This is a genomic window from Streptococcus dentapri (genome assembly GCF_042649885.1).
Lineage (GTDB): Bacteria > Bacillota > Bacilli > Lactobacillales > Streptococcaceae > Streptococcus > Streptococcus dentapri.
Window position 1 is genome coordinate 1 of sequence record NZ_JBHSAC010000001.1, and the last position, 57,671, is coordinate 57,671.

Here is a 57,671-nt window from a genome sequence, read left to right on the forward strand (position 1 = left end):
GCGGATGAGAAAAATGCTTTTATGAAGCGCACAGAAGATTACAAGCCCTCGCCTTGGACTTGGTAGGGTGATAGTCTGTTGTGCGGTTTACATTTGCTATAGAAATGATAGCCTCAGCAGCAGGCTATTTTTTGCCTTAAATTATTGGCCTGAAAGTGCTATAATAGAGCCATGTCTAAAAAACCAACCTCTGCTTATGTGCACATTCCTTTTTGCACCCAGATTTGCTATTATTGTGATTTTTCCAAGGTTTTTATTAAAAATCAGCCGGTTGATGCTTATCTGGAGAAGCTAATTCAAGAGTTTCATCAGTATGACATCAAAAAGCTCAGAACGCTCTACATTGGTGGTGGAACACCGACAGCCATCACAGCAGAGCAATTAGCTTATCTGCTCAGTCAGTTGGAGGCGAATTTGGATTTAGAAACTTTGGAAGAGTTTACCATTGAGGCCAATCCGGGAGATTTGACTCCCGATAAGATTGAGGTTTTAAAACATTCAGCTCTCAATCGGGTATCTCTTGGTGTGCAGACCTTTGATGATAAGGAGCTCAAACGAATTGGCCGCAGTCACACTGAAGCCCAGATTTATGAGTCCCTTGCTGCTCTGAAAGAAGCTGACTTTGATAATATATCAATTGATTTAATCTATGCCCTGCCCGGTCAAACCATGGAGCAGGTTCGGACTAATGTCGCTAAAGCTCTGGCTTTGGATATTCCCCATATGAGCTTGTACAGCTTGATTTTGGAGCAGCATACCGTCTTTATGAACCGTATGCGCCGCGGCCGCCTCAGTCTGCCCACAGAGGATTTGGAAGCCGAAATGTTTAACTATATTATTGCTGAGTTGGAAAAAAATGGTTTTGAGCATTATGAAATTTCCAACTTTTCTAAACCTGGTTTTGAGAGTCAACACAATTTAGTTTACTGGGACAATGCTGAATACTATGGTGTCGGTGCTGGAGCTTCGGGTTATCTTGATGGCGTGCGTTACCGCAATTGCGGTCCGATTCAGCATTATCTCAGGGCCGTTGAGGAGACAGGACATGCGCGTTTACATGAAGAACACCTGACCAGACAGGAGCAGATGGAAGAAGAAATCTTTTTAGGTTTGCGTAAAAAAACCGGTCTGTCTATAACTCGGTTTGAAGAAAAATTTGCGGAAGACTTTCAGCTTCGCTACGGTTCAATTGTCCAAGAACTCGTGAGAAATGGGCTTCTGCAAGTTACTGGTGATCAGCTGCGGATGACCAAGCGGGGTCTTTTTCTAGGTGATACTGTAGCTGAGAAATTTATATTAGATGAGTGAGAAATATTATGGGAAAAAGATTTAAGGTCAACTACCGTATTCCATTTTACGAAAGTGATATAAATCATCAGATCAAATTGCCCCATTTGCTCTCCTTTGCCCTGCAGGTATCGGGCCTGCAATCAGAGGAATTGGGCAATACCGATGAGTTTATTCTGGAGAAATACAATTTGGTTTGGGTAATTACTGACTATGAGCTTGAGATTGAGCGCCTGCCCAACTATGCTGAAACGATTGAAGTAGAGACAGAGGCAATCGCCTACAATAAGCTTTTTTGCTATCGGAAATTCTTTATTTATGGGCAAGATGGTCAAAAAATTATTGACATCTCCTCCACCTTTGTCCTTATGGATTACGATAGTCGCAAGGTCGTTTCAGTCAAAGAAGCCATTGTGGAACCCTATGGCTCTGAAAAAATCAAAAAAATAATCCGCGGTCCCAAATACGATTCTTTGGACGACAGTGCTGAACAGGTCCTTTTTCATGTGCGCTATCTGGATTTGGACATGAATGGTCATGTTAACAACAGCAAGTATTTGGAATGGATGTACGAAGCTATGGATTTGGACTTTTTAAAGCAGCACATCCCTAAAAAAATTCAACTGAAGTACCTTAAAGAAATCCACTACGGCAAGGATATTTTATCGCTCATCCAGCGAGACGGCCTGAGCACCAAGCATGAAATCCGCTCAGACCAAGGCCTTCATGCTCAAGCCTTGATTGAGTGGCGATTAAAAGAAGGAGACCAAGATGACTTATAAAGGCTATCTGATTGATTTAGATGGAACTATTTATCGGGGTAAGGATCGTATTCCGGCAGGTGAGCGTTTCGTTCAACGTCTACAAGAACAGCAGATTCCCTATATGTTGGTAACCAACAACACCATGCGCACTCCGCAGATGATACAGGATATGCTGGCAGAAAATTTCAATGTTGAAACACCTTTGAAAACCATCTATACGGCAACCCTAGCGACTGTAGATTATATGAATGATATGGCGCGTGGTAAAACAGCCTATGTTATCGGTGAGATCGGCCTTAAATCAGCTATAGCCCAGGCTGGTTATACTGAGGATAAAGAAAATCCAGCCTATGTGGTGGTTGGTTTGGATCGTGGGCTAACCTATGAAATGTTGGTTACAGCGACTTTGGCCATTCAAAAAGGAGCGCTTTTTATAGGGACTAACCCCGACCTGAACATTCCAACAGAGCGCGGCCAACTTCCAGGTGCTGGTTCTGTTCAAGCTCTGCTTGAAGCGGCAACCCGTGTTAAACCAGTGATTATTGGCAAGCCGGAAGCCATCATTGTCAATAAAGCCTTGGAATATCTAGGAGTTGAGCGTAGTCGAGCGATTATGGTTGGTGACAACTATCTGACCGATATTATGGCAGGTATCAAAAATGATCTGGCAACTCTTTTGGTAACGACTGGCTTTACCAAACCAGAAGAAGTAGTGGGTCTGCCGATTCAACCTAGCCATGTCTTAGCCAGTCTGGATGAGTGGGAATTTTGATGAAAAATAAAATACAAGTTTCCATCTTTGTCCTCTGGCTTTTGAGCTTGGCGACTCTAGCAACTATTTATCTAGCTTGGTTCATTTATCCGCTGGAAAATCATAACTTAAATCTAGCAGCGAGCGTCAGTCTTTCTGATCATGAGCTCCTTCATAATTTCAACCAGCTCATGTCGTATTTGACCCTGCCTTGGGTGAGCGAGCTCAAGATGTCAGATTTCCCCTCTTCTAGTGAAGCTTTGGCGCACTTTAGGGATGTTAAGCATCTCTTTCATCTGGTTCAAGTCCTTTTTTTACTTGGAATCATTCCCTCTTACCAATTTTTGAAAAAACATTTTAATTCGCACTCTCTCTGGCTTCACAGTCGTCTCTTTTTAGCCTTGATTGTCCTGCCTGTTTTTCTAGCTTTTTTGGGAATGATGATTGGATTTGACCAATTTTTTACCCTTTTTCATCAACTACTCTTTCCAGGAGCCGATAATTGGCTTTTCAATCCCTATACAGATCCCATTATCTGGGTCCTGCCAGAAACTTATTTCTTACACTGTTTCCTCCTATTTTTCGCTTTTTATGAAATCCTTATGCTAAGTCTCTGGCTCTGGTCTAGGCGGCAATTTAAATGCTATCAAGCCAAAGAAAGGAAAAGCTTTCGATTGTTTTCATGAAAAAATTCGAAAGCTATGATAAAATAATGAAAATATCTAAAAGAGGATTTATTTCATGGAAGAAACATTTTTCATCTTAAAACCTGACGCTGTTGAGCGTGGATTGGTCGGGGAGATTTTACAGCGTGCTGAACGCCGTGGCTTTACCATTAGCCGACTTGAGGTACGCAAAGCTGACCGGGCTATTTTGGCGGCTCACTATGAAGATTTGGCAGATAAGCCGTTCTTTGATGGCTTGGCTGACTTTATGATGAGTAGACCGCTTGTCATTGGGACCTTCTCTGGTAATGATGTTATCAAGTCTTGGCGCCAGATGCTTGGTGCCACCAACCCAGCTGATTCAGCACCTGGCACCATTCGCGGTGATTTTGCTATGGCACCATCAGGAACGGTGATGCCTAATATTGCTCATGGTTCAGATTCACCTGAATCCGCCCAGCGTGAAATTGCCCTTTGGTTTGGTCAAGCCTAAAATCAGCCAATATGGCTCTCAGCAGTCTCTCGGTTTAAAATATGTGCTAGGCTCTAAATTACAGAAAAAAAGTCGAACATAAGCCCGGCTTTTTTGTTATAATGAAAATACTGATTAAATTTACAGCAAGGAAAAAGAATGGACATTCAAGAACTTAAAAAACGTCAGGAGAAAATCCGCAATTTCTCCATCATTGCCCATATAGACCACGGGAAATCAACTCTGGCCGATCGGATTTTGGAACAGACCAAGACCGTTTCCGATCGTGAAATGCAGGCGCAACTCCTAGATAGCATGGACCTTGAGCGTGAGCGTGGAATTACTATTAAACTAAACGCTGTTCAGCTCAATTACACAGCCAAAGATGGTGAAACTTATATTTTCCACTTAATTGACACACCGGGACACGTGGATTTCACCTATGAAGTATCACGTTCACTGGCTGCTTGTGAAGGAGCTATTCTAGTTGTAGATGCGGCTCAGGGTATTGAGGCTCAAACGCTGGCTAACGTTTATCTAGCCTTGGACAATGACTTGGAAATCCTACCGGTCATCAACAAGATCGATTTACCAGCAGCTGATCCTGAGCGTGTGCGCCAAGAGATTGAAGATGTTATTGGCTTGGATGCCAGTCAGGCTGTCCTCACTTCAGCCAAGGCGGGTATCGGAATTGAAGAAATTCTGGAGCAGATTGTTACCGAAATACCAGCTCCATCAGGCGATGTTGAAGCTCCCTTGCAAGCTCTGATCTTTGACTCTGTTTATGATGCCTATCGCGGTGTTATCTTGCAGGTTCGTATTGTCAATGGAACGCTCAAACCTGGTGATAAGATTCAGTTGATGTCCAATGGCAAGACTTTTGATGTGACCGAGGTCGGTATTTTTACCCCCAAGGCTCTGGGGCGTGATTATTTAGCGACAGGAGATGTTGGCTATATCGCAGCCTCGATTAAAACAGTGGCAGATACTCGTGTCGGTGACACCATCACTCTGGCTGATCAACCTGCTGATCAACCTTTACATGGTTACAAGCAGATGAATCCTATGGTATTTGCGGGTCTCTATCCCATTGAGTCCAATAAATATAATGATCTGCGTGAAGCCCTTGAAAAGTTAAAGCTCAATGATGCCAGCCTACAATTTGAACCGGAGACTTCTCAGGCTCTAGGTTTTGGATTCCGTTGTGGTTTCTTGGGCCTACTGCATATGGACGTTATTCAAGAGCGTTTGGAGCGTGAATTTAATATTGACCTGATTATGACCGCACCGTCTGTTGTTTACCATGTCAATAAAACGGATGGAGAACTACTGGAAGTCTCCAATCCGTCCGAATTTCCTGATTCCACTCGGGTAGATACCATTGAGGAGCCCTTTGTAAGAGCTCAGATTATGGTGCCGCAAGAGTATGTCGGTGCTGTTATGGAATTGGCCCAGCGTAAGCGCGGTGATTTTGTAACCATGGAATATATTGATGATAACCGTGTCAATGTCATTTATCAGATTCCATTGGCTGAAATCGTCTTTGATTTCTTCGATAAACTCAAGTCCTCAACTCGTGGCTATGCTAGCTTTGACTATGAAATTTCTGAGTATCGTCCTTCTAAATTGGTTAAGATGGATATCTTGCTCAATGGTGAAAAGGTGGACGCTCTTAGCTTCATCGTCCACAGTGAATTTGCCTATGAGCGTGGGAAGATGATTGTTGAAAAACTCAAGAAAATTATCCCACGCCAGCAATTTGAAGTCCCTATTCAGGCTGCTATCGGTCAAAAAATTGTGGCTCGTTCTGACATCAAGGCTTTGCGTAAGAATGTTCTAGCCAAGTGTTACGGTGGTGACGTTTCCCGTAAACGTAAACTACTGGAAAAACAAAAGGCTGGTAAGAAACGTATGAAATCCATTGGTTCTGTTGAAGTGCCCCAAGAGGCCTTCCTCAGTGTGCTCAGTATGGATGATGATGAAAAAAAATAAAATTGAGTTTTTCTCGATTTTATTTTTTATTTACGAATAATGAGATGAAGTTAGTCAATCGTTAAGATGCTTTAACAATATAAATTGATTCAGCTTGTTGCTAGTCAGGGCTTACTCTGACTCCAACTAGAGATTTAAGAGCAAGGTGTTGTGAATACTTAACGTTTATGATAAACTAACTTTGTTAATAAAATTAAAGGAATTAGGGAAATGCGAAAACGAATGTACAAAGCTAAGAAGCACTGGGTAATTGCCAGTGCTGCTGCCTTGACGGTATTGGGAACAGGTGCTGCAGCATCTGCCGATGAAACAACTCCTGGGACAGTTGATCCATCTACAGAGGTTACTGCCGCTACCAGTATCAGCTCAAGAGCTAATACTAGCGCTGATGAAGCAAATAGCTCAACTCAAGCAACCAGTGAGACAACTGACAGTTCTGTAGCTGTCTCAGAACAAGAGACTTCCGAAATACTTTCAGAAGCAGGCTCTGAATCTGCAACTAACCAAGCGCCGATTTCTGACAGTACAGTAAGCTCTGAATCAGAGAGCCAAGAAAACACTGTGTCTGTTTCTGAGGCTATCCAAGAAAGTGCGACTGCTGAGGTTAAACCAGAAGAAGCAGCGCAGGTGCAAGTACCTGCGTCATCAAAGAGTCTTGTTCGTGCCAGCGTTGCCGCAACAGTTGCTAAAGACAGCAATGCTGCGCAAGAGACAACAACAGCAACAGTTTCTGGAACGAAACTGACCCTTCGCTACAACAAGAATATCGCTGATGATGAAATCATCAATTTTGCTGTCTGGTCAGATGAAAACGATCAAGATGATCTTGTTTGGTATCGTGCAGATGCACAAGCAGCAGCTTATGTTGACCTATCTAAGCATAAATCTTACGGCACCTACCATATCCATACCTACTCTTATATTAATGGGCAAAATATTGCGCGTGATGGTAAAGATATTGTGGTAGCCAAGTCCAATGTTACCAGCAAATTTGAGCAAGATTCTAACGGCAATTATACTATTACCATTGGTAACGTTGGTGCTGATATTACCGATATTCAAGTTCCTGTTTGGTCCGATAATAAGGATCAGGATGATATCATTTGGTATCGTGCTAACAAAAAGGATAGCAGTACCTACACTCTAACGGTAAAACCAGCTGATCATCACAATGATTTTGGTCACTACCAAGTCCATATCTATGGTCAGAGTGCTATTACAGGTGGTATGGTAGGTCTTACCGCTACCAAGGGATTTGATCGCAAAGCCACTAGTGATGCGGTTAAAGAAGCTCCCCGCAATGATGTGACCGCTAATCTCGGCGATAAGGGAATCAATCTTAATCTTTCTTCTAATACTGTTACAGATTTGAGTCGTGTTCGTTTTGCAGTTTGGTCAGACGTTAATGATCAAGATGACCTTAAATGGTATTCTGCAGATTCTAACGGTAATGCTGCTGCTTTATACAGTGACCATTCAGGTTATGGAACTTACCATATCCACACCTATCTCGATCAAAATGGTCAGATGATTGGTCTGAATGGCAAAACAATCACTATTGATCGCCCCAGTATCAAGGGAAAAGTAGCTAAGGTTGACGATTCAACCTATACCATCAAAGTGTCCAATGTACCTAACTATATTACAGCAGTGAAGGTTCCAGTCTGGAGTGATAAGAATGACCAAGACGATATCGTTTGGTATGATGCCGCTAAAAACGCTGATGGTACTTATACAGCTACCGTTAAATTGAAGAACCATAACTTTGAAGCTGGTAACTACAGTGCCCATATTTACGGGATGAGCAGCTTGGAAGCTGGCAAGATGATTGGTCTTGGTTCAAGTCCTTTCACTGTTGAGAGAACAACAGCACCAAGTAATGCGACAACCGCAGTTAGAAATCACAATGAGGCAGAAGGTACGATAGAAGTCGTCCTGAGCGAAAATGATAACTCTAAGAAGGCTACGAAATTGGCAGTTGCTGCTTGGTCTCAAGACAATCAAGCAAATATTCACTGGTATGAAGCGGATGTCATAAATGGCAGCGCCTCAGTAAAAGTTGATGAAAAATTTCACTCTTACATCAAAGGAAATTACACCATTCATGCCTATGTAACCTATCAGGACAACAGTCAAAGTGGCCATGATTTAGGTCAATATAGTCTTCAAAAAGAACAGTCAGGTGGTTATTTTGTCGATATCAGTAGCCATAACGGCAGTATTTCAGTTGCAGATTATCAGTCCTTACGTTCCCAAGGGATTACTGGTGTCGTAGTCAAACTTACCGAAGGAACAAGCTATATCAATCCTTATGCTGCTAGCCAGATTGCTAATGCTAAAGCAGCTGGTATGAAGATATCGGTTTACCATTTTGCTAGATATACCAATGCAGATCAAGCCAGAGCAGAAGCAGCTTACTTCGTTAATGTTGCCAAGAGCTATGGACTGACTTCTAGCACCGCTATGGTCAATGATATGGAAAGCAGCGACATGCTTAACAATATCAATGCCAATACAGCTGCTTGGACAGATGCTATGAGAAGCATGGGCTATAATAATTTGATCTATTATACTATGGCAAGCTGGCTAGATACCCGTGGTGGTAGCCTGAATACGGCCCAACTGGGAATGGAAAATATGTGGATTGCTCATTATATCAATGGTTACACTTACTTATCACAAGATAGTGCTAAGCAGTACGGCCTCTATTCTAACGCCGCAGCTTGGCAATACACCAGTGTTTCCCGTAAACTTGCAGGAAATTTGGATGAAAATATCGACTACACAGGTCGACTAAGCTAATTTTAAAAGAAGGCTCTCACCTTCTTTTTTTGTTTTGTTTGCACTCACTTCCACCACTTCCTTCCAGCATTTCTTATCATCTTGCTTTCTAACTTGTTAAAACAAAATTTCTTTTTAACTTTTTTTAGTTAAGATAGGAAATCTTTTATTTTTATGGTAAAATATGTTAGTATGGAGGGGCTCGATGATAAAGATATTTGGAAAAGTTAGATATCACTGGCAACCGGAATTATCCTGGTCCATTATTTACTGGTCTATTACTTTTATTCCGATTTTCATAGCCATGTCTCTGTTTTATGAGAGGGGAACGGTTCCTATAGGCGGCCTGTCCTTTATTGCAGTTTTTATGATTTTTGTTGGATTTGGTTTTCATCGTTACTTTATTATCAGTGAGGATAATAAATTATGGATTATTTCCCTCAATATCTTAAAACCGCTCAAGGTAGATATTGCTTCCATAAAAAAAGTTGAAGTTACTAAAACGACCTTAGCACTGGTCTTTGAAGATGGTAAGTCAAGACTTTTTCATATGCGCAAGTGGCCTAAAAAGTATTTCATTGATGCACTGGCGCTTAATCCAGCTTTTAAAGGTGAGGTGGAGCTCCTAGATCACTTAGATTCCTTGGACTATTTCAAGTTTTATCAAAATGATAAAAAAGAAAAAGCCTCTCTTAGGAATCAATCCTGAGGGCTTTAGTAGGACAAGATTTTACGGCTAAGAGATTAGCCTGATTATCCGAAAGATTTTGCTCAAGTTTATCGCTGTTTGAAAACTTGACGATACCATTGTCATAGTAATCAAATTGATTAGAGTAGGTTTGGCATAAACCACAAGCGATACATTTTTCTGGGATAATAGACACTTTCATATTATTATTTTAGTACGAATTTATTTTTTTTACAAGGGGGACATTATGTCAAAGAAACCGTGGGAAACACCAATTAAAAATACAAGAGATGAAGAAGTGGATGATATCGAAGATGTAGAAGTTGAAGAGCTTGAAGATCCACAAGATAGCGATGATTTTCAAGATTTTGAAGATGCAGAAGTTGAAGAACAAGAAGCAGACGATGATGAAGATGAGGATGATATCGTTATCGGTAGACATCGCAGCTCTAGTAAAAATCGGAACTCTTTGGTCAGTACACCAGTCTTAACAATTTTACTCAGTGTCTTCTTTGTTATTGTTGTGGTGGTTCTCTTCTTTATTTTCTATACGTCAAATGGTGGCAACAAGGAAACCAAGACATCATCAAGTTTCTACGAAACTTCAAAATCTAGCTCTCAAAGCGAGGCGACCTCTGAGCAATCTTCTAGCTCTGAGGCAACAACAGAAGAGACAGAAACAACAGAATCATCAACGGATACAGAGACAACAGAGTCATCATCTGGTAATGGTGAAACCATCACTGTTCAACAAGGTGAAGGTGAAGCTGCTATTGCTGCGCGTGCCGGTATTTCAGTAGAACAATTAAGAGAGCTCAATCCTGACCACATGACATCCGGTTATTGGTATGCTAACCCAGGCGATGAGGTTTATGTAAACTAAGATGAAAAATATTAGAATTGCTATTGATGGACCAGCTTCTAGCGGCAAGAGTACAGTAGCTAAGAGTATAGCCAAGAATCTTGGCTATACTTATTTAGATACTGGAGCTATGTATCGCTGTGCTACTTATCTGGCTTTGCAAAATGGAGTAACTTTAACAGATCAAGAAGCCATTGTTGAGCTATTAAAAGAATATCCCATCAGTTTTGGTCATGGTGAGGGGCATCAAGGTAAGGAACAGTTGGTTTTTCTTGCTGATGTTGATGTTACTCATCCCATCCGTGATAATCAGGTGACTAATAATGTTTCTGTTGTTTCCGCCTTACCTTTGGTGCGGGAAGCTCTGGTTGATCTCCAACGTCAAATTGCTCAAAAAGGAGGCATTGTTATGGATGGTCGTGATATCGGGACGGTGGTACTGCCTGATGCTGAATTAAAGATTTTTCTGATTGCTTCTGCGCAAGAGCGTGCTCAGCGTCGTTTTAAGGAAAACCAAGAGAAGGGTATTGCCAGTGATTTCGAGACTCTCAAGCAGGAAATTGCTGCGCGTGATTATAAGGACAGCCACCGGGAAGTGTCACCTTTAAAACCGGCTGATGACGCTATTATTTTTGATACGACAGGAGTCTCTATTGAAGGCGTAGTTAATTTTATTTTAGAAAAATCGAAGGAAATTATTGACAAGTAGTGATTCTTCATGTTATACTACCAGCAATGAGAAAAGCAGAAGTGAGAACTTCTCGCCTTGCGACTTGCGTTGTCTGGCTCTACATGTCAAGATTTCAGAAATGAAATATAATGTAGTGCGGACTTGATTTCTCAAGTCCGCTTTCGTTTTTCTCTAAAAAAATGAAGAGGTGAAAATCATCGCAAAAAAAGATTTGTTTATAAATGATGAAATTCGCGTTCGTGAAGTTCGCCTTGTTGGACTTGATGGAGAGCAGCTTGGGATTAAACCATTATCAGAAGCACAAGCAGCGGCTGATGATGCCAATGTTGACCTTGTATTGATTCAACCACAGGCAACTCCACCAGTTGCTAAGATTATGGACTATGGAAAGTTCAAATTTGAGTATCAAAAGAAACAGAAGGAACAGCGCAAAAAGCAAAGCGTTGTAACTGTCAAGGAGGTTCGTCTCAGCCCAGTTATTGATAGAGGGGACTTCGAGACAAAGCTTCGTAACGGCCGTAAATTCCTCGAAAAAGGAAATAAGGTCAAAGTTTCTATTCGTTTTAGAGGGCGGATGATTACTCACAAGGATATCGGGGCTAAGGTCTTGGCTGATTTTGCTGAAGCGACACAGGATATCGCTATCATTGAGCAACGCGCTAAGATGGATGGCCGTCAGATGTTCATGCAACTGGCGCCGATTCCTGATAAAAAATAAGATTTGTTAATAAGTTAAAGGAGAATAATAATGCCAAAACAAAAAACTCACCGTGGATCAGCTAAACGTTTCAAGCGTACAGGTTCAGGTGGATTGAAACGCTTCCGTGCTTACACTTCACACCGTTTCCATGGTAAAACTAAAAAACAACGTCGTCATCTTCGCAAAGCTTCTATGGTGCATTCAGGAGATTTCAAACGTATCAAATCAATGCTTACTCGCTTGAAATAATTGAGTAGCTGATCATATTAATTAGAATTATTTGGAGGAAATACATAAATGGCTCGTGTAAAAGGTGGCGTTGTTTCACGTAAACGTCGTAAACGTGTTTTAAAATTAGCTAAAGGTTACTATGGTTCTAAACATATCTTGTTCCGTACTGCAAAAGAACAAGTAATGAATTCTTACTACTATGCCTACCGTGACCGTCGTCAAAAGAAACGCGATTTCCGTAAACTTTGGATCACACGTATCAATGCGGCAGCTCGTATGAATGGTTTGTCTTATTCACAATTGATGCACGGTTTGAAATTAGCTGAAATAGAAGTAAACCGTAAAATGCTTGCAGACTTGGCAGTCAATGATGCAACTGCATTCACTGCTCTTACAGATGCAGCTAAGGCTAAACTTGGAAAATAATTTTTAAGGGAATTAGATCTCTAGATAGAATAAGAGGCTGGGATAAAAATCCTGCCTTTTTTGTTTTTCTCTAGCTTTAGCAAAATTAATGCAGTGGTTGATTGACAGTCCTTATATCTTGCTTGGCAAGTGATAGCGACCAAGTTAATCAACTGTTCAGAAAAAGGCAGGATGACAAAATCGAAATTGCAATTTTATCACAATTTACTGAGTTTTGTTCCACATTCTTTGTTGCAGAAAAAGTAATGAAATTTTTAGGTCGTCTTGAAGCTGTGCCCATTTTATTTTATAATAGAGCATAACCGAAGCGTGGAGGGGAATGTGAAAAGACAAAACTATCTTCTGGGTACGGCTATTGTGTTGGCAGTGGCTCTGTTAATCATTATAGCTCATCAGCAAAAGACGGTGAGACGTGATTTGTCAAAAATTATTAAAACAGAGCTCATTCAGAGTCAGCAGAAGAGACGAACCTGTATGGAAAAACATGGCAAGGTCTATGTCTTTTATCCTTGTGATGATAAGGGCAAGCCCTTTGCCGATTTGAAGAAGAAGCTGGACGCTAAGGTCAAAGCCGTTAAAGGTGCTGATTATTATTTTATGGGCATATCCTATGTGGACTCAGATTTGCAGGATACTCAGCAAGCCACAATTTACCAACATTCCTATAATAAAAAGGTTTTTGGCCTCACTAAAGTCAAGGGGAGCTCTAGCAAGTCTTTTTATGTGAAATCCAATCATAAGGTTTTAAAATTGACTGATCTGCTGTCCAGATCACAGAATTTAAAAAAGGATTTATCTTCTCAGGTTAGTTCTCTTTTGAAAGCTAAAAAAATAGATAAAAAGACCAGGCAAGGACTCCTCAAAGCTTTGCAGCAGAAAAAATTATCACAAGCTAGCTATAGCTATGCAGGAGGTCAGCTGAGCCTAACAGTCAAAGATCAGCAACTAAACCTACCTATCAAACAACTCTATTCTATTTTGAATCCTCATTATTTAAAAGGAGACGATTTACAGATCTATCGAAATTATAAACATGGTCAAGGAAGGCTGGAAAAGATGTCAGGGCATGTTGTAGCTTTGAGCTTTGATGATGGACCTAATCCAATTACGACACCACAGGTTTTAAAGATTTTAAAACGTTATCATGTCAAGGCAACCTTCTTCCTCGTCGGTCAAAATGTGTTGGGGAATGAGCAGTTGATGAGGAAAATGCTAAAGGATGGTCATGAACTCGGTAACCATTCATGGGATCATTCCCAGCTCAATCGCTTAAAAGAAAGCCAAATCAGTTGGGAGCTTGGTCAGACCCAAGATGCTATCATCAAGGCAACGGGACAAGCTCCTACAGTTTTCCGTCCTCCTTATGGTGCTACCAGTGAGGCGGTTCGTAAAGCAACCCAGCTTTACGAAGTCTTATGGGATGTTGATACTCTCGACTGGAAAAATCATAACACACAGGCAATTTTGGAGAAGGTCAAGACCCAAACAAAGGATGGTAGTGTCATTCTTATGCACGATGTCCACCAATCAACGGTCAATGCCCTCCCGGCTCTTCTGGATTATCTCAGTTCTAAGGGATATCGATTTGTTACTACCAGCGAGCTCTATGGTTATGCATAAAATTGAAAAAAGTCTGAGACCTAGGCCCAGGCTTTTTGCTTGGAATCATATGCAGGAAGATTATTGCATCAATCATCTGAAAATTGCCCCTATTTTATGGTAAAATGATAATGTAGATTAATCTAGTATGGAGTTTTTATGAAACTTAAAACCAATGTTAAACACTTACAGGGCAGTTTGCGTGTTCCAGGTGATAAATCCATCAGTCACCGTTCAATCATGTTTGGAAGTTTAGCACAGGGCGTGACAACTGTCCGTGATATTTTACGTGGCGAAGATGTACTCTCGACCATGCAGGCCTTTCGTGATATGGGTGTTGATATTAAAGATGATGGTGAACTGGTCACTATTCATGGGACTGGTTTTCATGGTCTCAAGGAGCCAGGCAATAGGTTGAATATGGGTAATTCTGGCACCTCGATTCGTCTGATTTCGGGGGTCTTGGCTGGTCAAGATTTTCCAGTGGAAATGTATGGTGATGATAGCCTATCTAAGCGCCCTATGGATCGCATCAGCATCCCTTTGCGTCAAATGGGCGTTGCAATTTCAGGACAGGGAGAGCGCGATCTACCTCCTTTAACGATTCATGGTAGTAGTTCTCTCAAGCCAATTCACTATCAATTGCCTGTTGCTTCAGCTCAGGTGAAATCTGCCTTGATTTTCGCAGCCCTTCAGGCTGATGGTGAATCGGTCATCATCGAGAAGGAAAGGACTCGCAACCATACAGAAGATATGATCCAACAGTTTGGTGCTCATATCGAAGTTACTGGTAAAGAAATTCGTCTGCAGGGTGGTCAAGAGTTTAGAGGACAAGACGTGATTGTCCCCGGTGATATTTCTAGCGCAGCCTTTTGGCTTGTTGCCGGTCTGACAGTCCCTAACTCCAAGATTGTCCTAGAAAATGTTGGGATCAATGAAACGCGGACGGGAATTCTTGATGTTATCAAGGCTATGGGCGGTAAGGTCCAGTTGAGTCAGATTAATGAGGTCGCTAAATCCGCAGTGATTACCGTTGAAACCTCAGAGCTTAAGGGAACAGAGATTGTTGGTGACATTATCCCACGTTTGATTGATGAATTGCCAATCATTGCCCTTCTTGCCACTCAGGCAGAAGGTCAAACAATTATACGTGATGCAGAGGAGCTCAAGGTCAAGGAGACGGACCGTATCCAAGTGGTCGCTGATGCCCTCAATGCTATGGGAGCTGATATTATCCCAACAGATGATGGTATGATTATCCAAGGAAAAACAAGTCTTCATGGTGCTAAGGTTAGCACGCTGGGGGATCACCGTATTGGTATGATGATGGCCATCGCTGCTCTCTTGGTCGAAGAAGGTGAGGTTGTCCTAGAGCGTGCTGAAGCTATCAACACAAGCTATCCCAGTTTTTTTGATGACCTGAAAGGACTAATCAATGGCTAAGTTTTTAATAGGTTTTATGGGCTCAGGTAAATCAACGATTGCTAAACTTCTAGATGAGAATTTTGTTGATATGGATATCTTGATTACTGAAAAAATTAATATGCCTATCGCCGACTTTTTTGCGGATCAGGGTGAAGCTGCCTTTCGTCAAATTGAGTCTCAGACTCTAGCCGATTTGGCCGAGACAGATCAGGTTATCTCCACAGGAGGTGGGGTTGTCGTCAGCCCAGCCAATCGTGATATTTTGGCTGCTAACCCTGAGACAATCTATCTCAAGGCCGACTTTGATACACTCTATCAGCGGATTGCTCAAGATGAGAAAAATATTCGTCCGCTTTTTGTTAACAATAGCAAGGCCGACTTCCGGGCTATCTTTGAAGAGCGTCAAAAACTCTATGAACAGGCGGCTACTAGAATAATTGATGTCAGAAATAAGACACCAGAGGAAATTGTTGAGGAAATCGGATGAAGATTGCTTATTTAGGACCTAATGGTTCTTTTACTCACAGTGCTGCTTTAAAAGTTTTCCCACAGGAAGATTTGCAGCCCTATGCCAATATTACAGAGGTCATCAAAGCCTATGAAAATCAAGAAGCAGACTTTGCTATTGTTCCTATTGAGAATTCAATCGAGGGATCTGTCCATGAAACCTTGGATTATCTCTTTCATCAGGCTGAGATCAAGGCTGTTGCAGAGATTATTCAACCCATCAAGCAGCAGCTGATGGCGACTGCTAGCGATAAGAAAATTGAAAAAATTTTTTCTCATCCTCAGGCTCTTGCTCAAGGGGAACAGTATATCCGGCAGTATTACCCACAGGCTAAGGCTGAGATTATGGCAAGCACAGCCTATGCAGCTAGATTTGTAACGGAGCATCCGGAGCAGCCCTATGCAGCGATTGCTCCTCATGCTGCTGCCGAAGAATACGGTTTAACCATAATTGCTCAAGATATTCAAGAAATTGATGAAAATTTTACCCGCTTTTGGGTTTTAGGTCATCAGAAAGCGCAGATTTCCCTTCAGGCTGAAGCTAGCAAGGTTTCTCTGGCTTTAACCCTGCCGGATAATTTACCAGGAGCGCTTTACAAAGCATTATCTGTCTTTGCTTGGCGCGGTATCAATCTGACAAAAACTGAAAGTCGTCCCCTAAAAACAGTTCTGGGAGAATACTTCTTTATCATTGATTTAGAAAATCGCTCAGAGAAACTATTGGACTTTTCCCTAGAGGAATTATTGACTTTGAGGATTAACTTCAAAGTGCTGGGAGAGTATGACGTTTATAGGATTTAAGGTTAAGAATTTATAATAAAAAGAGAGAAATACATGGCAAATCAAAATCTTACGCACCATGAAGAATTGCGGTACAATTATTTGATGCGTAATCTCAATTACCTATCTCCAAAGGAGGAGGCTGAGTATGAATACTTGAGATCTAAGGTCGAAGCCTTTAATCAATATCATCGCAATAGAAATCAGTTTGATTATTCGCATTCAAATGGTTCTGCTAACTACTACGAATCTGAAAATTCAGGTGATTGGACTCAAGAATATTATGCTAATGATGACTATGCTTATACAGATGAGAGTCCTTATACTGATTATGAACAAAGACAGTATACCGCGCAAGGCCTGCCAGTTTACGATGATGAACATTCTGCCCACCGCAGCAGAAAGGCGAGGCAGGTGGCACAGGCTAGATCTCAGAAAGCAGAAGCAGTCGCCGCCTCTAAATCACCTAAAAGTCCACGTCCAAAAAAATCTGGACGTCGACGCTTTAGAATCAAACGCATTTTACTGACGCTGGCGGTGATTTTACTGGCTATCCTTGCTGCTATGGGCTATAAATTCTATAAGGGTTTTTCTTCTGTTGGTGGCAATGGGAAATACTCTGCTGCTGTTGTGGAGAAGTTTAACGGCCAAGATACTGCTGATGGAACCAATATCCTAATTTTAGGAAGCGATAAAAGAGTCACCCAAGGCTCAACCGATGCTCGTACCGACTCCATCATGGTTCTCAATGTCGGCAATAGCGATAACAAGGTTAAACTAGTTAGCTTTATGCGCGATACTTTAGTCAATATTGAAGGGGCTAGCACTGATGCCTATTCCTATGATCAAAAGCTCAATACAGCTTTCAATCTCGGCGAACAAGATGGCAATCAGGGGGCCGAATACATGAGAAAGACCCTCAAGGATAATTTTGATATTGATATCAAATATTACGTCATGTTGGACTTTGAAACCTTCGCTGAAGCTATTGATACTCTCTTTCCTAAAGGAGTAGAAATCAATGCCCAGTTTGCAACGGTTGAAGGTCAAGATGTCTCAGAAGTTGAAGTTCCCGATGACCTCAATTCTAAAGATGGGGTTACGCCTAACCAGACCATATCAGAAGGTAAGCAAAGAATGGATGGCCGCACCCTACTAAATTATGCTCGTTTCCGTAAGGATGACGAAGGAGACTTTGGTCGTACCAAGCGCCAACAGCAAGTTATGTCAGCGGTTTTAAATCAGACTAAAAATGTGTCCAAACTCTTTACAGGTTCCGAAGCGATCGGTAAGGTCTTTGCCTTGACTTCAACTAATGTCCCTTATAGTTTCTTAGCCACAAATGCCGTTTCTGTTATGTCTGATGCTTCAAATGGTATTGAGCAGATGACTCTACCTGAATATGGTGACTGGGTGGATGATTATGATATGTATGGTGGTCAAGCCCTCTTGATTGATTTTGATAATTATAAAAAAGAGTTGAAGAAGATGGGCATGCGCTAAAGGCGTCTATGATATAATAGAGAGTGAGACGAAGTGATTTCTAGGAAATCATGATTGATCTCCTCTCTTTTTGTATAAATGCAGAGGTGTCTTAGAAAAGGAAAAATATGTTAAACAAGAACGATGTGATAGAAACAGAGATCCTTGATTTGACCCATGAAGGACAAGGAGTAGCTAAGGTTGATGGTTTGGTTTTTTTCGTAGATAATGCCTTACCAGGTGAAATCATCCATATGCGCGTGCTCAAGGTCAAAAAGAAAATGGGCTATGGTCGGGTAGAGGCCTATGTGACCACTTCTCCTTATCGCAATGAAGGGTTAAATACCGACTATCTAAGGACGGGAATCGCTGATTTGGGTCATCTGTCTTATAGCCAACAGTTAAAATTCAAGCAAAGACAGGTCAGTGAAGCCCTGCGTAAGATTGCTCATATCACGGATGTGTCGGTGGCAGAAACACTGGGAATGACCGAGCCTTATGCTTATCGCAATAAGGCTCAGGTCCCTGTCCGACAAGTAAAGGGACAGCTAGAAATCGGTTTTTTTCGCAAAAATTCTCACGATTTGATGTCTATTGAGGACTTCTACATTCAGGACAAGGAAATTGACAAACTCATTTTCTTTGTGCGAGATTTGTTGCGGCGTTTTAATATCAAACCCTATGATGAAAAGGAACAGACAGGTCTCATTCGCAACCTGGTTGTCCGCCGTGGTCATTATAGCGGAGAAATGATGCTAGTGTTTGTAACCACTCATCCTAAGTTTTTTTGCATTGACCAACTGATTGAACAAATCACTCAAACCTTTCCAAGGGTTAAATCCATCATTCAAAATATCAATGATCAAAATACCAATGCTATTTTTGGTTCTGAATTTCGAACGCTTTATGGTGGTGACACCATTGAAGACACTATGCTGGGCAACCGCTTTGCTATCTCTGCCCAGTCTTTCTATCAGGTCAATACTGTCATGGCTGAGAAGCTCTATCAGACGGCTATTGACTTTTCTGATCTCACAACTGATGATGTTGTCATTGATGCCTATTCTGGTATTGGGACAATCGGTCTCTCCTTTGCCAAGACAGTCAAAGCCGTCTATGGTGTAGAGGTGATTACAGCAGCGGTAGAAGATGCCAAGAAAAATGCCCAGCTCAATGCTATTAACAATGCCCATTATGTAGCCGATTCAGCAGAACATGCCATGGCTAAATGGCGCAAGGACGGCATCCAACCCAGCGTCATCATCGTAGATCCACCCCGCAAAGGTCTGACCGAAAGCTTCATCAAAGCAAGTAGCGCCATGCAGCCTCGCAAAATAACCTATATCTCCTGCAACCCAGCCACCATGGCGCGTGATATCGCCCGTTATCAAGAATTGGGCTATAAGTTGAAGAAGGTTCAAGCTGTGGATTTGTTTCCCCAAACGCATCATGTCGAAACAGTCGTTTTATTAACAAGATCGACAGATTGCAGTTAGTAATTACAAATGCCTTACCTACTTGGTGAGTGTGTAGTATTGCTGGCAAGGGAGCTTAAAAGCCCTTGAAATCAAATTTTTAAGAGAGTTAGTGTTAAACTGCATCCTAAAAGTTAGATTTTTTCTGTCTAACTTTTGAGTGCTATTTTTATGAAACTAAGTGACAAAAGTAAACGACAAGTCTATGACTTACGTCAAAAAGGGCTGCCATGGACAACTTTATCAAATCAATGATGTGAATGACAAGGCTCAATGAAGAGCACACAGACAGAGACAAAATCTCTCAAACTTTACATTCAAGGAGGTGCCACGAGTGAGACCGACTAGCAGGAGTTTACCTTCTGATTTTTATGAGAAGGAAAAATGTGATTATTCAAAAACGGATAACGCACCATTTTTGGTGCGTTATCCGTTTTTGTGTTATAATAATAAATATGAGGAGGTCATTCTATGATTGGAGACAATATAAAATCACTACGTCGTAGGCATGATTTAACGCAACCAGAATTTGCGAAAATGGTTGGGATTTCACGCAATAGCCTGAGTCGCTATGAAAATGGGACTAGCACAGTTTCAACAGAACTCATTGACCGGATTTGTCAGAAATTTAACGTTTCTTACGTCGATATTGTCGGAGAAGAGAAGATGTTAACACCAGTAGAAGATTATCAATTGACTTTAAAAATCGAAGTGGTTAAAGAACGTGGTGCAGCTATTTTATCTCAGCTATACCGTTATCAAGATAGTCAAGGAATTGCTTTTGATGATGAGAGAAGTCCATGGATTTTGATGAGTGATGATTTGTTAGACCTTATCAATACTAAGATTTATCTTGTCAATACCTTTGATGAAATAGAACGCTATGATGGTTATTTGGATGGCATTGAACGCATGTTAAATCTTGCTAATCATCAGGTGGTGACTTAATGGCGTTAGAAGAATTTAGTCAAGATGATTTTGATCTAGCCTTAAAACGGACTATTCGTTCCTTAACTCGTGGTAAAATGCCATCATCTGTTCCCAAAGCTATCTTGCTTGGCGGACAAAGCGGAGCAGGTAAGACGACCATTCATCGTATCAAGCAAAAAGAATTTCAAGGGAACATCATTATCATCGATGGTGATAGCTATCGTTCTCAACATCCTAATTACCCAGCTCTGCAAGAAAAATACGGTAAAGATAGTGTGGATTATACTAAAGGTTTTGCAGGGGAAATGGTGGAACACCTCGTTGCTCAACTCAGTTCTCAAGGTTACCATTTGTTAATTGAAGGGACCTTAAGAACGACAGAAGTCCCACGAACAACAGCTCAGCTATTAAAATCAAGATACTACCATGTTTCACTCGCTCTGATTGCGACAAAGCCTGAATTGTCCTATCTTAGTACCTTAATTCGTTACGAGGAAGTCTACGCAGTGAACCCAAGTCAAGCTAGAGCAACTCCTAAAGAATACCATGATGGTATTGTAGAGCATTTAGTTGATAACTTACGAGAGTTAGAAACAGACAAACTCTTTGACCAGATTCAAATTTATCAGAGAGATAGAAGTTGTGTCTATGATTCAGAAACCGATGAAGGATCAGCAGCAGACGTTCTTCAAGACTGCCTCTTCAGAAAATGGAGTAAGGTGGAGGAAGAGATGATGAAGGTAGAGCAGGAACGGTTGAGAGATTTATTGGAAATGAAAAAAAGTAGAACCTATGAAAATTAAAAAAATTTATGTTCAAAATTATCGTTTATTGAAGGATTTTTCTTTAGAGTTAAAGCCAAATTTTAAGTTCAGGTTAGCCAACATCCAATCATTAATGTTATTACTATGTATCTTTTTACCACGGTGCTATATGAGTCGGGGAAAACAATCCTTGCACCCATAATGGCACATTCAATATGGAATATCATTGGGGGATTAATTCTCGGAGGAGTTAGTCTGGCTGATGATTATTCGAGTATTTTGACCATGACAGCTTTTGCCGATAATCTGCTGTTAGGAGGAGCGTATAAGATAGAAGCAAGCATAGTAGTTACGATTTTAAATGTGGTTTTAATGGGGATATTTTATATTCGATACAATAAAGGTAAACTCATCAAGACACAGGAATAATAAGAAAAAGACACACCAAGGTCCCCCACTGCTGTCAGCGTCGGCGGGGAGCACCATCAGGAGGTAGAAATGGCATCAAGCAAAGAATACTTGAATTTTATATTGGAGCAGCTTTCGGAATTGGATGAAGTGTTCTATCGGGCGATGATGGGGAATACTGAATAGGTCACACTAAACTAGACAGTCTTATAAAGTGTTCTACACTAAAGAAAACAGGAGAAAAGTATGTCTAGAAAAGTACGTCGTCAATTCACAGATGAATTTAAACAACAAATCGTTGACCTTCACAATGCAGGAAGAAAGCGTAGTGAACTGATCAAGGAATATGATTTAACACCCTCAAGTTTTGATAAGTGGGTTAAACAGGCAAAAACGACTGGCTCCTTCAAGTCTGTTGATAACCTGACCGATGAACAGCGTGAACTGATTGCCCTCAGAAAACGCAATAAAGAGCTGGAAATGCAACTAGACATCCTAAAGCAAGCGGCAGTGATTATGGCACGAAAAGAAAAATAATCACTGCTAATAAGGATAAATACAGTATTTCAGCTATGTGTCGCTACTTGAACATTCCTCGTTCCAGCTATTACTACAAGGCTGTAGAGCCGGTATCTGAAATGGAGCTTGAAGAAATGGTGAAGTGCATTTTCCTTGAAAGCAAGTCCAGATATGGTGCTCGGAAAATCAAGAAATGTCTGGAATGTGAAGGCATTACCCTATCACGTTGCAGCCCGCAATCCAAAGGTAAAAGGGATTATTGGTATGACCTTCTTGGACCAAAAGGCTCAGATTGTCAGGGACCAGACCACCAGCCACGTTCTCATGGGACGAATTGGCGTTCCTATATTGACGCTCGGAAAAGCCTTGGGCTTGGGTCGTCTTCAGCTGCTCATATGGTTTGCTTCAAAAATATCAGCCCTTGTCAATGACAAGGACTTGCTCAAAGTATTTCTGAAAGACAAGACATCTGCTAGCAATCTGGCTTCTATCAATTTCTTGCAATCGTACATGAACTACGTTCCAGAGATTGCTCCCAAGGATTTTGATATTGCTCCGGTTTTATTGACCCAGCCAGATGCGGATAAATGGACACCTTATGAATTGAGCCGTCCTGTCCTGGATCAGATGTCAAAAGTACCAGTAGAAGTGGTCCAGTTGCCAAATGGCGGACACTATCCAGTGGAGCATCAAGCCCTTCGGGTGATGAATGACAGTATTGATCGATTTATTAAGCGTAATCTATGAATATAGAACAAGGTATTATTCTCCCCATCGTACATAAGCCATCGTTTCTTCCATTTTTTAAGCATCAAAAAAGGAAGTACAGCTATTTACTTTTACTTCCTCTTAGTCATTTTATTTAATTGTTTTAGTGCGACAAACCGGCAGTTTAAAGCACTGTGGGTTAGCTTCATTATACATACTACATCTGAAATGCCGTTATCCAAAAACATATTCCGGCTATAAGTGAAAGTGGGGTCATAACAAATCTTTCTTTCCTACTTTTTGAAATCATGTTCATAATAGTATTCAAAGATAGGTAAGCAGCAAAGAAGAAACAAATATATTTAGTAACCTTAAAAGAGAACCACAAGGGAATAAAACCTCCGGCTTGTAAAATAATGATCATTGCAAAAATTTGGATAGCCACCGAAATGACAGCTGCAACTCTAAGGTTCTTTGGTAAGACTTTATGTTGTCCACCCATTGTAAATTCACCCAAAGGCAAACCGCAAGCAACAAGAACTGTCATAGTTGCTATAACTCCAAATATTACTGCACCTAATATTGCAAACATAAATCAATATTCTCCTTTCGCAAAATATAAAAAATTCCAGTTACAGATTCCAACTTGTTAATCTCTAATCCTTCTTATTATATCATTTTTTCCACATTTTGTTATTGCTATTGTAGCTGGAATTCAGGCTAGCATTGCAGACCATCAGCTAGAAGTGGCAAAGAGCCAATTGGAAAACCTGCTTGGACACCAACAGCTACCATTAGTTGATGCGATGAAAGAATTATTGGCTTAATTATTTTAACAAATATGGCGTCATAAAAATAGTTACACCCATTGATAGAAGGCTTATCTATTAAATGGGTGTTTTTTGTCTAAACCTGCCCTGAGAACAGCCTTCTATGATGATGATTAAGAGGGTGGATGTGTGCTCCCTTTTGAGCAGTTGATGACTGGCTTCATCATTGTTTGAGTCAAATCCTTGCCAAGTGGATTTCTTCATGTTATACTTGTTCCTGTAATTGATACAACAACAAAAAGAAGGAGATACACTAATGACTAAAGAATATGAAAAATGATTTTCAGTTTCTATTTTACTCTGGATGAGAGAAGATAAACCACGCCAAGAGGGGATGGATTATTGGTCGGGTCCCCACTCGCAGATTATTGCCTCGTCACCGGGATTGCTTGAATACCGTCAGCAACATTTAAGTGAAACAGAGCATAGTTTTTGGCCTGAGGTAGCTGGATTGGATACTCAGGTTTCGCCAGATCGCCGCATTGATGGTATCGCAGAAGTGACCTTTGAAAATCTCTTGGCACCAGTTGCGGGAAGAAAGCAAACTGCCTTAGCCTTTCAGGATGAAGTCAATGTCTTTCGAAGAACCTTGATGCACATGGGTTTCCCCTATTCTTCACGATGGTTTCAGACAAGTGAAGACTCAGAAACAGCCTTGCGTGATGTTCTATACTTGCGTAGAAAAGAAGATGTGGCTAGTGGGGACTTCAAAAACTTTATCAATGATGAGTTTGCGACGATACTTTCACAAGTCGCAGGTGTTACAGAAGTGAGATCGCAAGTCTACATGCCTTGGAACAAAGCGACTTGGGACACTCCGAATGTCGCCCATGATAATCCAAAATCAGAGCATCTTCATTCGTCTGTGATAATTGGTTTTGCTAATCAAGCAGCAAGAGAAGAGTTTTATAGGACAGTCGCTCCTGAGTTAAATTCGAAACTTGTTTCTCATGTCTCTGCCTTGCAGGCTTATCGTATTGATAAAACCTTAACCTTTGTAGAAAACAGCAAACGCAAGGACTTGTAAATAGTGAGAATTTCCCTGATAATGTCAAATGTAAAAAAAGTGAGGCAAAAGACTTGTCAAGGAAATGATTTTATGTTAAACTTGTTCTTGTATTCGATACAAGAACAGAAAGGGATATTGTATGATGGATACAAAATTTTCTGTTGCCCTTCACATTCTTACCATGATTAGTGAGAGTAAGGAAGTCCTCAGCTCGCAAGCCTTAGCAGAAAGTGTTGGCACCAATGCCAGTTACATTCGTAAGGTGATTGTACTTCTAAAAAATGCAGGACTCATCACTTCGCAGCAAGGGCGATCAGGATACCAGTTAAGCAAGTCGCCAAAAGAGATGACGCTTTTAGAAATTTATTTTGCCACCCAGGAAGTAGGCCATATCAATCTCTTCCAAATTCACCAACATGCCAACCAGGCCTGTCCAGTTGGTCAGCACATTGAAAATGCCATGTCCCCTATTTTTTCCAAGGCTGTGAGCACCTCAATCGTGCCTTGGTAGTGGAGCGTGAATTGGCTATCCAGAAAGATTTGGAAATGGTCAATGTCCTCCCCACCCTTCATGCAGGAGGCTCTGGACAGCTGGCGGCCTTCAAGTATATGAAGGACCCGGTCGAAGTGGAATTTATCACGGCTCAGGCTGGTGTGGACATCGGTGATACGGCTATCGGCATGCATATCAAACATGTGCAGGTTCCAGTTAGACCAAGCCTTCGTGAAATTGGACAAGCCCATGTTACGGCACTTGCTAGCCGACCAAAATTGATTGGTGGAGCCCGTGCGGCTTATTTAGAGGATCAGATACGGAAAAATTAGTCACAGCCAAATGGTTGTGATTTTTTTAAAACAATGTGGTTGACAAATACAAAACTTTGAAATATAATAGGTTTAAACATTTCAACACGAAGTAGAAAATGAGTCAAAAAACAATGCAGTATCTGCGGAAGGCTATTCCAGCTTTTACCATGTTACAAGATGAGAGTCGGCAAGATATGTTGATGCTCTTGTTTGATAAGGGAGAGATGACGGTCAGTCAGTTGACAGACCATATGTCGCTTTCTCGTCCAACAGTCTCGCATCATCTGAAATTGCTCTACTCAGCAGATCTTGTCACCTATCGAAAAGATGGGAAGGAACGCTATTACAGTGTGTGCTTAGAAGAGGCACTGGTTATCTTGAATGACCTGGTGCAGTCAATAGAGGAGGATTTAAAGTAAGACTTTAAATTTTCTTATCGCCAACACGTTGAAATGTTTAAAAATATAAAAATGAAAAAGAGGATAAAATAATGACCTATACAACACAAACAAGTTGGAAAGAAATCATGAAAACTTTACCAGCTGATTACCAGTTTACAGCTTCTTACCAACCTAAGGAAGAATGGTGGGACTACAAAGGGCACCGCTTGCACTTGGATACTTTTAGAAATCCAGCTGCACCAGCTAAAATCATTGCCTTTCATGGTGTAGGGACAAATGGGCGACAAATTTCTATGATTCTCGGTGGTCCACAATCAAAAAATGGCTACGAAACCATTATGATTGATATGCCAACTTATGGCGTTTCCCAAGTTCGCGATCGTAAGAGTGTTACGTATGATGACTGGGTAGAGATTGGAGCGGCCTTGATTGATAGAGAGTTGGCACGAGATGACCGTCCGATTTTCTTGTATGGCTTGAGTGCTGGCGGAATGGAAACCTATCACGTTGCTGCCCGCAATCCAAAGGTAAAAGGGATTATTGGCATGACCTTCTTGGATCAAAAAGCTCAAATTGTCCGAGATCAGACGACCAGCCATATTCTCATGGGGCGAATTGGCGTTCCTATGTTGACACTTGGAAAAGCTTTGGGCTTGGGTCGCCTTCAGCTGCCAATGTGGTTTGCTTCCAAAATGTCAGCTCTTGTCAATGACAAGGACTTGCTCGAAGTCTTTATGAAAGATAAGACATCTGCTGGCAATCTTGCTTCTATCAATTTCTTGCAATCGTACATGAATTACGTTCCAGAGATTGCTCCTAAGGATTTCGCGGTTGCTCCTATTTTACTAACGCAACCAGATGCGGATAAATGGACACCGTATGAGTTGAGTTGTCCTGTTTTGGACCAGATTTCAAAAGTACCAGTGGAGGTTGTTCAGTTGCCAAACGGTGGACACTATCCTGTGGAACACCAAGCCCTTCGCGTGATGAATGATAGTATCAATCGCTTTATCAAACGGAATTTATAAAATCTATCACAACCAGTAGGTTGTGATTTTTTTGAACAAAATCCTTGCCAAGTAGATTTCTTTATGTTAAACTTGTTCCTGTAGTTGATACAAGAACAGAAAGGGATGTCGTATGATGGATACCAAATTTTCTGTTGCCCTTCATATTCTTACCATGATTAGTGAGAGCAAGGAAGTCCTCAGCTCGCAGGCCTTAGCAGAAAGTGTTGGCACCAATGCCAGTTACATTCGTAAGGTGATTGTACTTCTAAAAAATGCAGGACTCATCACTTCGCAGCAAGGGCGGTCAGGATACCAGTTAAGCAAGTCACCAAAAGAGATGACCTTATTAGAAATCTATTTTGCCACCCAGGAAGTAGAACACATTAATCTCTTTCAAATTCACCAAAATGCCAATCAGGCCTGTCCAGTTGGTCAGCACATTGAAAATGCCATGTCCCCTATTTTTTCTAAGGTCGAAGAACAACTTGAAAAAGAACTAGGCCAAGAAACCTTGGACAATGTCATTACCAATCTTTACCAATCAGCCAAGCAAAATCGCATCTGACCAAAGTGTCAGATTTTCTAAGAACAACTATTGACTTGTATCTGATACAAGTTGGTAAATAAAAGGAGTAAACCATGAAAGCAGCACAACACACATCTTATAACAAAAACAATATCGTACTTACCCTAACTGACATTGCTAAACCTCAAATCAAACCAAACCAAGTTCTTATCAAAGTGACGGCAGCAGCTGTCAATCCTCTAGACAACATGATTTCTCGTGGAGATGTCAAGATGATTGTCCCTTACAAATTGCCACAAACAGCGGGTAATGAAGTCGTTGGTCTAGTTGCAGAAGTTGGATCAAGTGTGACTAAGTTTGAGGCTGGTGACCGTGTCTTTGGTCGTCTTCCTCTCGATAATATCGGTGCCTTTGCCGAGTATGTAGCGGTTGAGGCTACAGCCCTTGCCAAAGTTCCTGCCTATCTGACGGATGTGGAAGCGGCAGCTGTTCCTCTGACGGCCTTGACTATTATGCAGGCACTTGACCTCATGGGTGCCGAGGCTGGTAAGACCATTTTCATCTCAGGTGGAACTGGCGGTGTCGGTGGTATGGCTATTCCCATTGCCAAAGCCAAGGGTTTGACAGTCATTACCAACGGTGACGGGGCAAATGCAGAGCGGGTATTGGAATTAGGAGCTGACCAGTTTATCGACTACAAGACAGAAGATTACACCCAAATCCTATCCCAAATCGACTATGTCTTGGACACACTTGGCGGTGCAGAAACCGAAAAACAAATGTCGATCATGAAAAAAGGTGGTCACCTGGTTTCCCTCCGTGCCATGCCAAACGGTGCCTTTGCCAAACGCATGAACCTACCAAAATGGAAACAATTCCTGTTTGGTCAAGTGGGCCGCAAGTTTGACAAGATGGCGGAAAGCTACGGTGTGCATTACCATTTCATCTTTGTAGAAAGCAATGGCCAACAGTTGCAAGAAGTAGCAGACATTTTCAGCAAACTAGAAATCAAGCCGTCTATCGACACCGTTTACCCATTTGAAGAAGTCAACGCAGCCTTGGACAAGGTCGCAAACGGTCGCTCACGTGGAAAAACTGTCCTCAGTTTTGAATAGTAGGAGTACTTATGTCTTATATCACAACCAAAAATCAATACATTACTGTCGCAGGCAATCAGATTGCCTACCGTGAACTAGGCAAGGGCCAGTCCAAACTGCCTCTGGTCATGCTGGTCCACTTGGCCGCAACCCTGGACAACTGGGATCCCAAATTGCTGGATTTACTGGCTACAAAAGAGCACATCATCGTCCTAGACCTTCCTGGTGTGGGAGCCAGTCAAGGCAAGGTGGCATCTACGATTCCGGGAATGGCAGAGCAGGCTCATGCTATTATCAAGGCCTTGGGGCATACAAAAATTAACCTGTTAGGTCTTTCTATGGGTGGTTTTATTGCCCAAGAAATCGTTCGTTTTGACAGTCCCTTGGTTAACCGCTTGATTCTGGCAGGAACAGGTCCTCGAGGTGGTCTTGAGGCGGACAAGGTGACAGGAAAAACCTTCCGCTATATGCTGAAGGCTGGTCTAGAGCGGGTGGATCCAAAACGTTACATTTTCTACAACCACGATGAAGCAGGTCGTCTGGAAGCTGAAAAAGTTTTGGGTCGTATGGGTCAAAGAAGGCTTGCTGATGCAGACAAGGCCATGAATGTCCCAGGATTTTTGACCCAGCTGAAGGCTATCAAACGCTGGGGCAGAGAGCCTCAAGATGATATGGCCTTTATCACCCAACCCACCCTTATCGTCAACGGTGACAAGGATATGCAGGTTCCGACTGAAAACTCTTATATCATGCATGAGAAAATCAAAAACAGCCAGCTCATCATCTATCCAAAGGCAGGTCACGGCTCCATCTTCCAAAATGCAGAAGAGTTTTCAAAAGAGTTAATCGCATTTTTGGAGGAATAGTCCCTGTTACTTTTGGCCATACAAGGCCTGCAAGCTTCCTAAAATCACCCCAGCCTGTTCTTGAAAGAGTTGGTTGAGATACTTGTCTTCTTTTTCTTTTGCCTGTATAATAGTCTAAAAACAAAAGGAAATCAAATGAACACGAAAGATTTTTACTGGGTTCGGGAACCCCAAAACTACCAGATTTCAGACCAGGAAATCAGAATCACCACCCAGGCTCACACGGACTTGTGGCAGAAGACCTATTACCATTTTGTCAATGACAATGCGCCCCTGCTCTTGATGGATACGGAGGAAGAGTATTTTTCCTTTACAGTCAAGACAGACTTTTCCAATAGTCATACCCGCTTTGACCAGTGCGGTGTTGTGGTCTATCAGGATTCGGAAAACTGGATCAAGGGCTCTATTGAGTATGAAAATGAGGACTTTCAGCACTTGGGCAGCGTCGTGACCAATCATGGCTATTCCGACTGGGCCACTCAGGAAATTCCTGCCTCCGTCAAGTCCATCTATTACCGTTTGAGCCGACGGGGCAGTGATTTTTGCATCGAAAACTCCAAAGATGGTGTCCATTTTGAGCAGATGCGGATCTGCCACCTGCGCCAAGGCAGCGGTAAGATCCATTTCGGCATCTATGCCTGCTCGCCAGAAGACTCTTCCTTTGAAGCCGTCTTTTCGGAAATGAGTTTGAAAGACTGCAAATGGCTGGCCCATGATGGCCAGCAGCCGGATTAGAACCGAAAAAGTACACTAGGAAAAAACATACCTAGTGTATTTTTGTCTTCCGATGTTTTTTACAACCTCAACAAAGAAAGTTTTGTAATTCAAGTTCAATTTGTTGACAAAAAAAGTCTTAGGATATATACTGATAACCAAGGATAATAAAAATCCTAAGAAAAGAGGTTAACAATATGACAAACGTAGTATTACTCGGCGGAAACGGCTATATCGGTCGCAATGTAACGGAAAAATGGCTCAAAGAAGATCCGAATGCAGTCTTCTATGTCATTTCACGCTCTGGCAAGAACCAGCTTACCAACTCCCGCATCTATAATTTTGCGGCGGATGTGTCAGACTACAAGGCAGTGGCAGCCATCCTGCCAGACCAGGTTGATTACATCGTGGATTTTGTCGGTCGTCCAGAAAGCGACCCAGCCACCTTTGAAGCGGTCAATGACAAGCCTGCTCAGGTTATGTTGCAGCTTGCCAAGGACAAGCAAGTCAAGGCTATGGGCTTTATCGGCGGTCTTTTGGGACCAAAATCCTTCCTAGACGGCAAAAAACGCATCGCAGACCAACTCCGTGCCAGCGACATTCGCACCGAAGTGGTTGAGCCAACCGTTGTCTATGGTAATGGCCGCAGCGATGCCCTCGCTAAACTCGTTCCCGTCTTCAAATTCTTTGGTCTTTTCATGAAAAATATGAAACCAGTCTTGGTAACCGAGGTGGCAGACGAGCTGGTTTCAAAACTGGTGAAATAAATGCCTATTGAACGTGTTCGTATCAGTCAGGAAATTGCAGCACCACTCGATTAAGTCTTTACCTGGTTTTACCAATCCGAGAACTTTACAGCCTCCTCCATTGTTTTTCGCTCTGCTTGGCTGGGGAAAAGCCGATGGACAAAAGGCTCCCAGCGTGATATCATCATGATAGCAGGATGGTATCGAGAAGAGATTACCGCCGTCAGCCCCAACCACTTGATTTCTTATAAGGTCAATCGCTCCTTTCCAGCTGTCCGTCAGGATTTCACGGAGATTGCTTTTGAAAAAATAGCAGAGCAAAGAACCAGGGTCACTTGGACCATTGAGATTGAGGTCCCCAGCCTATTTGGTCAAAAATGGCTCAATGCTTTGGCGGGAAAGATGGCAGCTACCCTTTACCAAACGATTTTACAAGCAGGTCAAAAAGAATTGGAGAAGTCATGAAATTAAACAAAAGCTTTGAACAAGCCACCTATGTTCTCACCATGTTGGCCTTGCAGGAGGGGCATGTGCCGGTCAAAAGCCATGTCCTCAGTCAGGTCTTGCAGGTTTCGGACTCTTATTTGAAAAAAATCTTGATGAAACTGTCCAAAGCAGGACTCATTTCCTCCAATGCCAGTAAAACGGGCGGCTACCAGTTGGCACAGCCTGTCGAGGCCATCAGCCTTAAGGATGTCTTCTTTGCCTTGGAGTTGCAGGCGGATGTCCTGGATTTTAAGCATATGGCCCATCAAATCTATGACGATGAGGCCCATGTTCGTCAGGTCGAAGATCTGGTCAAAACTACCTTGGAAGCGGGCTTGACCGCCTTTTACAGCCAGTTAGATGGCCTGAAAATTTCCGACTTACTACAGAAAGAGGCCTACCAAAGCGGGGCTATTGACTGGAATGAGAGAGTTAAGTGAGAGTGGGACAGAAATCGGTAATTTCAAAGAAATTCAATGTCGTCAACAAGTCTTTATTTCAAGTTGTTGAGCTAAAACGAATAAAATTGAGTTTGGGACAAAAGTAGTTCCAAACTCAATTTTTTTTACATTTTCTCCCTCACCTTGGCAGAAACTGTCATAATTGTGGCGCGCATTGTCATGACGCGAAATGGTAACTTGCTCTATAATAGACTCATCAAATAAAACAAATGAGGTTTAAAACATGTCAAACAAAAAAATTATTTTATACTTAACAAAAATCAGAAATAGCGATATTATAGTTTTATGACAAAAGAACTGACGTCCTCCCAAATCGAGGAATTAAAACAGGCCCTTAAAAGTCATAACCACCCGTGAAAACGGGTGGCTTGTACACCGGCTATAAGCCGTTTCTCTCCAGCGACGTCTAAAGACGTTCGCTGAACTTCGTTCAGGTTAGTGCTATAATTACTTGACTAATGCCCGTAACAACGGGCTTTTATCTCGTTCTAAAACTGCCATCTGAAAATGGATCTTCTACGGTACTTAGGTGTGAAAACTATGTGATATTTGCACATCCATTTAGTATGTGATAAACTGTAACTGGTTTTAGCCATTTCTTTTTCCTGATATAATCTAACCTGAACAATTAGATTATATCAGGAAAAAGAAATGGAAGCTCAAAGCCTTAGCAGCCACCAGCATAGCTGGTGGTTTTATTGTTTTTCTCTACGAGAAAAACTGGCTCGAAGCCATAATAAAAATAATGCTCCGCATCATAGAAAAATACAGGCACTCATTCTTTATTCTGAATGCCATAATTTAACATCCGTAGCTAAATCAGTAGGTTTTGTCCATCAGACAGTCCGAAACTTATTGAATCGCTATCTAAGTGGTGGCTTAGAAGCCCTCTTAAAGGAAAATCGTGGTGGTCGCCGCCGCTCCTATATGACGCATGAGGAGGAAGAAGATTTCCTTAAAGAGCAACTCTCTTCTTCTTTGAATGGAGAATTTGTTACCGTTAACTCCCTCTTTAAAGCCTATCAAGAGAGAGTTGGGCACAAGACAACCCGAGAAGGTTTCTATGCTCTCCTGAAACGTCATGGTTGGCGTAAAGTTAGCCCACGTCCCCAACATCCGAAAAAAGCAGACGCTGAAACCATTTTAGCGTCTAAAAATAAAATCTTTATTCGAGGAGAGAAAAGTAAGCGCTTTAATAATGAGAAAGAATATCAAAAAATCCGCCTTATGTACCAAGATGAGGCGGGTTTTGGGCGTATCCGCAAACTTGGTTCGTGTTGGACTCCAAAAGGTTATCGTCCTCACGTAGCAAGTCACCACATTCGTGAATACCGATATTGTTATGGAGTTGTGGATGCCCATACAGGCGACTCATTTTTCATCATAGCAGGCGGATGTAATAGTGATTGGATGAATGAATTTTTACGCCAGCTATCAGCAGCTTATCCAGAAGATTATATTATTTTAGTCATGGATAATGCCATCTGGCATAAATCTCAGACCTTAAATATCCCTAAGAATATTGAATTTACCTTCATTCCACCCTACACACCTGAAATGAATCCTATTGAGCAAGTCTGGGCTGAGATTCGTAAACTTGGATTCAAGAATAAAGTATTTAGGACCTTAAATGAGGTAATTGATAAACTTGAAGAGGTTATTCAAACCTTAACTGCTTATCAACTCAAATCAATTGTACATAGAGACTGGACTTCCGCTATTTTTGATTTTAAATAAGTATTAGTATATAACTATATAGTGATTGCGGGCTAATTTAATACATCTTATAGACAAATCTAAATTAGCTGGGCATTTTTCTCCCAGCTAAATTTAGAAATTAGCCTTTATCTTCAAAATACTCCCGTACCTTAGGCGCTACCTCTTGGCCATAAATTCTAATGGCTTCCAAAGTGTCCTCATGGGGCATTGAACCAACAGGCAAATGCATCATAAAACGATCGAGCTGTAAATCCTCTACTATTTTGATAATCTTGTTAGCGACTGTCTGAGCATCCCCGACAAACATGGCACCATTTTCACCGATTGAATTCAAATAATCATCATAGGTTAATTCTTTCCAGAATGGTCGGTCCTTACTGATATTATCAACCAACTGTTTGGTTGGATGGAAGTAGTCGCGTTCAGCTTGTTCCTTATCCTTGGCTAACCATCCCCAAGAGTGAGCCGCCACCGTCATCTTGGAAACATCATGACCGTGCAGACGTCCGATTTGTTTATACATTTTGACTAATTGGCGGAAATTTTTAGGATTGCCACCGATGATAGCGTAGACAATAGGAAGGCCCAGCTCAGCAATTTTTTGCGTAGAGTGAGGGCTTCCGCCAGTCGCTACTTGAATAGGGAAGTCCTCTTGAACAGCACGAGGATAGACAGGGCGATTGTTGACGGTTTGTGTATGTCTTCCCGACCAATTCAGCTTGGTTGTTTTTTTGATTTCTAGGAGCATGGCCAATTTCTCATCAAACAATTCATCGTAATCTGCCAAATCATAGCCAAATAAAGGGAATGATTCGATGAAGGAACCGCGTCCAGCCATGATTTCTGCTCGACCCTTGGAAAGGGCATCAATAGTCGCATATTGCTGGTAGACCCGGACCGGATCAATAGATGACAGGATGGTAACCGCACTTGATAAGCGGATATGTCTGGTAGTGACAGCACCAGCAGCCAAAACAATCTCAGGTGCCGAAATCGCGAAATCTTCACGATGGTGTTCTCCGATGGCATAGATATCTAAGCCCACCTGATCAGCAAGCTCAATTTCTTCTACCAAATTGCGAATGCGTTTATCGTGTGGAATAGGTTGTCCTGTTTTCTCCAATGGGGTTGTTTCGCCGAAGGTTGAAATTCCTAATTCAATCATAGTAATTCTCCTTTTCGTTTTTAACAATATATCACTAATTAGTAATAAATTCTATTTTTTTGCTCAGAAGCATTTTTATCGTGCTTAATCACTAGGTTGTAGTAGTATTTTTGCTTGAAAAAACACTTTGTCAGGGAAGCTACTTTTTGTAAACAAGCAGATGAACAACGAATTCTGGCTTACTAGTGGTTGAAATGTTATAATACCATCTGATTGTCTAATTTATCGATCAGAGTTAATCTCTTTAGATATGGAGTTATGTATGACAGAGACATTTATTTCACTGACAATTATTACTCTTTTGGCAGCTCTGACCCCCATGCTGGTCCGCTTGATTCCTAAGCAAGTGGTACCTGAGCCGGTCATTTTGATTGCTGCTGGAGCTATACTGGGGCCTAATGTTCTCGATATTATCAATTCGGACAATGAAGCGCTTAAACTTTTGTCTGATCTGGGATGTGCCTTTCTCTTTCTACTTGCGGGCTATGAGATTGATCCTAAGGTCATCACCGGCAAAGAAGGTAAGAAAGGCCTTTCAACTTGGGTGGTAACTTTTGTAATTGGTCTGGTTGTGGCTTTCATTATGCCTGATATTGCTTCGGGTAAGCAAGGTTTGATTGCTACGGCTTTATTGTTTACAACAACAGCCCTAGGAACTCTCATGCCGATTTTAGAAGAACGCAGCTTAACTGGAACCCATATAGGAAATCTGGTCATTGCCTACGGAACATGGGGAGAAGTAGCGACAGTTATAGCTATGGCTATTTTGTTATCTGCCCGCAGCACTTGGCAGACAGCAGCTATTTTAGGTGGCTTACTGCTAATTTGCATCTGGTTGGCAGGCTTGGGAAATCGAGCTGTTCAGCGAGGTGGAGCTCTTTATAATTTCTTAAAATCAAAAGCTGATACCAAAGCGCAAATGACCGTCCGCATTACTATTCTTCTGATGATTGTATTAGTAGCCTTCTCATCAATATTTGATTTAGATATTGTACTGGGAGCTTTTGCGGCTGGCTTTGTGCTACGTTTTGTTATTCCCGAAAGCAGCCACATGTTGGAGAAGAAGCTCAATGGTCTTGCCCACGGTTTTCTGATACCCCTCTTTTTTGTCATTTCGGGTTGCGGTATCAATCTATTAGCAGTAGCAGAGCGCCCCATGCTCTTGTTAATGTTTATTCTGGCCTTGGTCTTGATTCGTACGATTCCAATTGTCATATCCCTATCCTTGGAAAAAGACCCGCAGGAGCGGCTGTCTCTGCACAATCGTTTTTCGGTTGCCTTTTATTGCACAACAGCTCTACCTCTCATTGTCGGGATTACCGGTATCGCTGTTCATGATGACTTTATGTCTAGCGAAGTCGCATCAGTGCTCATTGCTGCGGGAGCTATCAGCGTCTTTCTCATGCCCTATCTCGGTGCCCTAACCTATAGAGTTGTTGACGCTGAGCCTTTCGGTGCTTTTAGAGAAATCTTTCAATCACCAAGAGACCTATCTACCATCGTCCACAAGCATTTAGAGCAGGAAAGAGTGCGTGCTAAACAGTATCAAGATTATACAGCAGCGAAAATTGCTTGGAGCATAGATGCTATTGAAGATCAGAAAGAACGCGAAGAGTTGTTAGATCTTTTGCGCAGTCAGCGGCAGGAAGTCCAGAATTTTCACGATGAACAGTTGGAGAGACGAAAGGATCTTTATAATCAACACAAAGAAGCCGCACAAGCACTTTATCAGAAATATCATGACGATGCCCTACCAGATGATTATCTTTATAGACTACTAGGTAAGCAGTATTATCAAAGAGAAGATTATTGATTCTATTCCTCTAGATAAAGCCGTTTGGAGATCTTAATATCTTTTCATAAAACTTGAAAGATATCCTACGAATCAGTATAATAGGAATGTTGATCATCAACTTTCTGTTACTAAAGCAGAAATATCAAAATAGGGAGGGAAGAAATTGATTACTATTAATTTGGTAGTCAGTTGAAAATAACGATTATGGCAATTTTAGTACTTGGAGGAGCTGGATACATCGGTTCTCATATGGTTGATCGCTTGGTTGAGCAAGGTGAGGAGAAGGTTATTGTTGTGGATAGTCTGGTCACAGGTCATCGTGCAGCGGTCCATCCAGAGGCTGTTTTTTATCAAGGGGACTTAGCGGATAAAGTTTTTATGAGGCAGGTACTTACTGAGAATTCTGATATTGATGCTATCATCCATTTTGCAGCCTATTCACTGGTTGCAGAATCCATGGAAAATCCTCTTAAGTATTTTGATAATAATACAGTTGGTATGATTAACTTGCTAGAGGTTATGAATGAATTTGAGATTAAAAATATAGTTTTTTCATCAACCGCTGCAACTTATGGTATTCCTGCTGAAATTCCAATTAAGGAAACAACTCCTCAACATCCTATCAATCCTTATGGTGAAAGTAAGCTCATGATGGAGACTATTATGCACTGGGCGGATCAGGCTTATGGTATCAAGTTTGTTCCTTTGCGTTACTTTAATGTTGCTGGTGCTAAACCAGATGGTTCCATCGGTGAAGACCATGGTCCTGAAACTCACCTCTTACCGATTATCTTACAAGTAGCACAGGGTCTGCGCGATAAGATTATGATTTTTGGAGATGACTATAAGACACCTGACGGCACTAACGTACGTGACTATGTCCATCCCTTTGATTTGGCAGATGCCCATCTGCTGGCAGTTAATTATCTGCGTCAGGGTAACCCATCCACTGCTTTCAACCTCGGATCATCAACGGGATTTTCAAACCTTCAGATTTTAGAAGCAGCTCGCAAAGTCACCGGTAAGGAAATTCCAGCTGAGAAAGCTGACCGCCGACCAGGTGATCCAGACATCTTGATTGCCAGCTCGGAAAAAGCCCGCCGCGTGCTAGGATGGCAACCACAATATGACGACATCGAAAAAATAATCGCATCAGCCTGGGCTTGGCATTCTAACCATGCTAAGGGCTATGATGATAGAGGTAAATAAAAAGAAAAGAGCAGCGAGCCCTACCAAAACATTTAAATTTATTACTATTCTTTAATTTTTATTCAGCACTTTCCTCTTGATGTTAACCTGTTATAAATATAGTAAAGCTTACCTAGGCTAAAAGTTGTTTTCTTTGATTGGTTATGGAGACATAATAACTTTTGCTGTGCGACCGTTGTGAGAGCAGCTGCCTTCAATTTTTAATTAATCATCTCACTGACAGACTTCAAGATAGTTGATATTAGATTAAGTGACTGACAGCATCAAATTCCGTCAGGCCACATATCTGATTATACATACCACCATGAGCGCAATAATTTAAGGCAGATTCAGTAATTTGAGAACTAATGACAATGTGTTCAAATTCAAATCTATTTGAGACTGTCATTCGCAAAAACTCGAATTTAGCCTTGTCCATTTTCTTACTTTACTTCCTTGTAATACAATTTGAATTTGAAAAGAGTTAATTTTGTCAACGCCTTTATGATATCTGAAAAAGCAAAATCAAGGAGACCTGACATAACAAAATGCCCAGACTCTAGAGTCTGGGCATTTTGTTGATATAAAAGTTTTTCGTTTAATTACTTCCAGAATTTAGCAGCAATCTCTTGCCCTTGTTTGATTTTAGCCCATTGTTGCGGAATAGCCAACTCATTTCCTGAGTCACAAGAAGCAAAGCCGCACTGGTGAGAAAGCAAGAGACGGTCTTTTGGAATGATTTTGCTGGCTTCTTCCAGAAGCGTGTAAACCCGCTCTTCATCATCCAAGTCAGTTGTTTTACTTGAAAGAAGTCCCAGAACAACTTCAGCATCTTTATCTTTCAACGTTTCCAAGGCTTTCAAATCACCAGCGCGCTCATCATCCCATTCAAGGAAGAAGCGGTCATAATGCTGATCACCGAGGAATTTCTTAGCGATAGCTTCATAGGTACCGCCAGAGGCATGGCGGCTTTCGTAATTGCCACGACAGTTGTGTGTCCAGACTTTCAGTCCCAATTCATGACCAAAATCAGTCACTTCATTGTTGATTTGGATAAATTCATCGGCCAAGTCAGCCAGATTAGCATTGCCTTCTGCAAAGAAAGAGTCGGCGTTTGATTCATCAAAAAGTTCCCAGAGGCAGTCGTCAAATTGAATGATTTTACCACCAGCCTCTTTGTACTCTCTCAAGAATTCTTTATAGGCTTTAATCAAGCCAGCTTTGAGTTCTTCCTTGGTTTTGTAAACCTGACCATCACCATACAAACCATCAAAAATTGCTAATTCAGTATAAGCATGTGCGGGTCCCCAAATAGTAAGCTTGGTCTCTGTATCTCCAGCCTCCTCTTTCAAAAGACGATAAATATCTAAGAAATGATGGTTTTTACTAGAAAGAGGCTCGGTAATGCGAATACCAATGTCCTTACGTGTTTCAAAATGCCCACCATCGTGGTCTTTGAAGGTATAGCCATGATCGGCAATGTAGCGTTCAATACCTTTGAAACCCCAGATGAAATCAAGGTGCCACATTGATTTAGAATATTCACCGTCTGTTAAAATATCAATGCCGTTGGCTTTTTGATCAGCTATAACTTTTTTGATGTCTGCTGTCTCAGTTTCATGGTAACCAGGGAAGCTATCATAGAAAGGGTACTGAATATCATCGCGGTGCTCAATTTGATTTTTATAATCAAGTAAATCCGCGGGGCGCAGAAGTGAACCAACTAGTTGAAACTTTGACTGTGTCATAATAAGTCCTCCTTTTAATGGATGTCCTTATTTTATCTTAATCAATGTATTTTGAAAAATAGTTATTTTAGAGACAGAGATATAGTTTAAAACTATATCTCTTGTTTTGAAATTGCCCATTGTTTGTAATTGATAAAAAGTAAATGGGCTGGAATTGAAGGAAATACTTACTTCTCTAATATAGGTAATTAACTGGTAGTCCCGCAAAGAGCGGTGAATACTAAGTCTTTGAGCGTAGCCATTAATCAGATAATGAGGACTTCTGAGTTGGGCAATACTAGTGATAAGGATAATCAGATCAATAATTAATATTAAATTTGAGCGCAATAAGGTAGAGAAACCATTTATTGGGCTCTACCTTTAGTCACTGATGAAGAGAGAAAAAATAAAAGCACTGATTAGAAATAATGGTAAAGCCGTAAAAGTGAAAATTAAAGCAAAAACAAGCAAGAAATGGACTGATTTTTATTCTTATATTGAAATGGCACGGTATCTTCTTTTGGTATATCAAATAATACTGTTATTTGATCATTAAAAAGATGACATCTTTTCTATAAAACCTCTTAATCCAAATAAAAAGAAGTTTTTCCTTTCCCCTCCTTTTTGGTAAAATGGAAGAAAAAACTTTTGCTTTTATAATTTCATTCTTTTCGTAGGAGAGAGGCTGTTTTGCTCTCAGCTCTCTCTCAAATAATTAAAGTCGAAAAAGCATTGATTTTGTGAAAGCTATCCTGACCATTTAAGCTCTTTCTTTGATTTATAGACATTTTAGGAGGCTGTTATTGTTATGCGCGACAACCATTTACACACCCATTTTTCCTACGATTCCGACGCCAGCTTTGAGGACTATTTGACTCACTATGATGGTGAGATCGTCACGACTGAGCATTATGATCTGTCCAACCCCTATACAGGACGGGATGATGTGCCGGATTATGAGGCTTATTCTAAGGAAATAGCAGAGCTGACTGCTAGATACGGCAAACGCATCAAGCGCGGCATTGAAATCGGCTACTATCAGCCCCGAGAAGCTGATCTTATCAGCTTCCTAGCCGATAAGATCTATGATTTGAAACTGCTCTCCGTCCATCACAATGGGACCAACGATTATCTGGATGATGAGGTCGCTGGGATGGACAAGGAAGCCATTATCCAAGAGTATCTGGATGCGCTAGAATATGCTATCGGGCGCGTGGAAGCGGATGTCTTGGCTCATTTTGACTATGGTTTTCGTCTGTTTGATGTGACGGTGGATGAACTTAAGGCTTATGAGCCACAGCTCTTGCGTATTTTTCAAAAAATGATAGACTACAACCTTGCCTTTGAGCTCAACAGCAAGTCCATGTATCTCTATCATCATGAGGACCTCTATCTGTATGCACTTGATTTGGTTAAGCAACTCGGTTGTCACAAGTACTCAATCGGATCAGATGGTCATAAACGAGAGCATTTCCGCCTTGAATTTGACCGTATTCAGATAATTTTGAACAAATATGGTATCAAACCAGAAGAAATCATATAATGAAGTGATTAGGAAATAAAGTGAATCAATTAAAAAAGTAAAAATTTTCTGCTGTTCCTTATTTTTGCTGATTGCTATCGGTCTTGTTTTTGATTGCGCGCTACGGAAGGTCCCCAGAAGTTATTCATTGTTTTCTGACTAAGGTCAAAGAGATACCATTGTTGACCAATAGGAAGGGGGAGACTTTCAAATTTTGGAGAATATGTCTTATATTGACTCAGACTTGGTTGGAAAATCAGATTAGGTGCAGACAGACACCCTTATTTGTACCTAGTCAGTCTGATTTGGAAGTTTAGAGAGTGTGAAAGTATATCTTTCTTTTTCTACTTTATGCGCATTTTTCCTTTTTATGAAGATTTAGAGACAGTCTTAAATATACATCTAGTCTTACTGAGCAGCTATCGGTCTTGCAACATTTTACTACACAGGCCTGGAACCTTCAATAAAATTGATGAAACAATTCAAGATAAGCTATGAATAAAACAACCCCAGATTTATCACTAATCTAGGGCTACTATTATCTATTTTTTAAAAGTTTCTTCCAAAAACCTTCTTTTTTAGTAGAATCAGTTTTTTCCTTTTCAAAATAAGAAGGATAGACCTTGAAAATATCGGTTTCTTCATGGTTGACGGCAGTATCGGTATGGACGATGAGATCAAAAGGATTATCAGTCTTTTCATTCACATTAGTATAGCTGACACCAGCCTGCTGAGCCATCTTCATATAGAGTATCTGATTGCTCTGGCATAGGTTGGGACAGGATTTTATTTTGATAGCGCCATATTTAGCTTTAAGATCTTCTAAAATTTGGGGAAAGGCTGCCTGGACATCATCACGATTCCCCATATTCTTATCTACGGTCAGAAGAACTCGCTCTCGGAAGGTTCCAAGATAGTGGCGCATTTCATCTGGATTTGGTCTGGTTTCACCAGAAGCTGCAGTCATTAACTTTTTTTCTAATTTATCCATAAATAATATACCTCGTTATTCTATTTTACCATAAGGAGCAGCAGAGACCAAAAAAGGAAAATGTAATTAAAATCAAGATCTCCCTCTTCACAACCAGATAAAAACCCCCCGCTACATTCAGGTTCTTGTTTGATTATTAACAAAGATTGTGGTATCATGAAAGTGTAAAAATTAAAAACTCATAAGGAGAGTATTGTAATGTCAATTATTACTGATGTTTACGCACGCGAAGTCCTTGACTCACGCGGTAACCCCACACTTGAAGTAGAAGTTTATACTGAATCAGGTGCTTTCGGACGTGGTATGGTTCCTTCAGGAGCTTCCACTGGTGAGCACGAAGCGGTTGAGCTTCGTGATGGTGACAAATCTCGTTACAACGGTCTTGGTACTCAAAAAGCGGTTGACAACGTAAACAATATCATCGCAGATGCTATCATCGGTTACGATGTACGCGACCAACAAGCTATTGACCGCGCTATGATCGCTCTTGATGGTACTCCAAACAAAGGTAAACTTGGTGCAAACGCTATCCTTGGTGTGTCAATTGCTGTTGCACGCGCAGCTGCTGACTTCCTTGAAGTGCCTCTTTACAACTACCTTGGTGGATTCAACACTAAAGTGCTTCCAACTCCAATGATGAACATCATCAATGGTGGATCTCACTCAGATGCTCCAATCGCTTTCCAAGAATTTATGATCATGCCAGTCGGCGCACCTACATTCAAAGAAGCTCTTCGTTGGGGTGCTGAAGTTTTCCATGCTCTTAAGAAAATCCTTAAAGAACGTGGACTTGAAACAGCTGTTGGTGACGAAGGCGGATTCGCACCTCGTTTTGACGGTATTGAAGATGGTGTAGAAACTATCCTCAAAGCTATCGAAACAGCAGGTTATGAAGCTGGTGAAAACGGCATCATGCTTGGTTTCGACTGTGCTTCTTCAGAATTCTACGAAAATGGTGTTTACGACTACTCTAAATTCGAAGGTGAAAAAGGTGCTAAACGTACTGCTGCAGAACAAATTGATTACATCGAAAGTTTGGTAAACAAATACCCAATCATCACAATTGAAGATGCAATGGACGAAAACGACTGGGATGGTTGGAAAGCTCTCACTGAACGTCTTGGTGACCGTGTTCAATTGGTTGGTGACGACTTCTTTGTTACAAATACTGATTACCTTGCACGTGGTATTAAAGAAGATGCTGCTAACTCAATCCTTATTAAAGTTAACCAAATCGGTACTTTGACTGAAACTTTTGAAGCTATTGAGATGGCTAAAGAAGCTGGTTACACTGCAGTTGTTTCTCACCGTTCAGGTGAAACTGAAGATTCAACAATCGCTGATATCGCAGTTGCAACTAACGCTGGTCAAATCAAGACAGGTTCATTGTCACGTACAGATCGTATTGCTAAATACAACCAATTGCTTCGTATCGAAGATCAACTTGGTGAAGTTGCAGAATACAAAGGTTTGAACTCATTCTATAACCTTAAAAAATAAGGAGTTTTAGTCGCTGACTTGCTACTTACTACTAAGAGCTGTTAGAATTTTTCTAACAGCTCCTTTTAGTCAGACAAGAAGTAAATGTTTTTTGACTACGGCCTATTAATAAGATGTATTTCAAATGGTTTTAAAATTATAAACTGAGATGCTTAATAGTTGTTTTGCCGATTTCTTAAGGAGTTAGGATGGTACCAGAAGTCTTGTCCAAGGGATCTATCATAATTTCAGTAATGATTTTGGAAGCCCAAATATTATAAAAGGAACCACCTTTGGTGGTTTTTTTAGATTTTAATGTTTAGTTAACTAACTTCTTTTTGCTGTAAGTCATGTAAATAAAATTAAGAATTAAGCCAAGGAGGGTAAGGGTGATGAAGCTATAGAAGGTCTGACTACAATTCCCTTTATTAGCTTCGCCAATTTGGCTGGCAATACGTGGTGCAAAGAAGGCGGCGGTAGAATAATCTGCAAAGACAATACTGTAGTTAACCCCAGAACCATAATTTTCTATAATAATAAATAAAAAAAACCATAATTAGAACATTCTCTATTTAAGCTAGGTTTCGGTTTGTTTTTTTGATATAATTATATATAACAATTACTAGGAGATGGCTAATGAACTTTATATTCGATTTAGACGGAACACTGTCTTTCGATCGCTTCAGCATAGACGGTAAAATCAAAGAAGTCTTACTTAGCGCTGAAGACTTTGGACATGAAGTCAGCTTTGCGTCAGCAAGATCCTATAGGGATTGTGTTGACATGTTGGGTGATGACCTTGCTCAAAAACGAGTAATAGGTCTCAATGGTGGTCTGGTCTATGAAGAAGGCCAACTGATTTTGGAGTACAATCTTGATAAGGAAGCTTATCACGATGTCTTAAGTTATTGTCAGACCTATAATTTGCCCTATTTTGTAGATAATACTTTTAATTATGCGTCAGATAATGAAGAATATTTTCCCTTCATAGAAAGTGTAGATCCTCTGAATTTGGCTGAAAAAGTTCCTGCTGATCAGTTGGAACACCCTATTAAAATGGTTATCTATATGGGGAATCACGAAGAGTTACTAGCAGATCTTTCCTATCATATCAAATCGACAGATATAATCGATCTCTCCTATCATGAAGAAGAGAAATGTCTTTACCTCAATCCTTGTCGGGTCAGCAAGGCTTCAACTATCTCGGAAATTTTTGAGGAGCCCTTCATAGCCTTTGGAAATGATAAAAATGATATTGAGATGTTTAAGCTAGCCCTATATAGTATTCAAATCGGTGGTTTTACTTACTTGAAACCCTATGCGGATGAACAAGTGGATGCTGATAGTCAATTGGTTGCAACTAAGATTGCTGAATTGTTCCAAGAATTTCAAGGAAAATAAACAAAGTTTTAGAATTTTTCAGGCAATTAAGTTATGATGTTGGTATATAATTATTGGGGAGGTAATAGTATGCCAACATTTTTAGGAAAACCTGTTACGGTTGCTAGTGATAAGCAATTACAAGTTGGGGACTTAGCTCATGACTTTACCTTGACAACAACAGACCTGACTAAGAAAAGCCTATCCGATTTTGCGGCTAAAAAGAAAGTCCTTAGTATTGTTCCTTCTATTGACACGGGTATCTGCTCAACACAAACCCGTACGTTTAATCAGGAATTATCAGAACTAGCTGATACTCTGGTCATCACCATTTCTGCTGATTTACCCTTCGCTCAAAGACGCTGGTGCGGGGCTCAAGGGCTTGAAGATGCTGTGATGCTGTCGGACTACTACAATAATAGTTTTGGTAGGACCTATGGTGTTCTGATGGAAGAATGGCACCTATTAGCGCGTGCCGTCCTCGTTCTGGATGAAAATAATAAGGTGGTTTATACCGAGTATTTAAAAAATATCAATTCGGAACCTGATTACGACGCAGCACTTGCAGCTGTAAAGGCTCTATAAAAATAAAAACCCTATGAGTTAGAAAAAGCTAATTTATAGGGTATTTTATTACTTTTTGCTTTTCTGAGGAAATTAAGGTATGATAGGGCAGAAAAGATTTATTTCATGTTTTGATATTTATTAGAAAGATGAGTAAAGGAGGAGAGGAAATCCATGTCGCTTATTGAAGATTATCTTGCTAATTCAGTTGTTAAATTACCTTTGAGTCAGATAGTGAGAGCTTTTAAAGGTAAGGCTGTTTCAAGTAAGGCAGAGCCTGGTGGAATCAGCTATATCAATTTATCTGATATTACAGAATTTGGTATTGACTACAGTCAGCTCAAGACCTTTAAGGATGAGGAGACCAAACTAGCTAAATACCTATTGGAAACAGGAGACGTATTAGTTGCTTCCAAGGGAACAGTGAAAAAAATAGCTGTTTTTGAGGAGCAGTCTTTTCCGATTGTTGCTTCATCTAATATAACGGTTTTACGCCCAACCGCTGATATCAGTGGTTTCTATCTCAAACTTTTCTTAGAATCCGAGTTGGGACAAGCACTCTTAGATACGGCTGATAATGGCAAGTCAGTTCTTAATATTTCCACCGAGCAACTTTTAGAAATTCCCGTCCCTCATTTACCGGCTATTAAGCAGAATTACCTTATCCAGTATGCTAGCAAGGGCCTGGCGGATTATCAAAGAAAAATAACCAGAGCTCAACAAGAGTGGGAACACATTAAGCAGGATGTTGAAAAAAATTTATATTGATTATCCATGAAAGGAGAAGCTCTAAAAAGAGCTTCTTTTTTCTCTAACTAAGAATGTGAAAGTCGCTTTCAGAAATCATATGATAAAATAATGAAAAATGAAAGCGAGTGTCTTGACAATGCCATGAAAGACAAGGGATTGCAATGTTACTAACTTGAAATATTTAACAAAAGAAATGACATCTGAAATACTTAGTTTGTAAAACAAAAATGCTATCATATTTCCTAGTTAAAAGTAATCACTTTTAACTAAATGATTTTAATTCTCAAATTGAGGGGAGAGTATTTTTCAATGGAAAGAAAATTACGTTACAAACTACACAAAGTTAAGAAGCAATGGGTGACAATTGCCGTTGCCGTTGCTGGTCTAGCGACAGTTATTGGTGTTGGTGGAACAAGTGTATCAGCAGATGAAAGCATAGCGGTTGATACCAATGCTCAGTCATCTACAGTTGATGATAGTGGTGGTCAAGAAGAGATAACTGCTGGTGAAACTAATTCAGCAGCAAACTCAAATGCGACTGCGGATAGTTCGGCGACTGTAGAACAGTCTCAGACAGCTACTTCAGAACAAACAGCACAAGCAGGTTCTCAAGATACCGTGACGAACTCGGAAACAGTAGAACAATCGGCAACTGAAGCATCTGCTAACACAAATAAAGAAGATGTAACAAATTCAGAAAACAAGTCTGCTGAGCGTCAAGATACTGCTGCTGTAGTAACAGCAGACGATACCCAAGTGGCTGATCTAACTGATCAAGAAAAACAAGCAGCCCTATCTCTTGATAATGTCAAATTGGTTGATGGTAAGTACTATTATGTTCAACCAGATGGCAGCTATAAGAAGAATTTTGCTATCACCATTGATGGACAAATGCTTTATTTTGACGCTGAAACAGGCGCACTTTCAAGCACATCAACTTATTCTTTCTCACAAGGATTAACGAATCTTGTAGATGATTTTACCAGCCATAACAAGGCTTATGATTCAAGTGAAGCCAGCTTTGAATTGGTCGATGGCTATCTAACGGCTAATAGCTGGTATCGCCCAGCTTCCATCCTTAGAAATGGTCAAACTTGGGAAGCATCAACCCAAGATGATCTGCGCCCAGTCTTGATGAGCTGGTGGCCAAGCAAGGATACTCAAGTTGCTTACTTGAATTATATGACCAAGTATCTAGGTGCTAGTAATGAAGATTTCACGACGGAAACTAGTCAAACGACCCTGAATAAGGCGGCTCAGCTGGTTCAAACGCAAATTGAGCAACGTATCAGTACAGAAAACAATACCCAATGGTTGCGTTCAGCAATCCAAGCTTTTGTGAAGACACAGTCGCAATGGAATGTTGATTCAGAAAACCTTAACCGCAATGACCACCTGCAGCATGGTGCCTTGCTCTATAATAATAGTGATTTAACGCCATGGGCTAACTCAGATTATCGTCTGCTTAACCGAACTCCAACCAATCAAACTGGTAAGCAGAAATATTTTGCTGATAGCAATCCTATAGGTGGTTACGAATTTTTGCTGTCCAATGACGTGGATAACTCAAATCCTGTTGTTCAGGCTGAAATGCTCAATCAGTTGCACTATCTGATGAATTGGGGATCTATTGTTATGGGAGATGATCAAGCCAACTTTGACGGTGTCCGTGTCGATGCTGTCGATAATGTTAATGCCGATCTTCTCCAAATCTATACCAACTATTTCCAAGACTATTATGGTGTTAATAAATCAGAAGCAGATGCTCTGGCCCATATTTCTATTTTGGAAGCTTGGAGTTACAATGATAATCAATATAATATTGACACCAATGGGGCAGCTATCTCTATCGACAACTATTCCCGTTTGGCAGCTCTGTCGACCTTGACGAGACAGACAAATGAGCGACAAGGTTTGGAGAGCCTGATTACAGATACGCTCAATAAGGAACGCGGTAACAATTCAGTTTATGGAGACACAATAGCTAACTATTCGTTTGTGCGTGCACATGATAGTGAAGTACAAACCATCATTGCTAAAGAAATTGATACGACAACTGATGGTTATACCTTCAGTTTGGATCAATTGAAGCAAGCCTTCAAGATCTATAATGAAGATATGAATAAGGTTGAAAAGACCTATACACACTATAATATTCCTGCTGCCTATGCACTCTTGCTCAGCAATATGGAATCTGTGCCACGTGTCTATTACGGTGACCTCTATACTGATGACGGTCAGTATATGGCAACTAAGTCCCCGTACTATGATGCGATTGATACCTTGATGCGGGCACGCATTGCTTATGTTTCAGGTGGTCAATCAATGGCTGTTGTGAATACCGATTCTAACAAGAGTGTGTTGACGTCCGTGCGCTATGGTAAGGACATTATGACCGCTGATGATACAGAAGGGACTGACCTCAGCCGTACTTCAGGTATGCTGACACTGGTAAGTAATGATCCTGATTTGTCACTTTCATCTACTGATAAAGTCACGGTTAATATGGGTGCTATTCACGCCAACCAAGCCTACCGCCCATTACTATTGGGAACTCAAGATGGTGTGAAATCTTATCTAACTGATGCTGATACTAGTCTCGTTAAATATACCGATGAAAATGGTAATCTGACCTTTACGGCCGATGAAATCAAGGGTTACTCAACAGTTGATATGAGTGGTTACTTGGCTGTCTGGGTTCCAGTTGGTGCTCAAGCTGGTCAAGATATCCGTGTGGCAGCAAGTAATCAAGCCAATGGTGAGAATGATTTGACTTATAAGGCATCAGAAGCTCTTGATTCACAATTAATCTATGAAGGTTTTTCAAACTTCCAAGATTTTGTGACAAATGATTCTGAATACACTAACAAACGTATTGCTGAAAATACAGACCTCTTTAAGGCATGGGGAGTGACATCGTTTGAAATGGCACCACAGTATGTGTCAACTGATGATGGAACCTTCATTGATTCTATTATTCAAAATGGCTATGCTTTCGATGACCGTTATGACCTTGCAATGAGTCAAAACAATAAATATGGTTCAAAAGAAGATTTGGCTAATGCCCTTAAAGCCCTTCACGCAGCTGGTATTCAGGCTATTGCAGACTGGGTTCCAGACCAAATTTATTCGCTGCCAGGAGAAGAGGTCGTCACAGCAACGCGTATTGATAGCTACGGTAAGGAAATCGTTGATGCAACAATCAATCATTCTCTCTATGTTGCCAATACCAAGAGCAGTGGTGAAGATTATCAAGCCCAGTACGGTGGAGCCTTCCTCGATGAACTCCAAGCTAAATATCCAAATATATTTAGTGTTGACATGATTTCAACAGGTAAACCGATTGATCCTTCTACTAAGATTAAGATTTGGGAAGCTAAATACTTTAATGGTACTAATATCCTTAAAAAGGGTTCGGATTATGTTCTAGGCGATAATGCAAGCGGCAAATACTTCACAGTCAATGATAAGGGCGAATTCCTACCAGCTGCTTTGAATGGTAATCAAGATGCTAAGACCGGTTTTTACTATGATGGTACTGGCATGACCTATTACTCAACATCGGGTAATAAGGCTCAATCGTCCTTTGTTTATGAAGGTGGTCATTACTATTACTTTAATCAAGACGGCTACATGGTAACGGGTTCTTATAAAGCTGATGATGGTAAAACTTATTTCTTCTTACCAAACGGGGTTCAACTGCGAGATACGATTGTTGAAGATGAAGATGGAAATCGTTATTACTACGGTAAGACCGGTATGCTCTTTACGGGACCTAACTGGTATTCACAAGTAGATCCTACCAACCCTAACCAACTTGTTTATCGCTATTTTGATGAAAATAATGTAATGGCAGTGGGGCTTAAGACCATAGATGGTGCAACATATTACTTCGACCAAGATGGCTACCAAGCCAAAGGTAAGATGATTATCGATGAAGATGGAAATCGCCGTTATTTTGCTGAAAATTCAGGAGATATGGCAAAAAATAAGTTTGCTGAAATTGACGGTAACTGGTACTATTTCGATGAGAATGGTGTAGCAGCAAAAGGTGAAGTAACTATCAACGGTTCAGTGCTCTACTTTGATGAAGAAACTTCTGTTCAAACTAAAGGTTTCCGTACGGATGTTGATGGCAACCTTATTTACTACGATGTCAACTCAGGTGCTAAGGTGGTTAATAGTTTCTTTACAACAGGAGACAATAATTGGTACTATGCAAGAAGTAACGGTCATGTTGCTAAGGGCTTCCGTCACATGAATGGCCAATGGTATTATTTTGACCAAGAAACCGGTAAGCAGGCCAAAGGCAAGATTGTTGTTAACGGACAGACACTTTACTTTGATCCTGATTCAGGCGCTCAGGTCAAAGGTGATTTTGTAACAGATCAAGACGGCCATATTTCGTATTACGATACTAAGACTGGGGCAATGAAAATAAATGGTTTCTTCACAACAGGTGCTAATGTTTGGTATTATGCAGATGCTAATGGTTATTTGGTTAAAGGAAATCAAACAATTGACGGTCAAAATCTCTATTTCAATCAGACGACTGGTCAACAGGCCAAGGGAGTAAGTATTACTGATGCTCAAGGCAGAAAATATTATTATGATGCTGATTCTGGTGATTTGGTGACCAATCGTTTTGCCGAAGAAACTGCTAACTCTAATCAATGGTACTACTATGACGCCAACGGTGTAGCTGTTAAGGGAGAGCAAAAGATTAACAATCAAGAACTCTACTTTGATCAGGAAACCGGTCAACAGGTCAAAGGCAAAATGGTGACGATTAATGGTCGGAGATACTATTATGATGCCGACTCTGGTGAACGTGTTAAAAATCGTTATGTAAGAATTGATGGCGGATGGTATTACTTCAATTCTGACGGTGTAGCAGTCTAAAGTATAACCAAAATGAAGGCTGGGACAAAAGTCCTGCCTTTTTTTGTTCCACTCTCTTCTTATAACCTTTTACAATGTGTTATAATAAATTTAGCTTAGAACTTTAGAAAAGAGGTTTTCTCTTGAAAACTGTTTATCCAAATAATGAAAGTGAGAGGAGATCCCTTAGCGAGGTGAATCAGACTGTTAGGGTGCCCCAGAGCAATTCATTTTGGAAAAATTTGAGAGCTTTCATTGGTCCGGGTGCCTTGGTAGCAGTAGGGTATATGGATCCTGGAAACTGGATTACCAGTGTTGTTGGTGGGGCAACGTATAGATATCTCCTACTAGCTGTTGTCTTTAGTTCTTCCTTGATGGCTATGCAACTGCAACAGATGGCAGGAAAGTTGGGAATTGTTGCTCGGAAAGACCTAGCGCAGGCGACAGCCAGTTATCTGCCTAATTGGTTGCGCTATATCTTATTTATTATTATTGAATTGGCCTTGATGGCAACTGATTTAGCCGAGGTTATTGGATCGGGTATTGCTTTGCACTTACTGTTTGGCTGGCCGCTCTTATTTTCGATTCTCATCACCATCTTGGATGTTTTCTTGCTCTTATCTCTGATGAAAATGGGTTTTCGTAAGATTGAAGCGATTGTCTCGGCCTTGATTTTAACGATTTTACTGATTTTTGTCTATTTAACAGTTATTTCACAACCTAGCATCAGTGGTATTCTTAAAGGTTTTATACCCAGTGCATCAATATTTGATTTGCACCAAACAGGTGGTAATAGCAAGTTAACCTTGGCTTTAGGAATTGTTGGTGCTACGGTTATGCCTCATAACCTCTATCTGCATTCATCTATTTCTCAGACGCGTCAGGTTGACTATGAGAATTCGGAGTCCATTCACAAGGCTGTTCGCTTTATGACATGGGATTCCAATCTTCAGCTAGCCATAGCCTTTATCGTCAATTCTCTGCTCTTGATTTTGGGAGCCAGTCTCTTTTATGGTCATGCTAGTAAGATTAGTGCATTTGCCCAGATGTATAATGCTCTGGCTGATCCGACCATTGCTGGTAGTGTTGCAAGTGGTCTCTTATCTACCCTTTTTGCCATAGCTTTATTAGCTAGTGGTCAAAATTCAACCATCACAGGAACCCTAACGGGGCAAATTGTGATGGAAGGATTCTTACATATGCGCTTACCTCAGTGGGCTATTCGGCTTTTTACTCGGATAATGGCTTTGACCCCGGTTATCGTAGTTACTATTATTTGGGGAGAGCAGGAGAAGATGTTGGATGAACTGATTGTTTACTCACAGGTTTTTCTCTCAATTGCCTTACCATTTTCTATTTTTCCTTTGATTTATTTTACTTCCAGTAAGAAATTGATGGGAAAATACCGAAACGCAAAGTGGAATACGGTGCTGGCCTATCTAGTTGCCATCCTTTTAACTGTTTTAAATATTAAACTAATCATTGATCTTTTTTAAACACATTCAAGAGGCTGGGACAAAGTCCTGCCTTTTTTGTTTTGCTCTAGCTTTAGCAGATCAACGAAAGGATTGATTGGCAGTCCTTATCAAGTGATAGCGGCCTTGATCAATCATGCAGAAAAAGTCAGGACGATAAAATCGAAATTGCGATTTTATCACAATTTAGCGATTTTTGTCCCAGACTCTTTGAATCTCTAAATCTGCTAAATAGAGTGTTTTTTGTTACGTTTTTGTTACAAAACAGAAACTTTTTGTATAATTTTCTGATAAAAATGGTAAAATAGATTGATGATTAAAATAGTTTGGTTTGCGAAACTTTAATCATCAAATATTTTTATACATTGGGGGAATTTTCCATGGAAAGAAATTTACGCTACAAATTGCACAAGGTTAAGAAGCAATGGGTAGCTATTGGTGTTTCGACGTTTGCTGCTGCAATTTCTGTTGGTGGACAAGTTGTTGCGGCTGATACTGTAGTTGATACTGCTGGTATTAATGTAGAACATATAGCAGAAACTCCACCATCGCAGCAGGAGGTGGCAGCAGGAATTACTACTTACAATAATGCTAGCCAAGAACAGGCGACTACAGAAAATTCTGCTGCTATTAATGTTGACAATGGTCAAGCTCAGGTTGAAAGCGACGCTAGTCAAGTGGTAAACGACCAAGCTCAAGCTGTTGAGGTTACAACCAAACAACCAGTAGCTTCTGAGGAACAAAGCAATCAAGCTGTTCCTCAAAACGAGGCCAAACCAGGGCAATTAGAAACTGTTGCTGGTAAAACCTATTATGTTGATGCTAACGGCCAACGTTTAAAAAATTATTCGGCGGTTGTTGATGGTAAAACTTACTATTTTGATGTCCAAACTGGTGAAGCTAAATTGGATTTACCAGATACAATTTCTCAAAATCAAGTAGCCGATAGCTACCAAGCTAATAATCAGGCTTATTCCAATGAAGCTTCTAGCTTTGAAACGGTCGATAATTATCTAACAGCTGATAGCTGGTATCGTCCTCGTAAAGTTTTGAAAAATGGTGAGACTTGGGAAACTGCGTCAGAAAAGGATTACCGTCCTATTTTGATGACGTGGTGGCCAGACACAGCAACTAAAGCGGCCTATGCTAACTTTTGGGTGAAAGAAGGGCTGATTTCTGGTTCTTATTCACAAAATTCAAATGCGAGAACTTTAGATACCGCTGTCCAAAACATTCAGGTAGCTATTGAAAAACGTATCAGCCAAGAAGGTAATACAAGTTGGTTGCGTGATAAGATGTCTCAGTTTGTTCAGTCACAAGATCAGTGGAATATTAATTCGGAAAATCCGACTTATTATCCTAATCAAGACCACCTTCAAGGTGGAGCCCTGTTATTTGTCAATAGTCAAGATACATCACAAACTAACTCTGATTATCGTTTGCTCAATCGCAACCCGACTTACCAAACAGGTAAGCAAGCCTACTTTAAAACGAACTATGCTGGTTATGAATTGCTCCTAGCCAACGATGTTGACAATTCTAACCCTATTGTTCAAGCTGAGCAGCTCAACCATTTCCACTATCTTATGAATTGGGGTGAGCTGGTTATGGGAGATAGCGATGCCAATTTTGACGGTGTCCGTATTGATGCAGTAGACAATGTTGATGCTGATCTTCTACAGATTGTCCGTGATTACTACAAGGCAAGATATGGTGTTGATAAGAGTGAGAAAAATGCTATTGATCATCTATCTATCTTAGAAGCCTGGTCTGGTAATGACAATGATTATGCTAAGGACCAAGATAACTTCTCACTGTCCATTGATAATGATCAGCGCAGTGCTATGTTATCTGCCTTTGCGGCTCTTCCTAATCAACGTAGCGGTCTCAGCAATTTGACAACTTGGGGTCTCAAGAATCGTTCGTCATCATCTGCCTCAGATCCTATTCCAAACTATGTTTTCATCCGTGCTCATGATTCAGAAGTGCAGACAAGAATTGCTAAAATCATTCGCGAGCGTCTCGGCAAAACCAATGCTGATGGTCTGACTAATATCACTTTAAATGATTTAGATAAAGCTTTTGAGATCTATAATGAAGATATGAAAGCAACCAATAAGCAGTATTATCCTAATAATCTGCCAATGGCCTATGCTTGGATGTTGCAAAATAAAGATACAGTAACTCGTGTCTACTATGGTGATATGTATACTGATGATGGTCAATATATGGCGACCAAGACACCATTCTATGATGCCATTGAAACACTATTGAAAGCCAGAATCAAATATGTTGCCGGCGGTCAAGCAGCTAGCTTTGTTAGAAATGGGAACGGAAATTCAACCAACAATGGTATCTTGACTTCTGTTCGCTATGGTAAGGGTGCCAACAGTGTGACGGATGCAGGAAATCAAGAGACTCGTACTTCAGGTATGGCTGTCTTGATTAACAATCTACCAAATTTCAAAGCCAATAGCAATGTGACTCTTAATATGGGGGCTGCCCATAAAAATCAGGCCTATCGTCCTTTACTGTTGTCAACTACAACAGGTATTGCAACCTATCTCAACGACAGTGATGTCAATCGTAGCCAATATAAATATACCGATAGTCAAGGACGTTTGACCTTCTTAGCATCTGAACTCACTGGTGTTTCAAATACTCAGGTGTCTGGTTATTTGGCTGTTTGGGTACCGGTTGGTGCTGCTGATAATCAAGATGTTCGCATCGCTCCAAGTCAAACAGTGAAGTCAGATAAGAATATCTATCAACAGTCAGACGCTCTTGACTCACAACTCATCTATGAAGGTTTCTCAAACTTCCAAGCATTTGCACAAACTCCTGAACAATATACCAATGTGGTAATTGCCAAGAATGCTGACTTATTCAAATCATGGGGGATTACCCAGTTTGAAATGGCTCCTCAATATGTCTCCTCTGAAGATGGTACCTTCCTTGACTCTGTCATCTTAAATGGTTATGCTTTTTCAGATCGTTACGATTTGGCTATGAGTAAAAACAATAAGTATGGTAGCAAAGAGGATCTGGCTAGCGCCATTAAGAGTCTGCATAGTGCTGGTATTAAAGTGCTGGCTGACTGGGTTCCAGACCAAATGTACAATCTGCCTGGTAAAGAAGTAGTAACAGCTACTCGTGTTGACCAATACGGTAATAATCGTTCTGGTGCAACGATTAACAAAATGCCATATGTAGTTAATACCCGCACTTATGGTGATTACCAAGAGCAGTATGGTGGCGCCTACTTAGAAGAGCTGCAGCGTCTTTATCCAAGCCTATTTACTACTAAACAAATTTCAACTGGTAAAACAATTGATCCGTCTGTTAAAATTAAAAACTGGTCTGCTAAATACTTTAACGGCACCAATATCCTTGGACGCGGTGCTTACTATGTTCTTCGCGATACAGCAAGCAAGACCTATTTAACTTTAAGTAGCGATAAGTTCTTCTTACCGATTAACTTGAACAACACATATGGTTCTACACAAAACACTACAGGCTTTGTTTCCAAAGCTGATGGTATTCACTATCTTGATGTAAATGGAAAAGAAATTACAAATAGTTTCAAGGATATCGATGGTAAGCTCTATTATTTCGATGCCAAGGGACGTATGGCAGTTGGAGAAACTAAGATCGGTGATGCTACTTATTTCTTCCTACCAAGTGGTCAAGCACTTAGAGATGGTGTTTGGTATGATGGTACTAAGGCTTACTATTATGACGAAAAGGGCTTGCGCTCAACCAGTAAAGGCTTGGTAGAATTTACTATCGCCGGCCAGTCCAAATGGCGCTATTTCAACGGTGATGGTTCTATCGTTATCGGACTAGTAACCATTGATGATCGTACTTTCTATTTCGATGCTTACGGCTTCCAAGTAAGAGGACAATCCGTGACTATTGATGGTCGTATATTGACTTTTGATGCTCGCGATGGTGCCTTGGTTCAAGATACACCAGAGAAACCTAAACCTAAGACAGGTTGGGAACAACTTGGTGAGAATAAGTGGGGCTATCGCTCAGAAGATGGAAGTCTCTTAACAGGTAGTCAGTTCATTGACGGTCACTATATTTTCTTCCAAAATGATGGTGTTCAAGTTAAAGGACGTGCTGTTAGAGATGATTCAGGAGTATTGCGCTTTTACGAGAGAGACAAAGGGTATAGGGTATCAAATGGTTGGTATCAAACAGTTGATAAAAACTGGGTTTATGTTAGATCTGGACAGGTTCTAACAGGCAGCCATATCATTGATGGTTATCACGTCTTCTTCCAAAACGATGGAAGTCAGGTCAAGGGACGTACAGTCAGAGATAATTCAGGAGTACTGCGTTTTTACGATAGAGATCGTGGCCGTTTGAGCTCAAATGGCTGGTATTCAACATTTGATAATTACTGGATTTACGTCGATAAATATAGTCGAGTATTGACAGGCCTTCACAGAATTAATCGTCAAACTGTCTACTTTGACAATGATGGTATCCAAGTAAAAGGTAGAGCAGTGAGAGATGCTGCTGGCTATCTCCGCTATTTTGAAGCTAGATCTGGTAGCATGGTTACCAACCGTTGGCAAGATATTGGCGATGGTCGTTGGTATTATTTCAACGCTAATGGTATTGGAGACTATAGATGGTAATCTCTCTTATATAATATAATGAGTGTGAGATCATTAGTTCATTAAAAAACAATCAGCTCGATTACTTTTAAAGCTAGAATTTTTCTAATGTTTAAAGGTGAAACGGGTTGATTTTTTATTTATGATGAAGCAGATTAGGTGTTTTGTAATCATTTTGTAAAGATAAATGGGCTAAATAAATCTGAAAAAACTTGGGATACTAATTTTAAAATTGAAAATTCTAAAATAAAATGTAAATAACTAGTAATTTTTTTGAAAAAATGATAATATGATTTGGAAGATGAAATAATTTGCTAGGACATATTATTTTATCATCGAAATTTAATTTTTTTTGGGAGAATGATTTTCATGGAAAGAAAATTACATTACAAATTGCACAAAGTTAAAAAGCAGTGGGTCACTATTGCTGTTGCTTCAGCTGGTTTGGCTAGTGTTGTTGGCGCTGGCGCTCTAACTCAAAGCGTCTCTGCCGATGAGCAGACCAAGGAAGTTTCTGCCACATCTGGGGATTCCAATGCAGTCGAAG

At 40.7% G+C, this 57,671-nt stretch carries 50 protein-coding genes, 5 pseudogenes and 1 other annotated feature (1 of these 56 running past the window's edge); of the genes and pseudogenes, 49 read left to right on the forward strand and 6 right to left on the reverse strand.

What is annotated here, in order from left to right; genetic code table 11:
- Positions 1-171 precede the first annotated feature (171 nt).
- From hemW to ACFOSE_RS00040, 8 genes are all read left to right on the forward strand, one after another.
- A complete protein-coding gene (hemW, locus tag ACFOSE_RS00005; protein ID WP_380428908.1) occupies positions 172-1,308 on the forward strand; it encodes a radical SAM family heme chaperone HemW in 1,137 nt (378 codons plus the stop codon).
- An 8-nt stretch (positions 1,309-1,316) separates the two neighbouring features.
- Complete coding sequence (locus ACFOSE_RS00010) at positions 1,317-2,069, forward strand: acyl-ACP thioesterase domain-containing protein (RefSeq protein WP_380428911.1); 753 nt, start codon at positions 1,317-1,319, stop codon at positions 2,067-2,069.
- The gene (locus ACFOSE_RS00015) at positions 2,059-2,823 is read left to right on the forward strand and encodes a TIGR01457 family HAD-type hydrolase (protein ID WP_380428913.1); all 765 of its coding nucleotides are present in this window, start codon (positions 2,059-2,061) and stop codon (positions 2,821-2,823) included. Before ACFOSE_RS00010 ends, ACFOSE_RS00015 begins: the two co-directional genes overlap by 11 nt.
- Positions 2,823-3,488 carry a TIGR01906 family membrane protein gene (locus ACFOSE_RS00020; protein WP_380428916.1) on the forward strand — a complete coding sequence of 222 codons (666 nt, stop codon included), beginning with the start codon at positions 2,823-2,825 and terminating at the stop codon, positions 3,486-3,488. The genes ACFOSE_RS00015 and ACFOSE_RS00020 overlap by 1 nt, the downstream gene beginning before the upstream one ends.
- 55 nt (positions 3,489-3,543) lie before the next feature.
- Entirely contained in the window at positions 3,544-3,960 is a 417-nt protein-coding gene (gene ndk / locus ACFOSE_RS00025; protein ID WP_380428919.1) for a nucleoside-diphosphate kinase, read from the forward strand.
- Positions 3,961-4,098: 138 nt separating this feature from the next.
- The gene (gene lepA / locus ACFOSE_RS00030) at positions 4,099-5,931 is read left to right on the forward strand and encodes a translation elongation factor 4 (protein ID WP_380428922.1); all 1,833 of its coding nucleotides are present in this window, start codon (positions 4,099-4,101) and stop codon (positions 5,929-5,931) included.
- A 210-nt stretch (positions 5,932-6,141) separates the two neighbouring features.
- Entirely contained in the window at positions 6,142-8,733 is a 2,592-nt protein-coding gene (locus tag ACFOSE_RS00035; RefSeq protein WP_380428925.1) for a GBS Bsp-like repeat-containing protein, read from the forward strand.
- 184 nt (positions 8,734-8,917) lie between these two features.
- Positions 8,918-9,421 carry an EbsA family protein gene (locus ACFOSE_RS00040; protein WP_380428927.1) on the forward strand — a complete coding sequence of 168 codons (504 nt, stop codon included), beginning with the start codon at positions 8,918-8,920 and terminating at the stop codon, positions 9,419-9,421.
- On the opposite strand, the gene ACFOSE_RS00045 is transcribed toward ACFOSE_RS00040, so the two are convergent.
- Positions 9,405-9,602, reverse strand: coding sequence for a ferredoxin (locus ACFOSE_RS00045; RefSeq protein ID WP_380428929.1), 198 nt, complete (start codon positions 9,600-9,602; stop codon positions 9,405-9,407). The genes ACFOSE_RS00040 and ACFOSE_RS00045 overlap by 17 nt on opposite strands.
- Before the next feature lie 45 nt (positions 9,603-9,647).
- Here ACFOSE_RS00045 and ACFOSE_RS00050 point away from each other — a divergent pair, with 45 nt between their 5' ends.
- The 17 genes and pseudogenes from ACFOSE_RS00050 to ACFOSE_RS00130 all read left to right on the forward strand — a co-directional run bounded on the left by ACFOSE_RS00050 (position 9,648) and on the right by ACFOSE_RS00130 (position 22,946).
- Entirely contained in the window at positions 9,648-10,283 is a 636-nt protein-coding gene (locus ACFOSE_RS00050) for an SAG1386/EF1546 family surface-associated protein (protein WP_380428931.1), read from the forward strand.
- Between the two features lies 1 nt (position 10,284).
- Complete coding sequence (cmk, locus tag ACFOSE_RS00055; RefSeq protein ID WP_380428933.1) at positions 10,285-10,971, forward strand: (d)CMP kinase; 687 nt, start codon at positions 10,285-10,287, stop codon at positions 10,969-10,971.
- 27 nt (positions 10,972-10,998) lie between these two features.
- Positions 10,999-11,126, forward strand: a sequence feature (ribosomal protein L20 leader region).
- A gap of 14 nt (positions 11,127-11,140) precedes the next feature.
- Positions 11,141-11,671 carry a translation initiation factor IF-3 gene (gene infC, locus ACFOSE_RS00060; protein ID WP_380428936.1) on the forward strand — a complete coding sequence of 177 codons (531 nt, stop codon included), beginning with the start codon at positions 11,141-11,143 and terminating at the stop codon, positions 11,669-11,671.
- Positions 11,672-11,701: 30 nt separating this feature from the next.
- Positions 11,702-11,902 (forward strand): 50S ribosomal protein L35, encoded by a 201-nt coding sequence (gene rpmI, locus ACFOSE_RS00065; protein ID WP_380428938.1) that lies wholly within the window; start codon positions 11,702-11,704, stop codon positions 11,900-11,902.
- Positions 11,903-11,950: 48 nt separating this feature from the next.
- Positions 11,951-12,310 (forward strand): 50S ribosomal protein L20, encoded by a 360-nt coding sequence (gene rplT, locus ACFOSE_RS00070; RefSeq protein WP_380428941.1) that lies wholly within the window; start codon positions 11,951-11,953, stop codon positions 12,308-12,310.
- 321 nt (positions 12,311-12,631) lie between these two features.
- On the forward strand, positions 12,632-13,930 hold the full coding sequence (locus ACFOSE_RS00075) for a polysaccharide deacetylase family protein (protein ID WP_380428944.1): 1,299 nt from the start codon (positions 12,632-12,634) through the stop codon (positions 13,928-13,930).
- Between the two features lie 138 nt (positions 13,931-14,068).
- Complete coding sequence (gene aroA / locus ACFOSE_RS00080; RefSeq protein WP_380428946.1) at positions 14,069-15,352, forward strand: 3-phosphoshikimate 1-carboxyvinyltransferase; 1,284 nt, start codon at positions 14,069-14,071, stop codon at positions 15,350-15,352.
- Positions 15,345-15,821, forward strand: coding sequence for a shikimate kinase (locus ACFOSE_RS00085; protein ID WP_380428948.1), 477 nt, complete (start codon positions 15,345-15,347; stop codon positions 15,819-15,821). Before aroA ends, ACFOSE_RS00085 begins: the two co-directional genes overlap by 8 nt.
- On the forward strand, positions 15,818-16,642 hold the full coding sequence (gene pheA, locus ACFOSE_RS00090; protein WP_380428951.1) for a prephenate dehydratase: 825 nt from the start codon (positions 15,818-15,820) through the stop codon (positions 16,640-16,642). The genes ACFOSE_RS00085 and pheA overlap by 4 nt, the downstream gene beginning before the upstream one ends.
- Before the next feature lie 33 nt (positions 16,643-16,675).
- Positions 16,676-18,124, forward strand: coding sequence for an LCP family protein (locus ACFOSE_RS00095; protein ID WP_380428953.1), 1,449 nt, complete (start codon positions 16,676-16,678; stop codon positions 18,122-18,124).
- Positions 18,125-18,231: 107 nt separating this feature from the next.
- Positions 18,232-19,599 (forward strand): 23S rRNA (uracil(1939)-C(5))-methyltransferase RlmD, encoded by a 1,368-nt coding sequence (gene rlmD / locus ACFOSE_RS00100; RefSeq protein WP_380428956.1) that lies wholly within the window; start codon positions 18,232-18,234, stop codon positions 19,597-19,599.
- A gap of 450 nt (positions 19,600-20,049) precedes the next feature.
- Positions 20,050-20,526, forward strand: coding sequence for a type II toxin-antitoxin system antitoxin PezA (gene pezA / locus ACFOSE_RS00105; protein WP_380428959.1), 477 nt, complete (start codon positions 20,050-20,052; stop codon positions 20,524-20,526).
- Complete coding sequence (gene pezT, locus ACFOSE_RS00110) at positions 20,526-21,311, forward strand: type II toxin-antitoxin system toxin PezT (RefSeq protein ID WP_380428961.1); 786 nt, start codon at positions 20,526-20,528, stop codon at positions 21,309-21,311. The genes pezA and pezT overlap by 1 nt, the downstream gene beginning before the upstream one ends.
- A 105-nt stretch (positions 21,312-21,416) precedes the next feature.
- Positions 21,417-21,701: a hypothetical protein gene (locus ACFOSE_RS00115; RefSeq protein WP_380428962.1), complete on the forward strand. Its 285-nt coding sequence runs from the start codon at positions 21,417-21,419 to the stop codon at positions 21,699-21,701.
- Between the two features lie 69 nt (positions 21,702-21,770).
- Positions 21,771-21,854, forward strand: a pseudogene (locus ACFOSE_RS00120) (TfoX/Sxy family protein); the annotation flags it as partial.
- A gap of 72 nt (positions 21,855-21,926) precedes the next feature.
- Positions 21,927-22,426, forward strand: a pseudogene (locus ACFOSE_RS00125) (transposase); the annotation flags it as partial.
- Positions 22,371-22,946 (forward strand): alpha/beta hydrolase family protein, encoded by a 576-nt coding sequence (locus ACFOSE_RS00130; RefSeq protein WP_380429045.1) that lies wholly within the window; start codon positions 22,371-22,373, stop codon positions 22,944-22,946. The pseudogene ACFOSE_RS00125 and the gene ACFOSE_RS00130, both read left to right, overlap by 56 nt.
- Positions 22,947-23,124: 178 nt before the next feature.
- Here ACFOSE_RS00130 and ACFOSE_RS00135 read toward each other — a convergent pair whose 3' ends face one another.
- Complete coding sequence (locus ACFOSE_RS00135; protein WP_380428964.1) at positions 23,125-23,499, reverse strand: hypothetical protein; 375 nt, start codon at positions 23,497-23,499, stop codon at positions 23,125-23,127.
- A gap of 572 nt (positions 23,500-24,071) precedes the next feature.
- On the opposite strand from ACFOSE_RS00135, the gene ACFOSE_RS00140 reads away from it, so the two are divergent.
- The 12 genes and pseudogenes from ACFOSE_RS00140 to ACFOSE_RS00195 all read left to right on the forward strand — a co-directional run bounded on the left by ACFOSE_RS00140 (position 24,072) and on the right by ACFOSE_RS00195 (position 31,839).
- Positions 24,072-24,764 carry a hypothetical protein gene (locus ACFOSE_RS00140; RefSeq protein WP_380428967.1) on the forward strand — a complete coding sequence of 231 codons (693 nt, stop codon included), beginning with the start codon at positions 24,072-24,074 and terminating at the stop codon, positions 24,762-24,764.
- Between the two features lie 124 nt (positions 24,765-24,888).
- A pseudogene (locus ACFOSE_RS00145) lies at positions 24,889-25,236 on the forward strand (Rrf2 family transcriptional regulator); the annotation flags it as partial.
- Positions 25,224-25,571 (forward strand): annotated as a pseudogene (locus ACFOSE_RS00150) (TIGR01440 family protein); the annotation flags it as partial. The pseudogenes ACFOSE_RS00145 and ACFOSE_RS00150, both read left to right, overlap by 13 nt.
- 98 nt (positions 25,572-25,669) lie before the next feature.
- Entirely contained in the window at positions 25,670-25,972 is a 303-nt protein-coding gene (locus tag ACFOSE_RS00155; protein ID WP_380428969.1) for an ArsR/SmtB family transcription factor, read from the forward strand.
- Positions 25,973-26,043: 71 nt separating this feature from the next.
- The gene (locus ACFOSE_RS00160; RefSeq protein WP_380428972.1) at positions 26,044-26,982 is read left to right on the forward strand and encodes an alpha/beta hydrolase; all 939 of its coding nucleotides are present in this window, start codon (positions 26,044-26,046) and stop codon (positions 26,980-26,982) included.
- Positions 26,983-27,097: 115 nt separating this feature from the next.
- On the forward strand, positions 27,098-27,529 hold the full coding sequence (locus ACFOSE_RS00165; protein ID WP_380429040.1) for an Rrf2 family transcriptional regulator: 432 nt from the start codon (positions 27,098-27,100) through the stop codon (positions 27,527-27,529).
- A gap of 74 nt (positions 27,530-27,603) precedes the next feature.
- A complete protein-coding gene (locus ACFOSE_RS00170; protein ID WP_380428975.1) occupies positions 27,604-28,605 on the forward strand; it encodes an NADP-dependent oxidoreductase in 1,002 nt (333 codons plus the stop codon).
- A gap of 11 nt (positions 28,606-28,616) precedes the next feature.
- Positions 28,617-29,453 (forward strand): alpha/beta fold hydrolase, encoded by an 837-nt coding sequence (locus ACFOSE_RS00175; RefSeq protein WP_380428977.1) that lies wholly within the window; start codon positions 28,617-28,619, stop codon positions 29,451-29,453.
- Positions 29,454-29,588: 135 nt separating this feature from the next.
- Positions 29,589-30,188, forward strand: a complete 600-nt coding sequence (locus tag ACFOSE_RS00180) for a DUF1349 domain-containing protein (RefSeq protein WP_380428980.1) — start codon at positions 29,589-29,591, stop codon at positions 30,186-30,188.
- A gap of 176 nt (positions 30,189-30,364) precedes the next feature.
- The gene (locus ACFOSE_RS00185) at positions 30,365-30,934 is read left to right on the forward strand and encodes an NAD-dependent epimerase/dehydratase family protein (protein ID WP_380428982.1); all 570 of its coding nucleotides are present in this window, start codon (positions 30,365-30,367) and stop codon (positions 30,932-30,934) included.
- A gap of 99 nt (positions 30,935-31,033) precedes the next feature.
- Positions 31,034-31,378 carry an SRPBCC family protein gene (locus ACFOSE_RS00190; protein ID WP_380429043.1) on the forward strand — a complete coding sequence of 115 codons (345 nt, stop codon included), beginning with the start codon at positions 31,034-31,036 and terminating at the stop codon, positions 31,376-31,378.
- Positions 31,375-31,839, forward strand: a complete 465-nt coding sequence (locus ACFOSE_RS00195; protein ID WP_380428985.1) for an RrF2 family transcriptional regulator — start codon at positions 31,375-31,377, stop codon at positions 31,837-31,839. Before ACFOSE_RS00190 ends, ACFOSE_RS00195 begins: the two co-directional genes overlap by 4 nt.
- Positions 31,840-32,360: 521 nt before the next feature.
- On the opposite strand, the pseudogene ACFOSE_RS00200 reads toward ACFOSE_RS00195, so the two are convergent.
- Positions 32,361-32,456, reverse strand: a pseudogene (locus tag ACFOSE_RS00200) (IS200/IS605 family transposase); the annotation flags it as partial.
- A 55-nt stretch (positions 32,457-32,511) separates the two neighbouring features.
- On the opposite strand from ACFOSE_RS00200, the gene ACFOSE_RS00205 reads away from it, so the two are divergent.
- Positions 32,512-33,597, forward strand: coding sequence for an IS630 family transposase (locus ACFOSE_RS00205; RefSeq protein WP_380428986.1), 1,086 nt, complete (start codon positions 32,512-32,514; stop codon positions 33,595-33,597).
- A 100-nt stretch (positions 33,598-33,697) separates the two neighbouring features.
- Here the strand turns inward: ACFOSE_RS00205 and ACFOSE_RS00210 are convergent, their stop codons facing one another.
- Entirely contained in the window at positions 33,698-34,744 is a 1,047-nt protein-coding gene (locus ACFOSE_RS00210) for an LLM class flavin-dependent oxidoreductase (RefSeq protein ID WP_380428989.1), read from the reverse strand.
- A 262-nt stretch (positions 34,745-35,006) separates the two neighbouring features.
- Between ACFOSE_RS00210 and ACFOSE_RS00215 the strand changes: the two genes are divergently transcribed.
- Both ACFOSE_RS00215 and galE read left to right on the forward strand, forming a co-directional pair.
- A complete protein-coding gene (locus tag ACFOSE_RS00215) occupies positions 35,007-36,557 on the forward strand; it encodes a cation:proton antiporter (protein WP_380428992.1) in 1,551 nt (516 codons plus the stop codon).
- A 186-nt stretch (positions 36,558-36,743) separates the two neighbouring features.
- Positions 36,744-37,748, forward strand: a complete 1,005-nt coding sequence (gene galE, locus ACFOSE_RS00220; protein ID WP_380428994.1) for a UDP-glucose 4-epimerase GalE — start codon at positions 36,744-36,746, stop codon at positions 37,746-37,748.
- Between the two features lie 581 nt (positions 37,749-38,329).
- On the opposite strand, the gene ACFOSE_RS00225 is transcribed toward galE, so the two are convergent.
- A complete protein-coding gene (locus ACFOSE_RS00225; RefSeq protein WP_380428997.1) occupies positions 38,330-39,475 on the reverse strand; it encodes a cobalamin-independent methionine synthase II family protein in 1,146 nt (381 codons plus the stop codon).
- A 787-nt stretch (positions 39,476-40,262) separates the two neighbouring features.
- Here ACFOSE_RS00225 and ACFOSE_RS00230 point away from each other — a divergent pair.
- Positions 40,263-40,997, forward strand: coding sequence for a PHP domain-containing protein (locus tag ACFOSE_RS00230; protein ID WP_380429000.1), 735 nt, complete (start codon positions 40,263-40,265; stop codon positions 40,995-40,997).
- A 517-nt stretch (positions 40,998-41,514) separates the two neighbouring features.
- On the opposite strand, the gene ACFOSE_RS00235 is transcribed toward ACFOSE_RS00230, so the two are convergent.
- A complete protein-coding gene (locus ACFOSE_RS00235) occupies positions 41,515-41,967 on the reverse strand; it encodes a DUF1694 domain-containing protein (protein ID WP_380429002.1) in 453 nt (150 codons plus the stop codon).
- 198 nt (positions 41,968-42,165) lie between these two features.
- Between ACFOSE_RS00235 and eno the strand changes: the two genes are divergently transcribed.
- The 8 genes from eno to ACFOSE_RS00275 form a co-directional block, all read left to right on the forward strand.
- Entirely contained in the window at positions 42,166-43,467 is a 1,302-nt protein-coding gene (eno, locus tag ACFOSE_RS00240) for a surface-displayed alpha-enolase (RefSeq protein ID WP_380429005.1), read from the forward strand.
- A gap of 615 nt (positions 43,468-44,082) precedes the next feature.
- Positions 44,083-44,847 (forward strand): HAD hydrolase family protein, encoded by a 765-nt coding sequence (locus ACFOSE_RS00245; RefSeq protein ID WP_380429007.1) that lies wholly within the window; start codon positions 44,083-44,085, stop codon positions 44,845-44,847.
- A gap of 69 nt (positions 44,848-44,916) precedes the next feature.
- On the forward strand, positions 44,917-45,411 hold the full coding sequence (tpx, locus tag ACFOSE_RS00250) for a thiol peroxidase (RefSeq protein ID WP_380429010.1): 495 nt from the start codon (positions 44,917-44,919) through the stop codon (positions 45,409-45,411).
- A gap of 153 nt (positions 45,412-45,564) precedes the next feature.
- Positions 45,565-46,158 carry a restriction endonuclease subunit S gene (locus ACFOSE_RS00255; RefSeq protein ID WP_380429012.1) on the forward strand — a complete coding sequence of 198 codons (594 nt, stop codon included), beginning with the start codon at positions 45,565-45,567 and terminating at the stop codon, positions 46,156-46,158.
- Between the two features lie 291 nt (positions 46,159-46,449).
- Positions 46,450-51,042 carry a glycoside hydrolase family 70 protein gene (locus ACFOSE_RS00260; protein ID WP_380429015.1) on the forward strand — a complete coding sequence of 1,531 codons (4,593 nt, stop codon included), beginning with the start codon at positions 46,450-46,452 and terminating at the stop codon, positions 51,040-51,042.
- Positions 51,043-51,164: 122 nt separating this feature from the next.
- The gene (locus ACFOSE_RS00265) at positions 51,165-52,517 is read left to right on the forward strand and encodes an Nramp family divalent metal transporter (protein WP_380429018.1); all 1,353 of its coding nucleotides are present in this window, start codon (positions 51,165-51,167) and stop codon (positions 52,515-52,517) included.
- Positions 52,518-52,876: 359 nt separating this feature from the next.
- The gene (locus ACFOSE_RS00270) at positions 52,877-57,145 is read left to right on the forward strand and encodes a glycoside hydrolase family 70 protein (RefSeq protein WP_380429021.1); all 4,269 of its coding nucleotides are present in this window, start codon (positions 52,877-52,879) and stop codon (positions 57,143-57,145) included.
- A 348-nt stretch (positions 57,146-57,493) separates the two neighbouring features.
- Positions 57,494-57,671, forward strand: partial view of a glycoside hydrolase family 70 protein gene (locus ACFOSE_RS00275; protein ID WP_380429024.1) — the start only. It continues 4,250 nt past the right edge of the window; the window shows 178 of its 4,428 coding nt (coding positions 1-178); it begins with the start codon at positions 57,494-57,496; its stop codon lies off the right edge, out of view.

Coding starts and splice junctions, on each gene's coding strand:
- ACFOSE_RS00225 (WP_380428997.1), bottom strand. CDS start 39,475: ATGACACAGTCAAAGTTTCAACTAGTTGGTTCACTTCTGCGCCCCGCG.
- ACFOSE_RS00085 (WP_380428948.1), top strand. CDS start 15,345: ATGGCTAAGTTTTTAATAGGTTTTATGGGCTCAGGTAAATCAACGATT.
- pezT (WP_380428961.1), top strand. CDS start 20,526: ATGGCGTTAGAAGAATTTAGTCAAGATGATTTTGATCTAGCCTTAAAA.
- aroA (WP_380428946.1), top strand. CDS start 14,069: ATGAAACTTAAAACCAATGTTAAACACTTACAGGGCAGTTTGCGTGTT.
- ACFOSE_RS00045 (WP_380428929.1), bottom strand. CDS start 9,602: ATGAAAGTGTCTATTATCCCAGAAAAATGTATCGCTTGTGGTTTATGC.
- ACFOSE_RS00095 (WP_380428953.1), top strand. CDS start 16,676: ATGGCAAATCAAAATCTTACGCACCATGAAGAATTGCGGTACAATTAT.
- ACFOSE_RS00135 (WP_380428964.1), bottom strand. CDS start 23,499: ATGTTTGCAATATTAGGTGCAGTAATATTTGGAGTTATAGCAACTATG.
- ACFOSE_RS00245 (WP_380429007.1), top strand. CDS start 44,083: ATGAACTTTATATTCGATTTAGACGGAACACTGTCTTTCGATCGCTTC.
- ACFOSE_RS00165 (WP_380429040.1), top strand. CDS start 27,098: ATGGATACCAAATTTTCTGTTGCCCTTCATATTCTTACCATGATTAGT.
- rpmI (WP_380428938.1), top strand. CDS start 11,702: ATGCCAAAACAAAAAACTCACCGTGGATCAGCTAAACGTTTCAAGCGT.
- pheA (WP_380428951.1), top strand. CDS start 15,818: ATGAAGATTGCTTATTTAGGACCTAATGGTTCTTTTACTCACAGTGCT.
- ACFOSE_RS00010 (WP_380428911.1), top strand. CDS start 1,317: ATGGGAAAAAGATTTAAGGTCAACTACCGTATTCCATTTTACGAAAGT.
- ACFOSE_RS00205 (WP_380428986.1), top strand. CDS start 32,512: ATGGAAGCTCAAAGCCTTAGCAGCCACCAGCATAGCTGGTGGTTTTAT.
- rlmD (WP_380428956.1), top strand. CDS start 18,232: ATGTTAAACAAGAACGATGTGATAGAAACAGAGATCCTTGATTTGACC.
- ACFOSE_RS00185 (WP_380428982.1), top strand. CDS start 30,365: ATGACAAACGTAGTATTACTCGGCGGAAACGGCTATATCGGTCGCAAT.
- ACFOSE_RS00155 (WP_380428969.1), top strand. CDS start 25,670: ATGAGTCAAAAAACAATGCAGTATCTGCGGAAGGCTATTCCAGCTTTT.
- ACFOSE_RS00180 (WP_380428980.1), top strand. CDS start 29,589: ATGAACACGAAAGATTTTTACTGGGTTCGGGAACCCCAAAACTACCAG.
- ACFOSE_RS00130 (WP_380429045.1), top strand. CDS start 22,371: ATGGTGCTCGGAAAATCAAGAAATGTCTGGAATGTGAAGGCATTACCC.
- ACFOSE_RS00235 (WP_380429002.1), bottom strand. CDS start 41,967: ATGGATAAATTAGAAAAAAAGTTAATGACTGCAGCTTCTGGTGAAACC.
- ACFOSE_RS00195 (WP_380428985.1), top strand. CDS start 31,375: ATGAAATTAAACAAAAGCTTTGAACAAGCCACCTATGTTCTCACCATG.
- ndk (WP_380428919.1), top strand. CDS start 3,544: ATGGAAGAAACATTTTTCATCTTAAAACCTGACGCTGTTGAGCGTGGA.
- ACFOSE_RS00160 (WP_380428972.1), top strand. CDS start 26,044: ATGACCTATACAACACAAACAAGTTGGAAAGAAATCATGAAAACTTTA.
- ACFOSE_RS00210 (WP_380428989.1), bottom strand. CDS start 34,744: ATGATTGAATTAGGAATTTCAACCTTCGGCGAAACAACCCCATTGGAG.
- ACFOSE_RS00035 (WP_380428925.1), top strand. CDS start 6,142: ATGCGAAAACGAATGTACAAAGCTAAGAAGCACTGGGTAATTGCCAGT.
- tpx (WP_380429010.1), top strand. CDS start 44,917: ATGCCAACATTTTTAGGAAAACCTGTTACGGTTGCTAGTGATAAGCAA.
- ACFOSE_RS00270 (WP_380429021.1), top strand. CDS start 52,877: ATGGAAAGAAATTTACGCTACAAATTGCACAAGGTTAAGAAGCAATGG.
- eno (WP_380429005.1), top strand. CDS start 42,166: ATGTCAATTATTACTGATGTTTACGCACGCGAAGTCCTTGACTCACGC.
- ACFOSE_RS00215 (WP_380428992.1), top strand. CDS start 35,007: ATGACAGAGACATTTATTTCACTGACAATTATTACTCTTTTGGCAGCT.
- galE (WP_380428994.1), top strand. CDS start 36,744: ATGGCAATTTTAGTACTTGGAGGAGCTGGATACATCGGTTCTCATATG.
- ACFOSE_RS00170 (WP_380428975.1), top strand. CDS start 27,604: ATGAAAGCAGCACAACACACATCTTATAACAAAAACAATATCGTACTT.
- ACFOSE_RS00260 (WP_380429015.1), top strand. CDS start 46,450: ATGGAAAGAAAATTACGTTACAAACTACACAAAGTTAAGAAGCAATGG.
- ACFOSE_RS00040 (WP_380428927.1), top strand. CDS start 8,918: ATGATAAAGATATTTGGAAAAGTTAGATATCACTGGCAACCGGAATTA.
- ACFOSE_RS00015 (WP_380428913.1), top strand. CDS start 2,059: ATGACTTATAAAGGCTATCTGATTGATTTAGATGGAACTATTTATCGG.
- ACFOSE_RS00115 (WP_380428962.1), top strand. CDS start 21,417: ATGTATCTTTTTACCACGGTGCTATATGAGTCGGGGAAAACAATCCTT.
- ACFOSE_RS00050 (WP_380428931.1), top strand. CDS start 9,648: ATGTCAAAGAAACCGTGGGAAACACCAATTAAAAATACAAGAGATGAA.
- lepA (WP_380428922.1), top strand. CDS start 4,099: ATGGACATTCAAGAACTTAAAAAACGTCAGGAGAAAATCCGCAATTTC.
- pezA (WP_380428959.1), top strand. CDS start 20,050: ATGATTGGAGACAATATAAAATCACTACGTCGTAGGCATGATTTAACG.
- ACFOSE_RS00140 (WP_380428967.1), top strand. CDS start 24,072: ATGGATTATTGGTCGGGTCCCCACTCGCAGATTATTGCCTCGTCACCG.
- ACFOSE_RS00230 (WP_380429000.1), top strand. CDS start 40,263: ATGCGCGACAACCATTTACACACCCATTTTTCCTACGATTCCGACGCC.
- rplT (WP_380428941.1), top strand. CDS start 11,951: ATGGCTCGTGTAAAAGGTGGCGTTGTTTCACGTAAACGTCGTAAACGT.
- cmk (WP_380428933.1), top strand. CDS start 10,285: ATGAAAAATATTAGAATTGCTATTGATGGACCAGCTTCTAGCGGCAAG.
- ACFOSE_RS00175 (WP_380428977.1), top strand. CDS start 28,617: ATGTCTTATATCACAACCAAAAATCAATACATTACTGTCGCAGGCAAT.
- ACFOSE_RS00255 (WP_380429012.1), top strand. CDS start 45,565: ATGTCGCTTATTGAAGATTATCTTGCTAATTCAGTTGTTAAATTACCT.
- ACFOSE_RS00020 (WP_380428916.1), top strand. CDS start 2,823: ATGAAAAATAAAATACAAGTTTCCATCTTTGTCCTCTGGCTTTTGAGC.
- hemW (WP_380428908.1), top strand. CDS start 172: ATGTCTAAAAAACCAACCTCTGCTTATGTGCACATTCCTTTTTGCACC.